The following is a 47106-nucleotide window of genomic DNA, read 5'->3' as shown; positions in this document are numbered from 1 at the left end:
GCGACTTGGCTTCTGCGGCTGGGGGATACTCTACCCCGCCGGTGTTTCCCGGCCACCTGCTGCCCATTTCTTGGATGGCCCTATGGTTTACGGAAGTGGGGAAAGTTCTGCTCTGTATGCTGGCCCGGATATGGGCAGAGCAAACATAGAGTCCATTCTCTTTGTGTTTTCCGGCAGGCCATCCGACCTATCCTCGCTGGGGGAAGTGGGTTTCACATTGAACGTGGGGGGAACTCTGGTGTCACAAAGTTTTCTTACGGCCGAGTTCCTATCTACGAGCACTTGTAATTTGCCAGTTCCAGTACCGGGAGTAGGGAATGGCGAGGTGCTGGGAATTATTTTTCCCGATGCCTATCATGCCGCTGCTCGAGTATGGCTAGATCTTGGGTCAGTAACGGATGCCCAGATTGGGTCGGTCACGATAACAACGCCCATTGATTTGAGAGTGGATATCTTCGGAATTGGAAGGTATGCAATTCCTGAAGCGCCAAGCATCTCTTACTCAAATCTCAGGAAACGCGACCTGCCGCCCCCACCTTCAGATACAGAAACTTCTTATCTGTACAGGATTGCCAATAACACGCCCAATAGCGGAGCGGCGGGCTTTCATCAGGTTCCTGATGGTGGAGCAACTGCACTATTACTGGGTTGCTCGCTGGTGATCCTGGGCGTCCTTCAACGGCGTATACATGCCAAGCCCTAATTGCTAATCCCAATAAAACAAGACCCCCTCAAAGTTAAACCCGCATCCCTTATGGGAGCGGGTTTAACTTTGAGGGGGTCTTGTTTTACGAACAGAATAAACAATGGATCTAGCTGGTTGCCAAAATTAATAATGCAAATTAACCGTTACGCCATAGTTTTCCAGAACAGGGATCTGATTAGTTATTGCGTCCAGGCTCAATGGATTACCGATCAAATAAACCACATCACCTGTTCCTAAGCCTCCATGCAAAGCATTGGTAACGAAGGAAGAAACATCCACAAGATTGTTGGTTATACACTGCACTAAAGTGAGATTGGTGCAGGTAGAGATGTCCAGCGAACTTAACTGATTTCTCTGACAAAACAAATTCGTCAACGCATAACAACCTGAGAGATTAAGTGACGTCATGTCATTGTCGTTGCACGCCAGAACTGAGAGGCGGGATAACCCGGACACATCGAGTGTACCCAGCGAATTATCCGAGCAGATCAATTCAGCAACATTGGTGCAGCCGGATAAATTCAAGTTTGTTAACCCGTTGCCATAACAGAAAAGCGTTCTGAGGCACTCCATGCCAGACATGTCGAGCATGTGCAGTGGATTAAACATACAGATTAAGGCATAAAGGTTGGTGCAGTCAGTCAGGTTCAGGTTTGTAATCTGATTATCATAGCAATACAACTCTTGCAGCGCCCCCATCCCGGAAACGTCCAAGGAGCTCAGAGCGTTGCTGGAGCAATCCAATAAGGTCAAGTCGGCAAACGCATTCAGCCCCACGGCGTTGCTGATACCCAGCCCCTCCAGATTCAGGTCATCTATACCAAGCAAATCGACATCGTAATATAAATCTGCTGGTTCGAACTTGGTAGGAAGCGCATTACTAATTGCGTTCCTAAACGCCGGATCAGAGAAATTAAGAACCTCAACCTCCCGGATTTTGTAAAAGACCGATGGTTTGGTCGAAGCCAATGAAACCGTATTCGTCAAGAGTACAGCCCCTACGAATTCGAAGTTTCCAGCCATTATGTTTGACGACTGGGCTACAATGTATCGCTCTGCTGTTGAGGTCCACTGCAAGGTTACCCCCGTCATATCACTCGAAATATCAGTGATCTCCAGCGGCTGAGTCTTGCCGACATTTATAACCAGAAAAATAATGAACAAAAGTACTGGAACAAAATGCCTCATCTGCATATTACTGAACAGGCTACTCATTGATTGGTTCTCCCTTTAACACAAAGCATATGTTTTTGCTAACGCCGCCTTACCGATGCCTTACCGATCCGCCATTATCCCGTAGTATAAAGCCGTTCGTCACTCCGATATCAATCACTTAGTATGTGCTCAGCGTAGGCAGGTGTACGTTCGTGTGGATCGATGCCCAGAGTTCATGTGAAAGTGAGACTATTGCGAAGACTCATTAGAATCAGAAATCCGTTCCACCCATTCTTCACGCCAAAAAAGAAAGCAGGATCTATCGCATGGCCCGAAATCCCTCGTCCCTTCACAAATAACATCGCGCAAAATAACCATGCCGCTGCATTTCTTGACGAGATAATCTCTCTCATCCAGGAATTTTAACACTCTCTTGAAAACTGTCTGCGTCGTTCCGCAGTAGGGCCACATTTCCTCCATGAAAGCACAATGCTTGAACTGGTTCCACGAGTTGAGCGTGGCTTCAATTTCTTCTCGCGACCGAACCCGAACCTTATCACCTGGTTTCAATTCAACCCGAATCAGGCCAGGAATGTTACTGGATGTTGTCATACGTCCCCCCCTATTGCGCCTGAAAATGAAATTATGAAGATAACACACCCGCCGTCGGATAAACCGTTTGAGACGGTTAATCCGTTGCCATAGGACGTCGAAGAAAGCCAACGGTTCCCCCATCCCACTAACACAGCATAACTGGCAAAGAGCCTGCTTCATGGATACAAGGATTTCCTTGCAAACATTATCCGAACCCCTTTTTTCATCCCTTTCATAAGGCCATACTCTTTCAATCGCCAGATCGTATTGGTGGAAAATATTCGCCTAATCCGATTGAGTTTGTTTTTCCGGTCAACTTCCCGAATCATTTCAGAGACGATTTTTCTGAATTTATCCCTCGGCAGAGATATACAGAAACTGTCCAGGTTTTGATAACTGTGCAGGCAAACGTCATAATCGTCGGCGATGAGCTTCTTTTCTTTGCACAACTCATACAGTTCCGTCCCTGGGAACGGGCTAAAAACGTTGAAACAGATATACCCGTTAATTTTCCGGATGGCGTTGCGGGTATTAAGCAGTGACTCTTCCGTCTCTTGAGGAAACCCGGCCATTATGTAGGCCTGAAGTTCGATCCCGTATTTATTGACCAATTTGCAGGCGACCAGAGCCTGTTCGATCGTGATGCCCTTCTTGATTTCCTTCAACACCCGATTATCGCCCGATTCAATACCCAGTTCGATCATATGACATCCCGCCGATTTCATGAGGGACAAAGTTTCATCATTGATCACGCCGACATTCATCTCGCATTTCCATTTCAAATCAGGGCATTTCAACTTAATCGTTTCGCATAATTCTTTCAGCCATTTCCTGTTTACGCCAAAAGAGTCGTCTGCAAACCTGACCGAAGTGAATCCCCGTTTCTGGAGTCGTGCAAGCTCCTTGACAACATTCCCCGGAGATCGTAGCCGCACTGTTCGGCCCCAGATTTTCCGTGATCCGCAGAAAGTACAGCCAAAAGGACATCCACGGGACGCGAAGATTGAACCAAACGCGTTCAATGGATACTGGTCATACCCGATAAGCACCTCTTCCATCGAATCATACGGAAAACAAAGCGAATCCAAATCCTGAATCAAATCCCGTGGTCCGGTTTCAATAACCTGGCCATGACTGCGATAGGCAATGCCATATATGTGGCTAAACGATTTCTTCTGTAAAACCGCATCAAGGACTTCAAGGATGGTCCGCTCCCCTTCCCCTCTCGCGGCAATGTCAATCGCACCACACTTGAGTACCTCCGAACCGACCATGGAAGGATGAGGCCCGCCAACGAGGACCAAAGTGCTGCTATCAATGTCTTTGGCGATCTGGGCAACCCTTTCAACGGCCTTGAAATTCTGGGATGTGCAAGAAATGCCAACGACAGTGGGACTGACTTTTCCGATGGTCTCCCGAATCTCGTTCCAGATCGGGGCACTCGCATCCGCAAGATTATTAATGTAATTGGTGTAGCCTTCTCCCGCCTGAAAGGAGAACGTAACATTATCGTTACCCAAAACGGATTTGGGATTGAAGTCGGAATTATACGCAGAAACCTCCCATGACGTTTCTTTTTTCACGGTTCCCGCAAGATAACCCAAAGAGAACGGATATCCATTAAATGAGAAGGTATCCTTGAAAAGCCTGAAGAAAGGGGGCTGGATAAACATGACTTTATTATTTGGCATAACGGTGTCCCTGATTTAGCCTAAATGACGATAGCAAAAGCCACCAAATCGCTCGAACATCGATTCTGGGACATATTGCAATAGACGCCTCATCAACTGGTAAGATCCAGAATGCTCGCGTACAGTAACCTCATTGCGAACTTTTCGCGGATACTGGAATTCCACCAAATCAGCCTCAACAGCACCCCAGCGCCCCTTAAAATCCATTAACTCCCGATTATGGGGTGAAGTCCGGCCGAAATCAAAAACTTCAAATCCCTGGCGACAGGCTGATTGGATCGCCTCCCAGAACAGATAATGGTTTGGATTAAAGTCCCAATAAGTATGATCGGAAACCCCAAACTCCGCGGAAACACGATCCTTAAAATGGAAGAGCATCAGGCCGGCAATTGGTTTCCCGTCTTTGATCGCAAGCAACGCCGTAATATGGTTTTTTTCGAAAAACGTGTCCCATAGAGATTCAAAGAAAGTATAGGGCTGGGGCGGAAGACAAAGCCGCTGTCGGGTCATCACGTAGAGCCGATAAAAAGCCTGCAAGTCAGATTTACTTTCCACAGTTCGCATGGTCAGTTCGTTCTTAATGGCCCGCGATATTTTTTGCCTGATGCAAGACCGATGGAAGTTTTTCCATAACTGTTCCGGCCCCTGCTCCAGTGAAAGATAGTGAATCTTATAAAGTCCACTACGCCCAAGCCGGCCATCTTGGACCAATGGCAGAGCCCTGTACGTTCTGATTTCAACCCTGGAGATTCCGAGTTTACGGGACAAGGAAAGGGAAGAATCAAAGAGAATGGCAAAATCATCACTGGTCGAAATCAAAGGATCACACCCTGAGGCGAAGGGAATACTAACCAGTCTTTTGCCAGTAAGCCAACTTCTTACCTCAAATAGGGGCATCGCCGCCCGGATGTTGTCACTCGTTCCATCCAACAGGGTCAGGTAATGGCCCTTCATGTGAGGAAAGCTCGCTTCCATCACCCGCTTCCACCCAGACAAATGGTAAACCATACCCAAGGGATGGCTCTCGACAAACCTGTCCCAACGTGGATCTGTTTCCGGCACTATTAATGTGACTTGCTCTGACATCTATTTCAACTTTGGTGGAATATAACCTCTGGCCATATAGTAAACAAGTTTCAGACCCTGCTCGATGAAATCACAAACCCCATGATACTGGATCCACCACTTGTCAAGCCCGTGGTTGTCTCCCTCAAAGGAAGCGTGAGGGTATATCTTGATCCGAAACGGTGCACCGATTGATTGGTAGACGAGATAACTTCGCCGCGTATGAAATCCAGGGGACACGAGTATGACACTCCTGACTCCCTCCCCAGCGAGAATCTTCATGGCTTCTGTTGCGGCTGTGAGTGTCACTGGATGATGGGAGGAGGTTATAATGACTCGGCAATTCGTCTCATCCAGTCCGAGTCCGTCCAATGCCTTTCGAGCGACGGAAAGGGGGGCTTTAAGGTCGGCCGACAGGAATTCGCAGGACGCTGTTTGATGCAAGACAACGACCATTCGGCGCGCCTTTCCCAATGACACCATACTCGCCGCCCGAGCCAAGAGATGTCGATCGACATGCTCGCTGCTTTCCAGAACCACAACGTCTGCGGCACTTTCCATCCGGTCATTGACAGGGGCCATGTACCTGCCAACTTTGAGAAGGAACTTATCACAGGATCCGAGGGCAAACAGCAACAGTATCCCCGCGAAACTAATCCCTCCCCATATCCATTTCGATGACTTCTTCATCCAGTACATTTCACTATGACGCGTCGTATCCAGAAACACGATTACATATCGCATCTTTGACAAATAGGAATGCTGTGAAACTGTTTCTTCTGATGAAGCTTGCGGACTTCGTCCAATTTCTGGCAGTTCCATATTTCACGAATCGATTGGGATGCAAGGTTTCCAATCACATAATCACCATCAAGATCTGCACAGCAAATCGTTACGTCTCCATTCCAGAACACAGTCAATCGCTCCCAAATGTTCGGACATGTATCTGTCCTTTCAAATGAAGTCGTCTCACCCGTATGCTTTTTTGCGAAATGCTCCGAAATTCGTCCGGAAATGCGGGCGTGATCTACCCGGCCACGCCAATGGTTTAGAAAATCATCAATTTCGCGACAATTCTCTTTTATGGCATAACAAATCACTTCAATTACGGGGCCGTTCGCACCACTCTTTTTCCTATGTTCGAGTAATGCCGTAATATTGCCAACCACGCAATCATGGCTTACCCCTTTCATGATCTGCTCATGAAGTGCTGCTGAGTTTGCTAATATTGAAAACATGATATGGTCTGCGCTGGTTAACCCCGCACTCATTAATTCTTTCATCAATGTCGAATCCAGATTCACACCATTAGTGATTATGTGCAGAACCAATCCGGAGTTTTTTATAAACCGAACCATTTCTGGAAGACGCGGATGTAGGAGTGGTTCTCCGTGTAAGTAAAGATGAATTCTTTTAACGCCAAGTTTAGCTGCCTCTGAAATGATCCCCTAGAAGAGGCCCATATCCATGAAACCGCGCTTGCGTGTGCTTCGCCCAACAGAACAACACGAACACGCTATGTTGCATACGTTGGCGGACTCAATTTGAAGGCTGGGGGGGTATACGAGTTTTGCGATAAGGAAGCCCCATAACTCGTGGCAGAAGATACCGAATTTTTCCGTAATAATTCACAATGCCAGATATCGATTTGACAAACTTGAGTTCTTCTATCGCAAATCGGATCTTCGACATTATTTATTACCTCCCCTATTGCACACTTTAACTGGTTCATCCGCCGAAAGCGGAGGAGGCAATCTCAACTTTTCGACAAATTGATGATGAACCAGTTGTGTGGATATAATCCCCACCAAGGCCATTTCACCTGTCTCACCGAGCGGAATTCCTTGCTTGGCTTTCATAACAAGTTGACTTACGGCCGCCGGATTGAACAAACCCGTCATTTTTACTTTTTCGGGTGACAGCAACTCGCGCACATAATCATGCCCCTTTTCATTGAAGAAACTACGCTGGACGGGGGCGCGGTAGGGGCGTTTGGGCCGCCTCCATATTTCCCTGGGAAGCCACTTACGACCAAGTTTTTTTAACATGTATTTCTCGGTCAAGCCATGCAACTTCAGATTAGCGGGTAGGCGATTACAGAACGCGACAACGCGATAGTCCAGAAAAGGGTAGCGTCCTTCGACGGAATGGGCCATCGTAACGCGGTCGCCCTGAGAAGAGAGCAGGTATTGCGACATAAAGACGGTTATTTCAATAAATTGCGCCTGTTCCAGAGAGCCCCAGCGTGAAAATTGAGACGGGTAGACGATCTGCTCTATGGCTGATAAAGATTGTCCCGCCAATTCCTGCTTTAAACTTCCAGAGAAAAAGCGACAGGTCCGTCGGTTATTCCGCCAACGCACAGCATGCGAATAAGTTGGCGCATTCACTTCAGTCAATCCCCCTCTGAAGAACTCCGCCAGGAGGGCAGGATTGTTTCTGCCTAACTCCGCAATATCGGCATAAAGCCGACCGAAAAGCATTGGACGCCGCGTGGATTCAGGCTGACTGGCCCAGAAACGTCTGATCTTGGCTTCCTTGAAAATGTCGTAGCCGACCAGGAATTCATCGGCACCTTCTCCCGTAAGCACGACCTTGTATCCGGAATCCCGCACCAGTTTGGACAATAGAAACATTGGCGCGGGAGAAGTGCGCATCACGGGGATCTCGGTGTGCCAGATTACCTCCGGGAAAACACGCCCGATGTCATCGTATGTGGCATGAACCACCTGATGGTCCGTCCCAAGAAACTGTGCCATCTGTCTTTGAAAGACACTCTCGTCAAAATTCACATCGCTGAATGAGATAGAAAACGTATCCAGATGGTTTTGCGTATAATTGCGAATAATCGAAGCGATAATGGATGAATCCAGACCACCGCTCAAGTAGGCACCCACCGGCACATCAGCTCGCAAACGAAGCCGTACGGCCTCCACCAGCAGGTGTTCAAATTCCTCCAGATACTCATCCAGGAATCGAGACCGGGCAGATGCGCCCGTGAATTCATCCGCGCATTGAAACTCAGGTTCCCAATACTGCCGAATGGTGAACTCTTCCTTATGAGCCAGAAAATAGTGTCCCGGCGGGAGTTCAACAATTCCCTTAAAAGCCGTGAGCGGTGAGAGTGGACTCCAAAAGGTGAAGATTTGATCAAGCGTAACGGGATCCAGCTCGGCCTTGACGCGCGGGTCAGACAAGATCGCCTTGATCTCTGAGCCAAAAATGAGACACCCGTTGGATCGGGTGTAGAACAGCGGACGAATGCCCAGCCGGTCACGGGCGAGAAAAAGAGTCTGGTCGCGGGAATTCCAGATGGCGAAAGCAAATTGGCCATTCAGCTTTTCCAGACATCGCGAGCCATATTCCTCATACAGATGCAACAGAACCTCGGTGTCCGTATGGGTCGCAAATTGGTGTCCGCGAGATTCCAGTTCCGGTCGCAGTTCAAGGTAATTGAATATTTCGCCGTTGAATACAATCCAAAGTGTACCGTCCTCATTGCAGATGGGTTGTTGACCGCCTGACAGGTCGATAATGCTCAGCCGCGCGCTACCAAGCCCCACACGTCTATCAAGATAGATTCCAAACTCATCGGGACCCCGATGCCGAATCATGGCCAGCATCTGGCGAAGAGCGCTTTCGCTAGGCGGTTCGCCCGAAACTTCTTTGAATATGCCTACTATTCCACACATAACTAACTTTCGACCAGAACAGGTTGAGCATGCAGGTAAGAAGCTGCGCGCCGTTTGGATTCGATGTCCCTGAAAACTCGTTTAACTTGTTCAGCCGTAAGTCCGACCACGCGCCCCACCTCCGAAGGACTGACCTCTTGATTCTTCCCATATAAAATCAAGTCCATCTTTTCATAAGGTACTGAAAAGAAAAACTCCTCCTGGCTTTGAGGCAACGAGTATGTATCGGTGGTAGGGGGGCGGTTGCGAATAGCTTCAGGCAACTGCAAATACTCCGCCATCTGATAGACTTGCGTCTTGTATAGGTGAGCAATTGGCTTGATATCCGCCGCTCCATCACCCAGTTTGACAAAGAACCCCTGGTCATATTCCAACCGGTTTGGAGTACCCGTAACGGCATAATTTAATCGGTCGGCATGATAATATTCCAGCATCTTGCGAGTCCGCTGCTTAAAATTCGATGCCGCCACAATCCCCAGGTACGATTCGAGCGTCAGGCGAACCTCCGAGCGTTGACCTGACGGATCCTGAACAATCACCGAAAAAAGCCGGTACTGATCATCTGCCAGGACGCTCGGGAGCACGATTTTCGATTTCCAACCAGCCCCATATTCAGGAACGACTAATCTGATGGCGTCGTCCCTACGTAGGTAACAGCCGACGGACTCGAGGATTCCCGTAATGTCTTCGTGGACCTTTTCAATCCCCAAATGATTGCTCACCTGTTGGCTCAAGGGTAATGTTTCATGCCCGGAATCCCGTTCTGGCATCAGGAGGCCCAGCACTCGCTCCCGTCCCAATGCCCTAACGGAGAGGGCACCCACCACGCTACTATCTATCCCCCCCGAGAGGGCCACAACAACCCCCTTTTTCTTGAAGCGTCGCAGCACATATTCGCAAATGACTGAGGTGATTTTATCAACCTCGCGAGCGCAATCGAGGCTCATATGATCGGCAGAGAATAATTTGGTATTCATGCTGTCCTTTCGGCCCGGGGTCAGACTGAAGTTACAAGCCGTTTCCTAGCGAGATACCCAGCCACCTTGTTCACGCTGTCGAAATTCGCGGGGATCATTTCCTCTGGCTGGATCTTTACATTATAGGTCTTCTCCAGGAAAGAGATCAGTTCCAGGATGCCCGTTGAGTCAATGATACCTCCTCCCATGAATGAAGTATCGTCTTGTAGTGAGTCCACCTCACCGAACAAGAAGGTCTGTACAACAAACTTCCTTATTTCGTTCGTATTGTCCATCTGCTGGCCCTCCCCTTCGCTTACTATTCACCTGTTGTGGTGGCTTCTCCCCCCCCACGGGCGAAGCCCTGCGACAAACTCCTCCATACTCTTTGCCGCAGGCAGCGGGACGGTAACTGTGCCGGCGGGTCGGGGGGGCGGCACAACGAGGTAAATATGAGGTACAACATTGCGAGTAATGACACAACCGGGGCCGATGACAGCGCCAGCCCCAATTGAAAGTGTCCGCCCGGCGCTACAGGCGATAACACAGTGCGGTCCGATGAAGGCATCCCTCTCGATAATCACACGGCCTGATCCCCGAGTATGCGCAATAATGACAACCCGGATGCTGATTTGAACATTTTCACCAATCTCGATGCATTCGGGATACTCGTTGTCAATGAATACGTCGTCGCCAATGAAGACGTTGTTGCCGATTTTTACGCCGCGAGCGCGATGCAATAACGGGCGAAGACTGGTGGCACCAGGGCTGAAACGAGCCAGAATATGAAAAAAACGGTTAAAGATTCGTCGGACCAGAGACTTCTTCATAGCGAACTCCTCATGACTGAGTGTTCAACAGCCTTTCATTGAAGGCGGATAGCTGACTCCGCGGGTAAAGCCACGAATAGCAATGATCACGAGTCCCTGTCAGGAGACGCCGGGCCACCGGCCACAGTCTCCTGGGCGGAGGCGGAATCTCCTGCGCGCTTACCGGTTGTCTAAAGAACGATTTAATGTCCAGCGTGTCGCCTGTATTCACCTGAAAGGATGGACTGACGCGTCCGCAAACGCCCGAAAACATAGGGACCGTAGCCCGCGATTCGACAGTCAACCGCTCACTCTCGTTCTCGGTTACCCAGGCACGCTCTACCATGATCTGATCTACCCCGTCGGGGATCAGCACGAACACTCGCCGTTGATAGGTTTTGACTAAAAGGCACGACCCCTCCCGGCGCACCTTGAAATTGGTGCGGGCAATGCCGGTGGGTGAAAGCCATCGCACAGGCCCAAAACCCGCCACCATCTGTGCGAATTCTGCAAGAAATCCAAATCCCTCAGCCACATCCTGATGGTGCCCTGCGATCACGATGGGCTGACGTAGGAACCCAGCCAAAACAGCGGCGGTCCTCCAATCAGGCAACATTCGGATTCGGGGAATAGTGGCGATTCCTCCCGGCATGACTTCCGCCATGTCCATTCCTAAGCAGCAAGGCCATGACTCCATCGGATCGAAATGAAACAGATGATGAGCGGTGGTCAACGCGGCCTCAAACCCAAGGGCAGCCATAGCGGGAAACATTGCACGAGCGACACCCCCGTGGGGAGGTTCCATTACCCGATCTACGACCATTCCATGGCATCGCTCAAACGCTTCGATACGACGTAGTGCCTGAGCGAGCAGTGCCAGGCGGCCACCATCGGAACTGCAGTTGACAAGCTCGAGATAAGTATGATCATTGCCGTGAACGATCAACGAGAGATGCTTGGGATTCTTCCGGAATATCTCAACGGCCTCGTTACCAGCATGCACGGCATCTAACGGTACCATTGCAATCGCGGCATGGTAACCATACGCGCGCGCATGACTGGCCAACTCGCGAAAATCCAGGCAACCGAATCGTGGACGGACAAGACTGGGATCGTCGAACACAAAGCAGGCCCGGAAAGGGCCGGGATCCCAGTCAACCTTAGACGTCCTAACTCGAATGAATTCCAGGAGCGGCAGCAACCTTACAAATCTTCCCGGCTGGAAATAGTCAAGAAGTTGACCGCCCGCGCCCAACGTTGGCAAATCGAGCGCGACCACATCAGTACTCGACTGGCCGCTACCCTGTCTTATCCAGAAAGCACAACCTTCCATTGAGCCGACAATCTCACCACCCTCTACCGGGGCCAGAGGGATAAATGAGGAAACATCAGAGTCCTCCATGCACTGCCCTCTCAGGCAGGTATTCAACGAAGACAAAGCACGAAACTCAACCTTGGGGGAACGACGAATGGTTGCTGCTCCTGTCCCGGGATCATAGAGCAGCCTCGGGACGTTCACCACTCCAGCGACGCAACCATCAACACCGTCCCCTCTGAGCTCAATGATCCCTTTAATGATAGCGGCGTGACAAGCCTCTCCGACGGGCACGAAATCGACGGGAAAGAGCTCGCTGATAGCGCGCAGAAGCGACTGGACTCGCTTAAACCCGAGATCAGGCGCCACCCCCATGCACACCCGCTTTTTCGTCATTTCTTCACTTCTCATTTTCACGACCTGCTGAAGTCATATCTCTCAGTCTTAACTTTAGAACTTTTCCCGCTTCATTGTGCGGCATGTTCTTGAGAAAAAAAACCGTCTTGGGCACCTTAAATGAAGATAGTCGCTCTCGACAGTGGGTCACAACATCGTCTGGCGTGATTCCTGACTCTCGTGTAACCACCACGAACGCATAAATTGCTTCGCCCAATATTTCATGGGGTAGTCCCAGAACCGCAACTTCAACGATCTCAGGGAGTTCTGCGATAACATCTTCCACCTCTTTGGTACTAACGCGGTTGCCACCAGACTTGATCAGTTCTCGTTCCCGTTCTACGATGTATATGAAGCCATCTGCGTCCACCCGGGCAATATCGCCGGTATAAAGACTGCCGTTTCTGAAGTACCTGGCTGTCTCAATAGAATCGTGCCAATAGCCTAAAGTGATATTTTCACCGGTGGCTACAATTTCGCCCGTCTCCTCAGAACCCGGTCGTACTGGTGCGCCATCCGGCTTCAGCACTTCGAGACAAGTCAACGGAAGACCTTTGCCAATTGATCCGAGTTTATCAGCGAGTCGCTCTGGCGGCAGATAACTCAACCGGGCAGTGGCTTCTGTCTGCCCATACATGAGATAGAAGCGGACATTGGGAAATCCCCTAACAATCTCAACGATATGCGGATTAGGAAGTTTTCCACCCGCCTGCTGGAGCCAGCGAAGTTTAGGAAACCTCAACTCGCAGAATCGCGAATTCCGCAGCAGAATTTGATAAGTTGAGGGTACGCCTGCGAACCCGGTGCACTCTTTATGCAACATCTCCTGCACCACCGTTTCAGGATACATGAATTCATTATTCAGTACAATCGATCCTCCAGCCATCAAATGGGTATGCAGTAAGGACGCCCCAAAACAGTAGTGAAAAGGGAGCACTACCATCACCCGATCCGCAGGCGTCAAGCCCATATAAGAGATAATATCAAACGAATTGCATGCAATATTCCGATGGGTGACCATGACGCCTTTTGGCTCTCCAGTTGACCCCGAAGTAAACATCAAAGCGGCTAGGTCCCTGTCAGGATTGATGTTCGGCATTTGGATCCCCGCATTGTCTGGCAGATTTTGGAAGTCGGATTCACTCAGGAGCCCCACGCCCACCTTCTCCGCCAAAGGTCGCAACCGGTTCATAAAGCGTCTTGACACGAGCACTTCCTTGATGCCCGCACTGGCTACGATTTTTCCAAACGATTGTTCCGTAAGTTCCGTCTGAAAGGGAACAACCGCAAGTCCAGCTTGGATTATCCCTAAATAGCCAGTCACAAAGAAAAAGCCGTTTTCAGCCCATATTCCAATTCGGTCACCCTTTCCATGGCCCCGTGCCAACAGGCCGGTCGCAAGACGTGCGACACTCTGGCGAAGGTCGCGGTAGGTCAATACGCGATCGCCACAAAGTACTGCACTGGCAGCGTCATCGCCTTTGCAAAGAATGGTCTCAGCAACGTTCATGGTTCTAACTTCGTCACGGCCCTAAGGCTGCGGTAAAATCCGCAAATTGCCCGGAGCGGAAGGCAATGAAACAATATTGATGCGCTCCAGCTTCACATTGGCCTCGCTGCCACGAATAATGAGCTGATGGATTCCCTGGCTTAGGGTGAAGATTTTCGGAACGAACTGGTTGTTGTTAAAAGTGCCGTTACCTCTCCAGCTGACGACCCGTCTTTCAAAACCCATGGTGACGGGAATGTCCCAGATCATGGTCGGATATTGCGGTTCCGCGTCTATGTTCACTAAGAAAGAGTTCGCGACTTCGCTTGACGCATTCACGATTCCCTGAATTATGTAGTCACCCTCAAAAATGATGGCAAACGTGTAGGCTGCCCGACCCGCAGTGGCGGGATCAACCGTTTCCAATTGCTGGAAGATATAACTATTAGTGACGGTGCCAAAGGGGGCGGAGATGGCGCCAGATATAGCAGGGAACGAAAGCTGCGTCACTGCCACGCTGGGAGAAATCACCCCGACTGTCAGGTTTGACTCAACGACGGTCTGGCCATTGCTAACGCGAAGCTTCCAAATATATGTGTTGCTGACCGTGTTCTCTGTATAATAATAGCTTATGCTATTTACTGCGCCTGTTCCGCTTTGCAGGACCGTCTCAGCACCATCATTTACAGAACAAATCCACTGCCATATAATTGGATTTCCAATCGCATCAGAAGCCGTCCCTGAATACTGTATCACAGATCCCGCAAATACCTGGAGGCCTGGAGTATTGGTGTCAACATCAGCAACACTCTGAGTAATAGCTGAAACTATCGGAGGCACCCAAGCAGCGCCATTCACGGTTGCACTTGCGCCACCTCCGCCCGTAAAGGTTACGGTCTGGATATTCGTACCTGCGATAGCCGGATAATAACGCACAGTCACGGCCTGACTTTGTCCTGCCCCAAGACTGTACGAACCCCCGGCAACAACACTGAATGGTGCCGCCACATTCGCACTACCCGAGAGGGTTCCCCCTCCGGTATTTTGCACGGCAAAAGTCCGATCCGCAGTCATTCCCACATTGATTGACCCAAAGCCCTGGCTTCCCGGCGTGACTGAAATCGCAGGAAGTATTGCAGCGGTGCCACTTACCGGCGCGCTTGCTCCGGCACCACCCGTGAATGACACGCTCTGGGCATTCGTGCCTGAAGTGGTAGGACTATAGCGGACCGTTACAATCTGGCTGAGTCCTGCACCAAGACTGTAACTGCTCCCGGCAACAACACTGAATGGTGCCGCCACACTCGCACTTCCCGAGAGGGTTCCCCCTCCTGTGTTTTGCACAGTAAAAGTACGATCCGTTGTCGTTCCAACGGTGATCGGGCCAAAGCTCTGGCTTCCCGGCGTGACTGAAATCGCTGGAAGTATCGCAGCTGTGCCACTTAGCGGCGCGCTTGCTCCGGCACCACCCGTGAATGACACGCTCTGGGAATTCGGGCCTGAAGTGGTAGGACTGTATCGGACCGTTACAATCTGGCTGAGTCCTGCACCAAGACTGTAACTGCTCCCGGCAACAACACTGAATGGTGCCGCCACACTCGCACTTCCCGAGAGGGTTCCCCCTCCTGTGTTTTGCACAGTAAAAGTACGATCCGTTGTCGTTCCAACGGTGATCGAGCCAAAGCTCTGGCTTCCCGGCGTGACCAAAATCGAAGCAGCTGTTGTGGTCGCAGCGCTCTCAAATACCCCGATATCCCAAGCGGTCCGTGTGACGCCTGCCCGGTCAACGCCCATCTCCGGCACGTACCACGGGAATTGGGATAAATTCACCCCAGCGTAGTTTGCCGTTAGACGGTAGTCATGACCTGTGACATTCGCAAACGGCGGCAGTGTTAAATCCGTGGCGCCCGTACCTTTGCTGTGAGCATCGCAATGGTAGTGGCCAGTGCAGCCGTTCGTCGGCTGGTCGGTTGCGTTCGCACCGTAGAAGTTGTACCAGTAACCCGAAGCATGTCCGGGCCCATTTGCACCATAGCTGAAGTCATATTTGTTGACCCCGCTCGGAGGCATTGTGTTCCAGTAACTCCAACGACAGAAGTATTCTGACGCTCGCTGAATGTAGGAGTTGTAATCGGCGTTAAGCGTATAAGACAATGCCGGGGTTCCTCCCCACGCACCGCCAAGGATATTCATGGAAATCCCCTTATAGAAGACGTTGTTGTATAAATAAGCATTGATGGGCTTAACACCATCGTCCAGGCCATCCGGCCCCACTTTCAGATTGGTATCATTCCCGTCATAAACATTATGCACCATGTAGAGATTGTACGGGCCGGCATATATCTTGGAGCCAATCTGAACATTCCCGTATACTACACAGTTGATAAGGGAGAAAGTAATTCCGGCCGGCCACTGCACGCCGGGATCAGGACCACTTAAATTAATTCCAAACTGATTGCTGCAGGACAAGCAACCGATGAGCTTGTAGTTAATTGGAAAGCTGCTATCCCCGCCATTCTCGCCCAGATCGAATCCCTTATCATTGTTGTATGAGGTACAGTTTATCCAAGTAACCACGCTGTTCTGTGCCTTGAAACCTATGCCGCAGTCCAAGACATCGCTACCGGTCATACTCTTTGCGACACAGTTGCTAACGGTATAATCTGTTACGCGATTATCAGATGAGACGGCGAAACCGTTATGGTAGTTCCCGTTCCCGTCAAACATGCATGTATTGACCATTCCATTCCTGTGATACTTAACAAACAAATGCCCCTCTGACGCCGTAGTACTCGTCGCATTGTAAATCTTCCCACAAGCGAAGAACTTGACAAACTGAACAGTTCCACCTTCGGTTAATGAGTTAGCATAATACGAGATGCCAATTCTGTCGGAGTTCTTTACAATTATTCCATCATAAAGGTCGCTCACGCCCACGACGCCATCAAAGCTGATTCCCCCAACTGTCACATGCAACAACCCCCAGCCGGTGCCACTTCCGAGTGTCACGCCATTTCCATCGAAAACCACGCTGCCAGAGCCCCATGTCGGATCGCGCTGAAACAGGATTGAGTTAGCAAATGTAGCTCCTGTCGAATAGTACGCTGATGATACATTCACCATTCCACAACCGTTATTCGTTCCACAGATCGTCCCGGACTTGAGTTTGAATACAGTTCCGGCAGGCACCTTCAATGTACTGCTGAACGTGGTCCCCCATCTTGTGGCCACATCGGCGGTATTGGCAGGATTACGCGTGCCCGGAATGGTTTTCCACGCTGCGCCACTAGATGTGCCACTGTTGGTATCGTTGCCAGCCTGAAAATCAATGTAGTACTGGCCCCCTTGGGCAACGGTTACCTCCAGAAATAGGGCAAAGAACAGATTCCAGAAAAAAGAATGAATTGATAATGTGTTCATTGAAATATTCCTTTCAATATTATTTTTCCCAAACAATAAAATAGAAGCATAAGCTGCGCCATGTATCCGCCTGCGCCGATCTATTCTCCTATATTCCCTCAGCCTGAATTCTCATGTACCCCTTGTACCACTCCACAAATTTCGGGATGCCGATGCTTATCGGAGTAGTGGGCTGATAGCCACACTTACTCTGAATTCGGCCAATATCAGCATAGGTCACAGGGACATCACCGGGCTGGAGCGGAAAAAACTCCATTTTCGGAGTAACCCCCAAGGCTTGCCCCAGGGCGTCAATCATGTCGAGCAGTTTTTCGGAACGATGATTGCCAATATTGAAGATCTCATATGGTTCCAACTTTTCGGCAAATAACGAACCCACGACACCTTGGATAATATCATCCACAAATGTGAAGTCCCGACGCATCTCTCCATTGTTAAAAACCATAATGGATTTTCCCGCGAGCATAGCTTCAGTAAACAACCACATGGCCATGTCCGGGCGCCCCCATGGTCCATAGACAGTGAAGAAGCGTAAGCCAACGGTTTGCAAACCATAAAGATGGGTATAAGTGTAGGCATTTAGTTCATTAGCCTTCTTCGTTGCAGCATAAAGGCTGACGGGGGTATCAACCGGATCGGTCTCGCTGAAAGGGAGCTTCTTGTTGCCACCATAGACGCTTGAACTTGAAGCAAATACAAGACGCGGCGTCTTGGCATGCCGACATGACTCCAGAATGTTCAGAAAACCTTCTGAGTTGGCCTTCTGATAGGCAAACGGGTGCGTAATGGAATATCGGACGCCAGCTTGTGCCGCCAAGTGACATACCCTGTCGAACTGATGGGTTTGGAACAGGGATGTCAGAGAATTGTAGTCACAAACATCTGCTTCTACGCCTGTATATCCTGACCGTTTTTCAAGGATTTCATGCCGACTCCGCTTCAACTCTACGGAATAATAATTATTGAAATTATCTAGTCCGACAACGGTATGTCCAAGATCAAGAAGTTTGTTGCTTAAATGAAAACCTATAAAGCCGGCAGCGCCTGTGACAAGTATTTTCATAAGTACTCTCCTTAGAATAGTTGCGTTTATCGAGTCGCGATTCACATCAAATCTTTGCCAGGAACGCACGGCCTAGTGCTCAGCAGACATCTCCGGCTCTCTTTTCCCCGCATCCGTTCCATAATTTTCCCGTCCAAACTTCAGAATACTACCCATACCATCGACACAGGCAATCCACCGGTTCTCGCCAAGCCGGTGCGGGTCAATCGTATGCATCCCGATTCCGTTCCAAGACCACCGATTGCCTGTCGCCATCAGATTCTTGAAATCCAGGACTTCAACCTCATGAAAACTGGTGGGGGTGAGCTCGGTAATCTCAAACGACCGCAGGCCGTAGCCATAGCTGGGAGTATCGACCTGTGCATACCTGTAGATTTTGCCGCGATCTACCTGAATTCGCCCCCCCGGTCTCGCTGCAGTTGGATTATTGCTTATCAAGGGGTTGTTTGTGTGTGGGTGCCAAGGACCAGTTAAATCAGCAGCATAGTATGCAAACATATTGTCATGGTTTGTCGTCGAGGTAAATAACCACCATGTGTCGTTATAGCGAAATAGTGAGGAATCCGCATACTGGACATCTGAAAGAAGGTTGGTCACATATTTCCATTGCGCAGGGAACTTGGTAGCCTCATAAAGCCGGACTGAAGATGCCTGATTTGATTCAGGCACCATATAATAACGCTTCTTCCATTTGAAAACGTACGGGTAGGAGAGATGGAATGGCTCATTCAGGACAATGCGATCATAGGACCAATGAACGGCATCAGGGCTCGTTGCCAGGCCGATATCGCCCTGCCGGGTTGCAGCGTTTTTTACTTCAAAAAACAAGTACCACCTCCCTCCCTCATCTACCATAAATGGGTCCGCAACATAATCTGCGCTGATATCAGTGACATCAGCCGCCGTGAGCACTGGGTTATGTACTCCCGACATAGGAATAAATTGCGTTGGACTGCTCCCTGAATAGATACCTATAGACCAACCCGTCTGCTTTACCACAAAAGGCACATGAAAATGGCCGCTGATGACTAACCCTATCAAAGTTATGCAAATCAGAATGGCCATGCCAACGGCCACTCTGGTGAATCGTCTAGTGTTGCTCATGTTGCTCCTTCGGCTTTCGTGGTCAGCGGATAACCCGCCTCTTTAAGAACGATCACATCCGTGGGGTAACGGCTTGGGCTGACTGGTTCAAGCAGGAACCCCCGTATGATGGAGTAGGCTTGAACCGACCAAATAACAATGTAACGGAATGGTTTTGTCAGGCTCCTGCTTTTCACCATGAATCCAAGGATTAGGAAAACTGATATAACCATCCAAGATAACGCAACAAACCAACAGTTCGTCAGGGCTGAGATCCCTGCTGAGAGGCAGCCTGCTACAAACCACACGAGAAACTGCAGGGCTCGGTTCGCCCCCGCCAGAAAGGCTCTAACTGGCCGACCCTCATGCACTCGGTACCGAATGACTTGTCCGAGGCCCAAATGGAAGCGGTTCTTCATCCGTCTGAACAGAGAACTAATTCTCTCCCGTGGAACGGTGTTATGAACCACCATGTCGATCGGGAGAGCGAGAATATCAAATCCACCCCATATCAGGCGCTCCCCAAGTTCGGCTTCTTCCTCGGCAAAAAGATATGGATTGAAACATCCGACTCGGTTCAGTGCCGTCCGCCTGTAAATTGCTGATCCCGGAGCAACCGAAATGGATCGAATGGCCGGGCCGACTTTGTTTATATCCCGTTCCTCGCCAACAACCGTGCTGCCCTTCCAGTAGATCTCCCTTCTCCTCCCACTGATCGCGGCAACCTTGGGATTCTCTTCAAAGCGGAACAGAGCCTCCTTGAGAAAACCCTCACATATGATCGAATCTCCATCCACAAACATGACGAATTCCCCGTTGCTCTGGAGGAAGCCGATCACCCGCCCTGCCGCGGGGGTTTGCCGCCAATGCGCTCGTAGCTGCAGAACAACAATCGGGTATTGCTTAGCGATCCTTACCGTCTCGTCGATGGAGCAGGAATCCACGAGTATCACTTCCGTATTGTCAAAATGGCGTGACGCACGCAGTGCTGCGTCAATACAAGCACCGATGTGCCGCTCCTCATTCTTGCATATGATTATAATGGATAGTTTCATACCTCTTATCTTACCTTGCGACTCAGTTGCAGGGATCGGGGTTTATATCCTTCGCGGCTCGATACAAGTTAGCGTAGTGTTCAGCCATCTTGCTCGCAGTAAAACAAGATCTCATCTTGGCCTTGGCTCTTGTACCAAGTTGAGCGGCGTAGTCCCGGTCAGTTAGAAAACTGATGATAGCGTCCGCCATTGCTCTCGGGTCGCCATACGGTACAAGCAAACCGTCAGCCCCATGCTGGATAAGTTCGCTGTTTCCTCCTACATCAGTGGCAATCACCGGCTTACCCATAGCCATTGCCTCTAGGATGGCCATGGATAGCGCTTCGCTGGATGACGAACTGACGAATACATCCGTTATTGCCAGTATATCCAGCACGTCCGCTCTTACTCCAAGAAACTGAACCATCGTTCTGATTCCAGAGTCCTCACACTGTCCCCGGAGGGAGGCCAGAAGCGGGCCATCACCGACCAATAGCAACTTCAGATTGGGCTGTACCTCTGCTACCGCGCGGAACGCATCCAAAAGGAGAGAATGGGCCTTTACCGGCCGCAGGTTTGCAACACACGTAATCACCCTCTCTTCCGACTCAAGTCCCAATTCTTTTCTTATATTTTGACACCGCCCTGCACCCTGCGCCTCCACGTCTTCAGGAAGACACACTCCATTAAGGATCACAGAGATATTTCCAGAACGCGCTAATAATCGAAAATGTCGCATCTGGGACTGAGACACCAAAACCACTTTATAGCAGCACCAATTTGTCACGCAGAGCGAAAACCTCTCATATAAGCTTTCCACGTTATAGTTTGAATGAAATGTGCCAATGACGGGGATACCTAACGCCCGACCGCAGAGGCCCGCGTAAAAGCTCGGAAGCCAGATATGCGAATGAATTACATCTGGCCTCACTAATTTTACAGCTCGAATCAGCCTCCTAAGAAAGCCCACATCCTTGCTGCTTCGAAACGACTGAACCTGACTAACAGGGACTCCACGTTGCTTTACGGCTTCCACAAACGGGCTGTCACCAAGTACACAGACTTCTGTCTGAAAATCGTTGCGATCCAGCTCATCCAACAAATTGAGTACCAGGCGCTCGGCACCGCCCATATCCATTGACGGAAGAACCTGCAAAACCTTTAACCTACGATGCGACCCAGGACTAGAACTTCGGCTCATGGATTCTTCAATCTCCTAAATAGAGAAACCGAGCTCGCCAATATTTGTCTCCAGCCGTCACACTTAATTAAATAGATGTAACCGACCAGGATACAAATTATAATAAAGACACTTAGCGCGACCATGCCATGAAACGCCGCCATGAAGCACAGGCACAAGCTGCCGATCACAATTCCACTTCCCCACCATAACGCACGGAATATAAAGTCTCTCCCAATGAGCCGGGTTGCAAATAACGCAATGATCACGCATCCGGCCGTAAGTGATGAACACAACGCCATGGCCGAGCCGATGCTCCCAAAGTGCGGAATTAGAACAACGTTTAAAACCAAGTTGAGTGTGGTGGCACAAACTGCGGCAACGAGATCAAACCGTTGCTGATTACCCGCAGTGAGCGCACTCGAAAGTACCCGCCCGAAAGCGTATGGAATCAGCCCAATACTCAACACTCGCAGCACATTGAAAGATCCCGAGAATTTCTCCCCAAAGAGGAGACTGAGGACTAAAGGACCGGCAGTCATCATGAGACAGGCGGAAAAGACTGCGTAGGCTACCACATGGATAAACACACGCCGGGTGGCTGACTCAAATAAAAAACGACTAGAGAAGAACAAACTTGAAAAACGCGGAAAGGTGGCATTGACATATGCCTGCGGCAAAACCATGTTCAGTTCAAAAAGCTTATAGGCCACCGTATAGAGCGCCACCTCTTTCATTGTTGAGAAACGGGTGAGCAGAAGCACATCAGCCCGCGCGGCCAGCATCGTCAATATCGTCAAGCCGAAAAAGGTAGGCGATTGTCTGAGCAGGGCGATCACATTCCGAAAGTCGATCTTGTACTGGATCTTGGCAATGTTCTTGCTAAAAGCGGCTGAGCAAATATACACGGAGAAGACCGAGTTGCAAACGTCTATCAGGACCAAATAATGCAGCGGGCATTTTTCCCAGACGGCCACCAGCATTAGCAACATCCTGAAAAGGCTCGCGGCAACTCGCCGCTGGAGAATTAACTCAGTTTTCTCGAAGGCCATAAAAATGGCCTCAAATGAGGAGGTAATAAGTCCCGGCAAGACGGAGAGACTGATAACGAACACGCAGAACTTGACTTCCGGCGTCAACTGAAAGAATCGGACCGCATAATACATCGCCGCTATTGCGGGCAACAAGGCGCAGCATCCGATGACCACCGCGCTATTCAAATATACCGCCGCTTGATCACGATGTTTAGCCACATCGCGGGTAAGAAGCGGGGTCAGCCCCATCTGGCCAATTACGAAGACGAAACCCGTGAAGGTGATCAGAAATGAATAGGACCCCAACACGGTCGGCCCCATTGCCCGGGATATTGCCGTGATTACGACCAGAGAAAAAAGCGGCTCGATGAATCGCAGTGCTACAAGGATAAAGGAGTTCCTGTATATCGCGGCATCCATGGGCGAGTTTCTAATTGGGTTACCTTGTCCCGATCGCGGCGTTTGAAGGCTTTTTGCCTGTCGCCTCTGGTTCGGAATGGAGTTCTTCAGTCTCAGTCCACGACTGCGCCTCCAAATTACGCCTGGCCGCAGTCGCTAATCCACAGAGGAGGAACATGGAACTGAGGAGTGCCCTTGAGTGGAACATGTCAACCAGCATGTGGAACATTGATGCGACGAGGCCCAGTCTCAGTCCTAAGCCAAGGTAGCGGATGAAGGGGTCCCCATGTTGTTTGATACATGGTCCCACCTCCTTGAAGAAAAATGTTAGAAACAGAAGGAACGCACCTAAGCCCAATACGCCGGTCTCCGCTAATACGAGTAAGTAGGTGTTATGCACTTGATCCAACCATACACCATCCAAAGAGTCATCCAAATACCTGTATTTGGCCATAGCATAGGTATTCGCTCCAACCCCAATGGCCCAATGTTGTCTGACCATATTCATGGCCAGATGCATTAAAGGGACTCGTGAAGCTGCCGAATTGTGGTCATCACCAAGTATTCGCTCTCGCAACGGAGCAACTGCCAACACCCCCGCAATCACACACACAGTGAGAAACAACACCTTGAGGAATCGAAACCTGCCCAACCCAATCAATAGTGCGGGGAAACAGACGACGAAACCAAGCCATCCCGCGCGAGAAAATGACGCGATCAAGCCGAACAGTCCCCCAACGATCCCCAGCAGACGGAACCGGCTACGTTCAATACCTCCCAAATATATGGCCCCCTGCAACAAGATCAAAGGAACCAAGTAGGCTGCGAGAGAATTGGGCTGAGGGAAACTTCCAAAAGCGCGAACGATCCCTCCTTCGTCTCCGACAGTGACCAAACTCCTAACCGAAGGCCCAGTGTTTAAAACACGGTTGAAGTTCAGCCCGGTTAGATAGAGCATCAGACAGAATGCCCCCTGAAGCACCATGGAAACACACAAATACTTGAGCACAGCCTGAATGTCCTTGCGTGATTCCAAACAATACACAAACCCGAAATAGTATAGCCCAAATAGTTTTGCGACGAGGAGCATCTGACAGGCAGTTAGCTTACGAACTTCCGAGTTGATCCCGGACAAACCCGAGGCAACCACAAAAAGGACAACCGCCCACACTATGCGCCGTGACACATGAACAGAACGATTCCCCTTAAAGAAGGTAATCAGCGCGAGAAGCAAGAATGATATTTCAGAGAGACTGATTTCAATCCCTGAAGTCCATCCGTTATGCGGTTGCCAAGTGTAAAAGGAGTAAGTGAACTCAAATGGCACTGAAACAATGCCCGTGAATAGCAGGAAATGCTTGGCATCTCTAATCCGGCCCCAGGCAAAGGCGAAAAAGTAGAGAGAAATAATAAACAGCAGGCCTCCAAGGTTCATTGAAAACAGTCCTTTGTTAGCACTCCGTGGCTCGCGAGATTGGCTTCACTCCACATTCACGCTCGAACAATTCCATTTGTGGCTTGATACTGTTCCGATTGTCGAAACAGGCGCAGATCTTTGCGTGCGCTGCTTCACCCATGGTTTTGCGTAGCGAACCATCCTGCAAGAGTTGTTTGAGTCGCTTAGCGAGCACATGGGGATTCCGAGGCGGCACAAGGAAGCCGTCCGTCCCATCCTGAATCAGTTCAGTAATTCCACTGACATTTGTGGAGATTGCAGGCAGTCCCGTGGCCATTGCCTCCACCAGCACATTGGGTATTCCTTGGACTGTAAGGCACGGCAGCACAAAAACTGCCGCCCGCTGATAATACGCTAGAATATTTTCCTGCAAAACGGCCCCTTTTAGGTGCACTTTTTCGCTAACACCCACCTGATCAATCAGGGTTGCGAGGTCTCCCCGCTGAGGACCTTCCCCAACGATCTCGCAGACAAACTCAACTCCTTGCCTGTTAAGCTCTGCGCAGGCATTTATGAGATCCTCAAACCCCTTGACCGGATCCAGACGGCCAACCGTCAGTATCAGACGAGGATCTCGCTCCCCCTTAACGGGGGGCAGGAATCGTCGAGTATCAATTCCATGATAAACCACATGGATTTTTGAAGCATGCTCGGGGCGTCCATATTTGATTAGTTCGGTGCGAGCTGCATCAGAACAGCAGGCAATGAATCGAGCTTCATTAATTTTCTCGGGAAGTAAAAGTCGCTCATGCCAGATGTCATACGTATGCGCTGAAATGCTATATGGAATTCCGATTAAGAGGTGAACGACCCGTCCAATGGACGCGGGGTGGGAGATGTAACTCACGTGAAGGTGTGTTATGCCGTCTCTTTGCATCTTACGGGCTAGAACAACACCCTCACCAAAATGAAGAAGGCTGCGTATTCGATCCTTAAACCGGTGGTGATGGGGTGTGAGCATTTTCCATGCGGCACGCGCGTACCGCAGTGGGTGCAGACAAGCGAAGTAAGCATGAGCGGCAAGCACATCCAAAAGCTTGGCAGGGAGAAGATAGTATGTGCGCTCACACAATGGTAGTGACTCGGCAGATAGTTCTCCTCGTTCAGGACGGCGCAAAGAATAAATGTGTAAATTGTAACCGCAACGCTCGAGCTCAAATACCTCACGGTAGATAAAAGTCGCAGATAAGGCAGGAATAACACTGGTGAGAAAAGCTAATGAAGTTGCAGTACTGTCTTTTCTTGATTCCATATCAATCCTCATCTGTCAGTATTCAAGGACGTATTGTTTCAAAGAGTTACGTTTCCGGCAAGATTCGCAACAGCGCTGCTCGCCATTCCCTGGGGGGAATGAACTGCCGATCGAACCTGGAGGTTAGTACCGCCATCGAAACAGAATGGCCATTGAATTGGACAAGACAGTCAGCAGGGGTCGTATCAACTAGCCGGCAATCGCCATAACAGGCCTCATGGATCAACGGAATCTTGTCTGGGTCAAAACCCATGGCAAGGCTATTCACATAATCTCCGATCGCCAGGTTATCGCTGAAACTAACATAACCAAATTCAACAGGGACTGGGGACAGGGGGCCATCCCCCTCTCCCGCAATGATCCCGTCGGTAATCATGATGTGCTTTCGTTGCGGATTGGACTGCAACAAACCATTGATGTCCGCGTACGTCACAATCCTTGCCAGATCCAGCGCCATTCTCCAGCAAGTATCATTGCCGGGCCATCCCCCACTGAGCGATCTGGTAAACCTTCTAACGACCTTACGAGCGCAGGAGTCCAAACCGGATAGAACATTGCGAAGTATTCCTATCTGGCGCAAATTAGCTTTCTCGTGCAGCGCAGATACCATTCTAAGCATTGCCATACTTTCAGGGTATTCATCCCCGCCCTCACTTGGCGGACCGTAGCGGTGATGAGCTAGACAGTCTTTGTGAGCGACTGTTCCTACGCAGCCTTTTAGTCCGCACGTGACACCCACCTTCTCATGGGTTTTGAGTTTCGGAATGCTTATGATTACATTACAGGCTAATACCCGCCTATTAATAAAGTAATTGTGACGATTCCGTCCATGACTTCGACTGGTGCGGCGCGGATCATAATCGAGCACTCTGAATCGTGGTTCTTCGGCATTCTGTTGAAGTTCCTCCAAGAGACTACGGGATCCAAGATCCACCCGAACGCAGTCGCTATCATCCTCCGAATGATGCCGCACTTTCCTTATCCCGAGCGTTCCACTGCTCACGACATGATGTCGCAGATCCGTCAGAACGACATCCACACCGCCACTGGGGTAGTGCCGATAGAACTCTTCCACTCGGCCCGCACCCGTTTCCTCCACCACCTTTGACCAATCTGTGGATTGCATCGGCGCATTGCCAAAACTCACGTGACCGCGCCCATTCAATGCTTTCAAAACATAATCGATGACAGGACGAACAACCGCTCCATGCGTGCACTTCGCTCCCACACACCCCCGTGCGCCACAGGTCCTACTTTCTTGCACGAAGTTGCACAGAATAAAGACATTATCGCCGGGTCTTATGTAGACCCCGAGTGGATTCCACATTGATTGATTAATATGTTCTTGATCAAGTCCTGCCGCAGCCAAACACGATCTTACGGCTCCATAAACACGATTTTCTTCCTTCGAAATATGTCCAGGTTCGTACTCAGGATAGTTTTCACTGGGCGAAAAGAATTCTCCAACACCGGGGTACCGGAGCGTTTTATCTTGAGTCATAGAAACAATCATTACCTGTTGTCCAACAGTCGGGTCAATATCGTGAGGTTAACAAGTTTTTCCAAATCGGGCGCTCTCTTCACATCTCCCCGCATGAAGTCACGCCAACAGCGCCGTATCGCTTCCCGGTCGAAGTATTGATCAAGCAGTGCGTCAGGCTCGTTCACCAAGTCAGCAAAGGTATCTCGCCATCCCGAATCCAGGGAGTAGAGCAGCGCTTTCTTAGGCCAAGATCCCGTCGTTCGATGAGAGTCACCCATCATCTGGCGCCGCAGACGGCCTAGTACTGGTTTGAACTGCTTGGCCAGACGATGGGCGCCTGCAGGGAAACAAAGTGGAATCAAGGAATTCGAGTTCGGGACCCATCCAACACGCCAATTAAGTCGGGAAATGAGTCGGGCGCCAAAATCTCCTTTATTGCGGATCCTAGCGGGCAACACCTCCAGCAATTCGTGGACTTCCCTGTCGAACATCAGGTTACACTCGGAACCCACGCTTCGCAAGTCAAGGAACATGGAAAAGGTCGCAATCGTCGCGGCGGATTGCCAGCGAAAGAACTGATCGAGAACGATCATCGGATCTGCTGAGCAAGGTATTAGTTTTTCGAACCGATTCCTGACTCTGAGCTTAAGCTCTTCTTGCGCGTTGATTCGTACATCAGGCAAAAGTAGCGCCAAGGTCGCTTCACGGTTCTGGGGGCGATACAGCGGAAGCGGAAGTCTGTCAAACTGAGCTGTTAATTCTTCTGCATTGCAATGGTCTCCACGAACCACGTCTGATGAACAGCATAGCTTGCTGAACGCTTCGCAAAAATCCCCAAGCATGAAACTATCCGCCAAGTTGTTCCCGAGTATCGATTCTGCGGCCCTGGAAAAATGACTGTGTACCCAGAGAAAACTTCCGCCACTTTCAAAAACTGACCGAAGCAGGCGGTCCAAGTACCAATGGTTATCCCGAATGATGACTTGGTGTTTTAGGTGTAGCAACTTCGCAGCGGCTGTCGCTATCCGAACCTCCAGATTGACGCTATCACCCAGCGTCACCAATCGCGGCTGTGACCCCGCTGCAGCGAGCGCGGCAGCCGTCAATCTGGAGTCAACCCCACCACTAAAGAAGATAGCCGGAGACGGATGAAGTCGGGCAATTCGCACTGCCGCCCTGGTCAGACGATCGGCGGCAACGTCGATCCAATTGCCCATAGTTATGGTCTCGTCAGGTCGGTGCGTGAAACGGTACCAGAAACGATCAGATCTGCTCCCGCTCTCCTGTAACTCGATAAGACAGCCCGGAGGAGCCGCATTTACTTCCTCAAACAGGGATTTCTCCGGTTGAACCGGACCGCCGTAGAGAAGAAGGGACGCGAGACTCGCACAATCAAAACGTCTCTTCCCACATGACGCAGCAAGGGCACACGGGTTAGACGATAGAGCCCACCCCCCACTGGCACGCGCTATCCAGACTGGGCGCGAAGCCACCCGATCGGTAATGCAGGTGATTCTACGCCCAACGCGGTTATGGTATACCATAGAAAAGGAACCGTTGAGTTTACCGACAAAATCCGAGATGTGCTCCAGAGAGTCGTCGCGCTCCAACTCTTTCAATGCAAAGCATGCGACTCCCCGTTGGTCACCCACATCATGGTAGTCACACATCTCTGTAACATAGCCGTTCAGGATGAGCGAGTTACCACGCGGAGAGCATACCTGCCTCACGTCACCAATGCCAGTTCCCCAAAGATAAGTGGCGCCCCCTCCAACGGAATGGTTTTGAACCTGCGAAATTCCCAGCCGTAGCAGTATCTTCTCGAAGCTTTCCGCATTGGAGAAGGTCGCACCAGGTTGGATGGCGAGAAATCCGTTCATATTCTATTCGATAGTGGTAACTACCATCAGTTCCAAAGACTCGGCCGAAGTGTCAGGGCACGCCACTGCTGGTTACGCAAGTACCGAATCATGGCCGGATCATCAACTTGAGGAATATGATTCAGATAACCTTTCATGAATCCTAGCCACAAAGCAATGCCGCTTGGTGACCAAGGCTTGCGCAACATCCTTCGGATACACTTGCATGCCATGAACAAGGGGTGATACCCGGTGACATAATTTGCCAAGCCATTCTTCATGGAATCGTTCCACGATCCATCTGCCGCCCCGGTCTGCCGATGGTGAACCAATCTCGGACCCGGAAATGTTCTCGTCCGCCAACCAAGCATATTCGCTTTGACCTCGTCAAGTGTGTCCCACCCGGTCGCGACCAGCAGACCGCCTATGGCTTCATAACAAGCGCGACGGTAGATTTTTGTTGCTCCGCGAACATGAAATCGCGGATCGGTTCTGCTTTCTACCTGCTCACCACTATTCGTCATCAAACAGACGGTCCCGCCACCAATCCCCAACTTGGTATCAGATTCGAACTCCAATAAACATTGCTCGAAATAGTGAGGTCCAAAAGACAGGTCGCCATCCAACTTGACGATGAAGTCCCAATCTTTCACAGTCAAAGCAAAGAACCCGTCAGTGAATGTCTCGATGACGCCACCACCCGACTTGCGGACTCCACGGTCAATGCGGTGCAACGCTCGGATCCATTGAAATTGTGCGGCATAACGTTCAGCGATATCGCCGGTTTTGTCCCGCGAGCCATCGTTGACGATCACCCACTCCGAGGGCTGTACGGTCTGCGCGAGCACTGATTGAATCGTACGCTCAATGTTCGACTCCTCGTCCCTAGCGGCAGTTATAATCACGTACTTCATGATAATCTACAGCAACGTTTCACTTGCTTACACAGAACTTGAGGAATATGAAGCCAATCGTAGGCTCCCTCCAATTTTGCGAGGAACAAACGCTCCTCATCGAATGTATTAATGGGTAGTCGTGGAAGAAAGAAACTATCCGCATGTCGCCGCCTGCTGCCAACGCTTGTCGTTACGCCACTCACATAGCCCATCTTATCAAGAATGTGCCGTAATCGGTGTACAAAGGCAGGGTTTGCCTCGGGAAACGCATATGGGTACGAAAATAAATCAACCTTCTCGCCGAGTTCCTGTTCGATCCGTTCCTTCGATGTACTCCATTCATACTCGACCGCTGCATCGCTCATACTTATCAATTCGGCATGACTTGCCGTGTGCGAACCGAATACGATACCCTCGCGTCTGGCCTCACGGATCTCGTCCCAAGAAAGGCAGGATCTTCCCTTAAAGGATGAACCTACAAAATCGGTTGCAAGAAAAACCGTTGCGGAAAATCCGTGTTCCCTCAGAACCGGCCACGCTGAGGTTAGAATGTCGCGGTATCCATCGTCAAACGTGATCGCAACGCCTCTGTCCCGCGCTTCGCCCGTCGCGACCTCACTGAGCGGCACAGATCGAAAACCAGCCTTTCGCAGCCACCGGATCTGCTCACAAAACTGCGCAGGGGTTGTATTAGTTTCATAATAGGGATGAGCAGCAGAGTAATTATTTTCCGACACACTATGGTACATCAGAATAGGCATTGTCTTTCCCCTTGCTGTCCCAAACAGACGGAGCAGGGAATGCACAATATATACAGAGATGAATCCGTCGATACGCAAAACGTCCTCCACACCTATTTCCCCTACCCAATCAGAGTATCAACCAAATCGAGATACTCCTTCTTTTTGAAATCCCAACTGTACCTGTTGACATATTCGAAACCTTTTTGAATGAGGCGGCTGCGCACACCCTCGTCTTGAGCCACCAAAACGACGGCATTAGCCAGTTCCTGCGCATTCCCCGAATCAAAGAACTGAACTACGGAATCATCAAAGTAGTGCGTATCAATTTTCGTTCTCGAAACAACCACGGGTACTCCTTGTGACATATATTCAAGGATTTTCGTACTGTATGCTTCGTTTCCAAAAGATTCAGCCCTTTTTGGAACTACACCCAAGTCGGCATTGGCCATGATTTCAGGAATTTCTAAAAGAGGATAAACACCTTTTAGTATGACCTGGTTCTGCAAATTCAATTCTTCAACGAGATGTTTAAGGTTTTCCTTTTCAGGTCCGCCACCATAGACATGGAATTCAGCATTGGGGATTTGATCTATTATTCTCACAAATGCTTTGATTGCAACATCTACCCCCTGATGCCATTGAAGTCCTCCAGGGTAGACGATGATAAATTTGTCATCAGTACGCGTGCGTGGCCGCCGAAAGAATAACTTAAGATCAAGATAGTTCACGAAAACAGAACACTTCTTCACTGGAACCGATCGAGATGTCAGCGTTCCAAACCAAATATCATTTGCCGCAATAACGTGATCGGCAAAACGGGCGGAAACACGCTCCAACCAAACCAGCAGTCTGAAAACCAAAGTTTTGTGTTTTACTTGAAATTTACTAGCATAAAACTCAGGGACAAGGTCGTGAATATCCAGAATGACTTTGGCTCCCATCAGTTTTGGCAGCCAGGCGGCAAAAACTTCAAAATCCGGAACCGAGTGTACATGGATTAGATCATACGGAGACTTCAAGTGGTTCCATGCCAATACGACCGAAGACTTTACCCAAAAACGCATGATACGAAACAGATAGGATATCTGGCCCTTTTCATCGCGGAGGCGCCGCTGAATGCGATTCACATTCACGCCATTAATATTTCCGTGTTGCGGTCTTCCATCTCCGCGTAGAGTAATTACGTCGACACTGTCACCGCGCCCTGCCAATGCTTCCGCATACCTCATGATACGATTATCATTGTCGTAGAACGAGTATGCCATCATACATATTCTCTTCTTAGAATGGGGACGAGTTCGTTTGGGGCATTTTTTCCAAAACCTAGCCATTTCCCTTGGCAACACGGACCAACACCGACCACTGTATTTTGTAACAATATGCTCGAGAATCTCTTGATATCTGTCGACAGGATAGGTGTCTATTCCGTGTAGATCACTATCGAATGTCATGTAATCGGGATGCGTATCCAGCATCGCCATACCGCCTTTTATAGCGATCCAGTCCAGCTTGCGCTTCCAGACATCAGAGCTTCCTGCCTTGAGCAGCACAAACAGGGTATGATCTTGAGGGAGCGTGTAGGGCAATTCCACGTAACCAGACCGAGAACCATGCCCGTCAACCCAAAAGGGGAAAATAGTACCCATCCCCTCTGGTTGTGGCTCAAATGGGTCCGTGTCAAAGGTCGAAGCATCATATTCAACATCCAATTCGCGAATCCAGTCAAGATTACGAATCATCGATGGTGCGCGGAATCCAACCGCACCCCATTCTTTGAGGTACTGATTAATGCGGGGCGCGCGTTCCTCAAAGACTCGGCAGCTTGTAAAGGTGTGCCAATCATGGCAAAGACCATGCACACCCACTTCAAAGCCCCGGCAAACCAACTCGTCGCGGAGCGCTTTTGAGACCTCGTATCTGCCCGTAGGAACGAAATAAAAAGCTGACCTGAAGCCCAGACGTTCTTCCAAGTCGGCCAGTTGCAGGCAACGATCCAACCCACGTTGTGTGTCTACGTCGTGGCTTATGACAAAAGCAAATTGTCTTCCTTCCGGCCAACCCGTCCACTCGGCAGGCGGGGCACCGGCTGACTCAAGGATAGGCCAAACGTCCTGAACTGAAGTCAACTTACGTTGCGCAATCGCCTGGCGAATTCGCACCACTGCCCCTCGAGGAAGCAATGACTTTATGCCGTAGCGGAAACGCAATGAGCCTATGGATTGGGGGGATCTCATACTGCCAGAATCACTTAACACATGGGGCACACCCATTCAGGAACATATTGGCGCTGCATATTGAGGATCGCGCCAATAATCTTCGCATCAGAACGCACCAGTAATTCCTTCACATGCTCGGCCACGTGGCGGTTCACTTTCTCTGCGGCAATCACCATAACGACACCGTCCAACATCCGCCCGACTCTCAGCGTTAGACTCGTCTCACTCACCGGAGGTAAATCTACAATGACAAAGCCCGCCTGACTGTTGCGAAGATATTGAATCAACCCGCCAAAATGAGCAGCGGAACCGGATGATGAAAAGGGCGAAACCGTATCACGGGAGGGCACTACATAGTGGTTGTGCTGAGTCACTGCCGTATTGCCCTCCGCATCGGCCAACATTTCCGTAAGCCCTGTTACGGGATTCACCCCGAATATCTGCGGGACCATGGTATCGGAATCCCCATTGACTAGAACCACGCGATGATCCCCGCTACGGGCAAATGCCAAGGCAAGTCCAGCTGCCACAGTACTCACCCCCGCACCTCGGGCACAACTGGTAACACCTAGCACACATGGCACAGACGGCACAATTCCGATCTCCGTCATCAAGCGTTCACGCAGAACCTCAAAGTAATCGTTTAACCCAATCTGTCCCGCGGGTTCAGAATGATCATGTGCCACTCTATCCCGCTCGCGGGCAGACGGCAATTCTAATGCCCCCCTTTGGCCAACTCGAATAAACTGGAGCGCCTCCTTCGCCCAAGGCATAGTCATCAGCAGCGGAACACGCAATGCTGCTTTCACCTCGGCGGGCTTGCGAAGTGTCTGATCGAGAAAATATTCCTTGAAAACCGCCAAACTTAATCCCCCCATTATCCCCAGAAAAAGCGCTATGGCCATATTTTGAGGAAGTTTCACGCGTAGTTTTTCTGATGGCAAAGTGGCTGGCTGAACTATGCCAATATTCGAAATCCTGCCAGAGTTAAGAGCCTCATCGATACGCGCATGCTCCAGACTTTGACAGAAATATTTATAGTTTGCCTCTCGAAGTTCCTTGCTTCTCTCCAATTGTACGATTTTGCTTTCAACCGCATCAATCCGCCTGGCCTCATCAACTGTGCGCACGAGAATGTCCTTATGAACCGCGATTCTAGCCTGTAGCTCGGCCATGTTGGCTTGCGCTTCTATCAATGAAGACCTATCTTCGGGCGCCGACACACCTGACATCATACTATTGGTCACTGGGGAGGGGGCTTCTCCAGACAATTGCCGCTCCGTCTCCGCGATCTGTTCGCGAAGACTCTTCACAGGAATGCTGTCAGCAGTATAAACAGAAAGGAGCTCACTCTCACGCTGGCGCTCGCGCTGAAGTTTAGTCTCCAATGATCTTGCTGTCACATTATTGGTCGTGGTTACCCATACAATGGACGTCTGGCCGGGACCCGTATTGGGCCTAACTGACCCCATGACCTCAACACGCGCCTTTGCAGCCGCTGAAGAAGATTCCAGTTCGCCTAGCTGCCTGGTTAATTCCTCCATCCTATGAGAAATGCTTTTTTTTGTATCCTCCACGGATACAACTCCTTCTGAATATTTTAGTTTCCTTAGCTCTTCCTCTGTTTCTGAGAGCCGCGCGCGAAGTTGATCCGTTTGTTCTGACAAAAACTCATAGGCACCCGCGGCTCGATGAATCTCAATATGCTTCTGGAGATACGCCTCGGTCAACCGCTTAAGAAATTCTTGAGAAGTTGACGGATCCGGACCATCGAATGAAATGTTGATGATGTTACTGCTCTTCGGCACCTCAATACTCAATCGAGACCTGATTTTCGAAGCTGTACGCGCTCGATCAAAACGGTTTGTCTTGGTGGGCATAAATTGGGAGAATCCCATATCATCCAAAACTTTCTCCACTAAGTCGTGACTCAACAGAATCTCGATTTCTGAATTGATCACATTCTCACCTCCACGTGCTGGCGACGTGATTCTCTCGCCCATGGAGGCTGAATCCAAGACGGTTGTATCGGTCACATACCTGACAAGGAGAGAGGCCTCCGACCTGTAAACGGGGGGGGTCAAAACGAAAACAGCAGCCGCGGCAATCACCCCCAACATGATAAATGCCAAAATTTTGCCCTTATGCCGGAAAAGTAGATAATATATATCGCCAATGCAAAGGGCATCGGAAGCGGAGGCTTTTGACTGATCAGACATATGTTTCCTCTTTCTTCATGATAGTCCCCCTGCTACACACATTTCATCACCCCATGTGACGGTATAGAATATTACCTGCCAGACGATTCAAAAATAGAGGCATGATTTTCACCACCCCAAATCCGGACTCCACGCTATCCTTCGCACAGGAAATGAATTGTTGGTGCCTTAGATCATACTTAACGTAATGAATCCTGGTCTCACATGCACCCCACCCAAGTTTGAACCGTCGCAAGCCTGAATTAGTCTCTAATGTCCTACCCAGCGACAGGTGCTTATAGCCTTGTTGAACATACCACTGAATTGCTTCCCACATGACCATCGTGCTTCCCCGGTATTCCTGCAATCGAAGGTCTGAAGCTCCATACTTAAAAACGGCATGCCCCTCAAAATGGCAAAAGATTGAGGCCGCAATAGCCACTCCCTGATGGCGGGCGATTCCCACAAACCCCATTCCATTTGAAAGCACATGCTGATACAGATTCTTAAAGAAGGCAAACGGCTGAGGAGGCAATCCATGCCGCCGCCGGGTTTCGCAATGCATATGATAGAAAAGACGAACCGACTCCAATGTTGCAGAGATGGCAACCTCAACACCGTTCTTGACCGCCTTCCGGATCGCCGTACGCACCGTTCCCTCTATCTGCCCGAACAAGGCCTCAACGCCCAGAGTCAAATCAAGGGCATGATAATAATATGTCGAAGCTGACGGGACAGAGGGATCAAAACATTTTCCATTTCGCACCTCAAATGACCGCCATTTTTTCTGTTGTCCCAACGCCTTTAGAAATTTTAAGACGTTTTCCTCGACAGTCTGATTTAATCCGATAATCTCACAGTTATCTGAAAACGGAAGCGCTACACCCCGTTTCCCTGTCAACCAACTGCTGATATGCATCAAAGGCAGGAGACTCACAAATCTTTCACCTTCAATGCCAACCACATAACACGGCTCATACCCGTAAGACTCAGAAAGAACGCGAGCCCACTCAATGGAGTTAAAGAACGAGCTGCTCCCAAGTGATTCAATTCGCTTGTTCCAATCAGCGTAATCGAACGGATTGACTGCTTGAAGATGCACATGACCACCGTTTAATGACTATTATGGCACCCCACCGTGACACGGCTCACACAAGGTTCGCCATCCAAAGAAAGGCCCTATGCGGCCATTAATGATCCAGATTTTTCACCGCAGCCCTAAGTTCTTTACAAACATAGGCGATCTGCTCATGGGTCAACTCGGGAAACATGGGTAGCGAGATAAATTGCTGGACACTTCCCTCTGCCACCAGGAAGGCGCCCTTGGATAACTTCAATGAGGAGTATGCTTCCTGTAAATGCAACGGCACCGGGTAATGAATTCCACAGGCAATTCCCTTTGCCCCTAGAAGCTGAATAAGTTCTTCCCGCTTGTTGGTCTGTATTACATAGAGATGGTACACATGCTTCGCATAGGAGGCCTCAACAGGCAATACAACCAAACGCTCCCCGGCCAGCAATTCGTTGTAGAGCCGAGCATTTGAGCGTCTTGCGTCATTCGCAGCTGACAGATATTTCAGCTTCACACTCAGGATGGCGCCTTGAATTCCGTCCATACGCGCATTCCACCCGATAACTGTATGAATATACTTCTTCGGCTGACCATGCTCCCGCAAAATTTTGATTTTTCCAGCAAGTTCCGCATCATTGGTAACAACTGCACCCGCTTCACCGTATGCTCCTAAATTCTTGCCCGGATAGAAGCTAAAGCATCCCGCAACGCCTATCGAACCCGCCATCCGCCCTTTGTATTGAGCCCCATGCGCCTGGCACGCATCTTCAATCACCAGCAATCCGTGCTGACGCGCGATTTCCAATATGGGATCCATATCGGCTGTCTGCCCAAACAGATGCACCGGGATTATCGCCTTGGTTCGCGAGGTAATCGCCTGCTTCAGTCGCGCCGGATCCATCGTATACGTCCCGGCGTCTACATCGACGAATACCGGCTTGGCCCCACATATACTTATGGCTTCTGCAGTCGCAATAAAGGTATTGGGAACGGTAACGACCTCGTCACCCGGCCCGATGCCCTGAGCCAGCATCACTAACCAGAGCGCATCAGTTCCATTCCCCACTCCAACTGCATATTTCGCGCCGCAAAAAGCCGCAAACTGCTCTTCAAATTTGGCAACGAACGGCCCGCCGGCAAACGCTGAACTTTCAAGGACTTCCTGTATTGCGGTATGAATTTCTTCGCGAATCGTATTGTACTGGGCTTTGAGGTCTAAGAATGGGACTTTCACGCGGCGTTCTCCTTCAGTTTTCTGATCATTCGCGCAGGGTTCCCAGCCACAATCGTGTCCGGCGGAACATTCTTGGTCACCACACTACCTGCGCCGATAATGGCTCGCTCCCCGATGGTAACGCCACATAGCACCGTTACACTTGATCCAATAGACGCCCCTTTTCTAATCAAGGTCGTCTCGCACTTCCAATCTTGTTCAGTCTGGAGTTGCCCATCCTCATTGGTGGCCCGCGGGAAACGATCATTGATAAACGTTACATTATGCCCCACAAACACATCGTCCTCGATAGTAACCCCTTCACAGATGAAGGTATGGCTGGATATTTTGCAACGGCAACCAATGTTAGCGCCCTTTTGAATTTCAACGAAAGTCCCCACTTTTGTATCATCACCGATAACGCATCCGTAAAGGTTTGCAAAATCAAAGATTTTAACGCGTTCACCCAGTTTCACATTGGGCGCAATATTTTTTTGATACGAGGGAATCATACAACGGCCACTCCTTTCTTATTTTTAAATTGGCAAAGCCTGATTATCGATTGAAATTCGTGCTCCGTCTTTTTGCAGCGAAGCAGACGCCGCTTCCAGAATTCTGACTACCCCTGTTGCCTGATGCGCTGAGGTTATTGGGGTATCACCTGACCGTATACAATCCAGAAAATGCCGACATTCAACTTTCAACGGCTCATCCTGCTTTACATATGGACTATAAATATCACCGTAATGGTAGGCATATTGGAACTCGGCGAACGAATCATAATGCGGCGGCTTTTCCACCCTCTGGTCATATATTGTAATCTTATGTAAAGGCTCAAGATCATCGTACACAATCATTCGCTTCGACCCCACGATCGTCATTTCGCGTACTTTTCTTGGATCAAGCCAGCTGGCTTGAACTGTGGCATATCGACCACTCGCGAACATCAGCGTCATATTTCCGATGTCTTCAATCCCCTTTGTCACATGCGCATTCCCCTGGCAATTGACGGTATTGGGCATCTCCCCCATCAGGTATTGAATAATCGAGATGTCATGAGGCGCCAAGTCCCACATGACATTTATATCTTTCTGAAACAAACCGAGGTTCAATCGCCGGGAACTAATATAGAGGATATCCCCGATATCCCCGGACTTGACGATCTCGCTTATTTTTCTGACATGCGGCGAATAGAGAAAGGTATGCCCAATCATCAAGGTTACTTTCATTTTCCTAGCAGCACCGGCCATTTCATCGCACTGCGTGACTGAACTCGCCATCGGCTTCTCAATCATGACATGCTTTCCGGCATTAAGGCTCATCATGGCCAGTTTGTGATGGAGATGCACGGGGGTCGCTATGACAATTGCATCCAACTCCCTGCTCTTCAGCATATCTTCAAACGAGACATGCGTCGTAATATCCGGATACAACGACTTCAGATGGTTTAAGCGACCCGTGTTCACGTCACACAAATCTGATAATTGACAATCCGGCAAGCTCCTGAAGTTTCGAATCAGATTTGGACCCCAATAGCCACACCCCACCACCGCAAGTCTTACTGGCTTCGTCATATATGCCTCTTTTCTATACTCAACTCCCTTATCTGGCCAACAACAGCTGGAATCGTCTGCACCAAAATCCTTAAATCTTCCAATAAACTCCGCCGTAGTCCGTAAGTGATATCCAGCCGCATCATTTCCGTGAAAGTCGTCTTATTCTTCCCGCTCACCTGCCACAGTCCCGTCAACCCCGGGTAGGTGTCACAACGTCGTTTGTGCCAAGATGTGAATTGCTCGTATTCGTAGGGGACACAAGGCCGCGGGCCAATAAAGCTCATGTCACCCCGAATGATATTGAATAACTGTGGCAATTCATCAAACCCAGATGCACGAAATATTTTCCCAAAAGGAATTAAGCGCTTATCCACCTTGTCCAGTTTGGTCAGGCTCGCGTTGGAGTGCATCAACTGGGCCAAATGCTCTTTATGCACAATGGTGTCGGCATTCAGCTTCATGGACCTGAATTTATATAAGACGAAAGGCTTTCCTCTAAACCCGATTCTTTCCTGCCGGAACAGAACAGGACCCGGAGCAACAAGCTTGATCCCCATCGCAATCAGCAGCATCGCGGGTCCAAACACAACCAATCCAAACAGACATAGAAGAATATCGAGCCCCCTTTTCCAAACAGGAATCGGCGACACACAGATATCCGCCAGTGGCTGTGCGCCTATCTCTTTCCAGGCAACCTGCTTGACTTCAACTGAATCCCGTAAATTCCCGACATCGAAGTGAGATAGTTCATGCCCCGCCCTCGCGGAAGGGGAGCTATCGAACGTTTCGAAAAGCGGCAGCGCAACATCCTTTCCCCATTTGTCACACTCATCGTGCGGATAAAGATAGAATTTGTAATCCAATGACACCTGAAGCGCGGTCATTTTTTCACAGATCTGCTCAGCCACCAAGGCGGCGTCCTTCGCGCACGTATGAGGGAGTATCACGCCAATCACACGTGAATCCAGCCACCCTATTAAGTCCGTGGCACGTAAGCGATCAACCAATACCCTGCCGAGAATTTGAGCCGTATCGGCATCAAGCTCACCGTTTTTCGCATAAAGGGCCAACACCGTAATATTGTGACTGTTCCGCTCAGCCACAGCTCGCTCATGCCGGAGTATCGCCTTGAATATTTCTTCAGGATGAATTCCCTCCACACAAGGACGAATCGCAGAGCGCAATGCATCAAGAATTCGTTTCGGGCTGACTTTCATGACACTGACCTCCCATCACGATAATATTCAAACGCCTGTCGCTGCGTAGTTCACCACGCACCGGGGACATAAACCGTATCAAACGGCTTTAGGTACAAAGGGGCTTGTCCACCCTTTGTTAAAATCACATCAAAATCCACCAAATAGCTTTTTACCTGATTGTTTTCAGTCCGAACTACTCGCACCTTGCCACGTCTGGCACCTGCTTTTTGATCAAACCCGCCCGCCTCCATAATCGCTTCCAGCGCGGTCATCGGCCTGAGATATTCCACTTTCCCCGGGCGACCAACGGCTCCGGTCACGTATATCGCAGCCGCACTGCGGGCAATCACCGTAATGGCTTTTACTTGAATTTGTGATTCATAAAGTTTCATCAGTTCTTTTTGAAGCTCTGAAGGAGTTTTGCCCGCGGCCATGATATCGCCGAACAACTTGGCTGAAATCTTTCCATCAGGCCTGATACGCTGACTTGTATTCAAATCAGGAACCCCAAAGACACTTATCTCTACATCATCACCTGGCAACAATACCATCGCTGGGGGCGGAGTAGACGACGCTACTGCAATGTCGGGCACGCTCCTGCAACTCGTCGTTTCCAATAAAAGCAGTAACGTCGGCAGCATTCGTTGTAAAATCCATTTGGCAGTATTCATGTCATCACCTTTGACCCGAAAGTTGAGCGAGCTCCGCCCCGCTAATTATGCAAACATCCCGAACCTGTATTCAGGCACTTGTTCAATGCTGGTAATGTTTCATTGTTCATGAAACGCGTCTATCCGGTGATACCTGAAACATTCATCAGGGTTTCCCTGATAAAGAAAGGAGTATTCAGGAAGATGGTAATCAAATCTTTAAGGCAGCGACAACTTGAAGAGCGCAAATATACTTGCGATCCGCTACCACTCAGCGCTAACGCTTACATCCACAAGATTTCGTGTGAATGATTCGCGTAACTGGGAGTCCCATTTTTCAAATGTATAACCGCTCGTGATTGCCCATTTTTCAGTGAGGCGATATGTGCCATGCGCACCAACCCGAGCCAACGTCTCGGAGCCCCCCGGAGCTGTCACCCCCTCGCTCGTATATTGGCTGTCCATGTACTGCCCCTGAAAACGAAGTGTAAGCCGGTCAGCCAACACATCACGATCAACTTCCCCTGATAAAGTAATTGATTTTTGCGCCGAATAGTCGCTGACACCGGGAGGTGCATAACCATATTCCACGCCACAACGGAACCGCATTGGCGCGGCCCCTCGAAATATCAATTCAGCCTTCTCATTCACCATGTGTGCCAGCTTAAGAGTAGAATTATCATATTGCACAACCTGCAGCCCACCCATCAATTTGCCAACCAAGCCCGGCATGATCTTTTTTTCAAGCCCCGCATCATACGTTTCAACAGCAGAGCCACGGCTGCGTTCCGTCGTCTCTTCTGCCTTAAACTCAGACGCACCGAGAATTCCAAGCACCTTCCAGCCGGACCTCGCCATACAGTATGTGTTAACCTCCCCAGTAAACAAATCTGTATCCAATCCCTTTGCCACGCGGCTATCCTGATATCGTGTCGTCACGCTCCCTGCCTTGACCCCTGCTCCAATCTCCGAGGTCAACGCCACATCCCCACCCATATGCACGTCATTCCAGACATAACTCTCACTCCGCCGTGTCGTAGTTCCAGTTTCAATCATCCTGGGATCATCGTTATAGGCTAGCCGATCCCCCGCATTCAGCGTTACAGTCGGTGTGAGTCGATGCATCATTGCTAATTCGGCAGCCCCGAAAAGCTCTGCATCTTTTTGCGCACCCCCCTCTGCTTCGGTCCGGGGATTACTATGCCACTTCGCCAACGGCATGAGCGCAAATTGTGCAGTAGTGCGATCTGCATCTTGGTATCGCATGACGATTTGAGGCTCAACGAAGCTGTCGAGATTACTTTGCTTGTTTGTAGACGTTCCATCCCGATTGTCAGAATACTCTCCCCCAACTCGCATGGATAGTACCCAGGGCGCTCCAAAATCTTGACTCTGTTCTTGCGCGGCCAGCGTCATCGCACTCAGGAATGTAACCAGCAGCACGCATACACACCATTGATCAAATGCTCTCATGGCACACCTCCCACTTTATGACTACATCTGACGTAGAATCTCCTGAGCCGCGGTTGCCAGACAAGAACGCGGATCCAGTTCTATCGCGCGGCTTAAAGTTTGTTTGGCGGCAGGGATGTTCTTAAGCTGATGGTAACTCATCCCCAGATAATAATAACCGTCAGCCCTTTCTGGAAACTTAACCGTGCTTTCCTGCAACAAGCGCATCGCCCAATCATACTGACCTTTTGAAAATGCCGCCTTGCCCAAGATGTACCCCACTTCCGGATCATCCGGCAGTAGCTCCCGGGCTTTTTTCAGTAGTTTATATTCCTGCTCCGAAAATGTCCTTTGCCCATTGTATGTAAGAGCCAGCCGCTTATACGCCGGACTAAAATCTGGAAACTGGGCAGCTGCTTGCTCATAGAGCGATTGCGCTTTGTGTGTTTCGGACTTCTGTTCATATGTCCCCGCCACATACATCAGCAACGGCAGATTTTCAACAGTCAGGGAGTTTGTCATTTCAGCCATCGGAATCCGACTCATTGCCAACTCTGGATGTCTTACCCGCTCCATGAATTCTTTTGCTGCAGCAACAGCGCCTCCGCCAGATGATGAATTCAGTACCTGGCCTACAAGGTTAGTCGCAGAATCCATGTTCCCGAGCGCATAGGAAAGTATTCCTAACATGTATTGACGCGCAGGTGTTCCCCCTGCCCGGCTTATGCTTTCCATCATCAGACTTTGTGCCCATTTATAATCCCCCTTCCGAAACGCAATCGATGCCAGTATATCCGCAACCTCTGGACTCTCAGGATTCTCCTCTCTCGCTTGTCTTGCTAAAACCAGCCCCCTATCAATTTGTTTGAGTTGATTCGCCCACAATTTCGCAAGACGCATTAATGCCGGCGCAAAATGCTTGTTTCGAGCAATGGCCTTTTCATACAAATCCCGGGCTCGCTCATACTCCCCCACTCGCTCGTAAAACGCCCCTCCTTTTACTAAGGCATACGAGTTATCTGGATGGGCATCAAGAAACGCCTCCACCCGACCTACGTCCGGAAATTCTTTCAAATCTTCTCCAGCACTCAGTACGGACAACATTCCAGTCGCTTCTACGGAACCGGGAAAAGTCTTCGCCAACTCCAATGCACGAGATAAGGATTTACGTGCATTTTCTTCGTCACCCATGGCCGCATAACACATTCCCAAATGGTACAGCACTTCCGGCTCGCTCCCCAATTGCTCCAGACCATCCCGCAAGAGCGTCAATGCCCATTTGTATTCGCCACGATGAAATAGAATCCATCCAAGCGTATCGGCGACACGGGAATCCCTCGGGGCCAGGATCCTGGCCCGACGGGCACAGTCGAATGCCTTGTCCTCCAGATTCAGCTTCTCCTGATACAGACAGGCTAAATTGTTTAATGCCGGCACGAAAGCAGGATTGACCACTAAAACCCGCTGGTACTGCAATGCCGCATGGGCCGGGTCATTTTTATTCATCAGGAGCGTTCCCTTTAACATCAGAGAAGCCACGCTATTCGAGTTCACTGATAAGGCGCTATCCAATTTTTCAAGTGCCTGCTCCTCCCTATGGGTCGCGATATAAACATAACTCAGCCCCACATAGGCAGCTGCGATATCAGGTTTCAAGTCAATGGCCTTCAAAAATGCCTTCTCCGCCTGATCCCAATCTTTTTTCTGAGACAGGGCATTACCTAGCAGATAATAATTCCCAGCCGCATCCGGCACCTTCTCAATCTGCTTTTCAATCCGTTTTACAGACGAATCCCAACTTTGACTGCGCACGGCCATCACCCCGACCAACTGTTCCAACGCCTCCATGAAGTTAGGCTCGAGCTCCAGCGCCTTCTCGAATATTGGGATCGACTCATTTTCCTGATTCAATCGCCGAAGAGCCAGCCCCAGAAGATAGAACCCCTGAGGACTATCCGGTATTTTCTTTATCATTTCACGATAGACATCAGCCGCTTGGGTAAAATCATTTTTAACACTATAGGCGGCCCCCTTTAACACATAGATAAAACTCTCACCGGAATACCGACTCCACACAGATTTCAAAAGCGCCAGCGCCCGATCGGGCTGCCCAATACGAATATATAGCTCAGCAAGAAACCGCATTGACTCCACGTGATTTACATCTAACTCCACAGCCCGCTCACATTCACTTATTGCTTTGGAAACATCTCCCTTGTGCAGCCGCGCTACACCAAGAAGATATCGCCCCTGTGCTGATTTCGGGAAAGCAGCCACCAGCTTCTCATAAGCAGCGATCACCTCGTCATCCTTGCCTTGCGCCAACTTCACGCGTTGCATCAACAGGAATGATTCAAGATTTGAGGGCTCTGCCTTTGAAACTTCTTCCAGAAGTTTCATCGCGGTATCATAATCGCGCTCACTCAAGGCAATCTCCGCCCGGCACAGGGCAGCAGCACTGAATCTACCAGCCTGCTTCAAGAGATCTTCTAAAATCTTCTTGGCTTCTCCGACTTTCCCGTCGGCCCACTGAAATCGGGCAAGCTTAACCCGGGCTATAGACTTGACCGGCGCAAGGTCAGCGGCGGCTTGATACTCCACGCCCGCCCGACTTGAATCGCGTTTGCGCAAATACAAATCCCCCCGGGCAAGATGAATCTCCCATGATTTAGGACACTTCTCCAACCCTTCCCGATACATCTTTTCTGCTGCAACATAATTCCCCTTACTCACATACAAGGAGGCCAAGGTCACACAGTACCTGGGCTGGCCCTCATACTTTGCGCCATATTTTGTCATTTGAGAGATGGCCTCCTCGACCTCATTGGATGTGGACACTCCCGCCCCCCACAAAATCATTGCATCCAAATTGTCTGGTATCCGCTTCAGGACTGATTGTGCCCGTTCTCTTGCCTTGGACCTGTCCCCCATAACCAGGTAAAGCGTTCCCAACTTCAGTCTTACATCAATATCGCCGGCATCCAGCTCTTCTGCCTTCAGTAAACAGGGGATTGCAGAGCGTACATCACCTAACTCATACAGAGTAAAAGCCATCCCTCGAACTGCCACCCGGTTTGTCGGGTCAACTTTCAGCACATTCATATATTCGATGACGGCTTCTCTATATTTTTCCGCCTGAAAGAATTGGTTCGCACGACTCAAATGCCTTTCAGTCTTCGCTTGCGAAGAACACCCCACATTCAGGAGTGCACTATATACAAGCATTACACTTATAATCCTTGCACCACTTATCAACCGCTTCGTTTTTACGGCGGCTAACAATCTTCGCAAGCTGGGAAATATACTCATATCAAGCACTCCTCCTTCTTTCACACCACCGTATCCCCCATACAGCTGCCGCCAATACCCCAAGCGAGAGAATAAAATATACAGGACCTCCCCGGTGATGCAGCGGGCCAGCTATAATCCCTGAATCAACATAAATCGTAAGCAGTGAGATCGAGACGATCCTAAACCCATTGCGTATCAGACAAAGGGGAAGCACCAGAATAACAAGCATAATACGACCTACTGGCTTCTTCAGAAATAGCTGGCCTGCGACCAGACTTGTTATGAAAAGCACAATACTTGAGTGTATCCCGCTACACTCTTCCGCCACTTGAATCGTCAGATCTGGCAGACAGAAGGTTAAGCCATCCCTGAAAACCGGTGTTCCCGTCAGCTTGAACATGGCGTAAGCCACTTCCGCAGACCCTTGTTGTAAAGCGACCATCAAGAGATGCGCCACCGGTTCAGGAAAGGGAACCATGTAATACAGAAATAACCACGCAAACCACTTCTCCCGAAATGCGGGCCACCCGAAAACATACACCACTCCTCCCATGAGCGCCGTAATATATGACATCACTGGCAAAACCAGCACACTCGCTTCACCCGTAAACCAGGAACCAGACACGAGCAGACCTTGAGCAACAAGCAGACCAGTCGATACCACCCATGCAATGATCGGGATAATCTTCTGCGGTGGCGGTGCAACGGTGACCGCCACCGTTCCTCTTTTTAAATATACGAGATAACCAGATATGAAGGGAATCAGGGGAATATAGGAGTCGAGTTCAGATGCAACGGAGTACCTGAGGAGTCGCAATAGGACAGGCGAATAGGCCGTACTCAAGAGTACAACGAATATCCAAAACCTTCCCCACGGTCTCAGTATCCACCCCGTATCATCCCTGATCATGACTATTCCCTCTTGATCGCTAGTTTCTCCATGAGTTCATACAACGTCGGACGACTGACCCCCAACTCCTCGGCCACGGCCGTAATTTTCCCCTTTTGATGGGCGAGGGCTCGCTGGATCATCTCCCGTTCCAAATGTTCCCGGGCCTCCTTAAGGCTTTGTCCTTGAAGTCCTGACGCTACAGTCTCGCCCGCCAGATCAAGATCGGAAACGCTAATCTGTTTTCCATCCGCCATGATCACTGCACGCCGAATACGATTTTCCATCTCGCGAACATTGCCCGGCCATTCGTACTGGCTGATCGTCTGTAGTGCCTGCCTAGCGAATCCTGTAATCTGCCGCTTATTTTCATGCGCAAACTTTTGCAGGAAAGCCCTGGCGAGAAACTGTACATCACCAGTCCGCTCTCGCAATGAGGGCAATCGTATAACGACCACCGCTAGACGGTAGTACAAATCCTCCCGAAAACGTCCGTCTGTCATGGCACGATTGAGATCGACATTGGTAGGTCATTGCTGCTACCAATGTCGATCTCAATCGTGCCCTGACAGACGGACGGTTTCGGGAGGATTTGTACTA

37 protein-coding genes and 1 pseudogene are annotated in these 47106 nt (G+C 50.0%); 1 reads left to right on the top strand and 37 read right to left on the bottom strand.

The genetic code is table 11. From position 1 onward, the window contains the following. Window positions 1-703: hypothetical protein (locus WCI03_08385; protein MEI8139870.1), on the top strand; the 703-nt coding region annotated here is incomplete at its 5' end. A 126-nt stretch (window positions 704-829) separates the two neighbouring features. Here WCI03_08385 and WCI03_08380 read toward each other — a convergent pair. The 37 genes and pseudogenes from WCI03_08380 to WCI03_08200 form a co-directional block, all read right to left on the bottom strand. Continuing rightward, complete coding sequence (locus tag WCI03_08380) at window positions 830-1921, bottom strand: hypothetical protein (protein MEI8139869.1); 1092 nt, start codon at window positions 1919-1921, stop codon at window positions 830-832. Between the two features lie 189 nt (window positions 1922-2110). Then, window positions 2111-2473: a hypothetical protein gene (locus WCI03_08375; GenBank protein MEI8139868.1), complete on the bottom strand. Its 363-nt coding sequence runs from the start codon at window positions 2471-2473 to the stop codon at window positions 2111-2113. A 158-nt stretch (window positions 2474-2631) separates the two neighbouring features. After that, the gene (locus WCI03_08370; protein MEI8139867.1) at window positions 2632-4146 is read right to left on the bottom strand and encodes a radical SAM protein; all 1515 of its coding nucleotides are present in this window, start codon (window positions 4144-4146) and stop codon (window positions 2632-2634) included. 15 nt (window positions 4147-4161) lie between these two features. Then, the gene (locus WCI03_08365; GenBank protein MEI8139866.1) at window positions 4162-5232 is read right to left on the bottom strand and encodes a GNAT family N-acetyltransferase; all 1071 of its coding nucleotides are present in this window, start codon (window positions 5230-5232) and stop codon (window positions 4162-4164) included. Then, window positions 5233-5955 (bottom strand): hypothetical protein, encoded by a 723-nt coding sequence (locus tag WCI03_08360; GenBank protein ID MEI8139865.1) that lies wholly within the window; start codon window positions 5953-5955, stop codon window positions 5233-5235. It abuts the gene before it with no gap. Further along, entirely contained in the window at window positions 5943-6653 is a 711-nt protein-coding gene (locus WCI03_08355; protein MEI8139864.1) for an SPASM domain-containing protein, read from the bottom strand. Before WCI03_08355 ends, WCI03_08360 begins: the two co-directional genes overlap by 13 nt. A 249-nt stretch (window positions 6654-6902) precedes the next feature. Next, window positions 6903-8903 carry an asparagine synthase (glutamine-hydrolyzing) gene (gene asnB / locus WCI03_08350; GenBank protein MEI8139863.1) on the bottom strand — a complete coding sequence of 667 codons (2001 nt, stop codon included), beginning with the start codon at window positions 8901-8903 and terminating at the stop codon, window positions 6903-6905. A 2-nt stretch (window positions 8904-8905) separates the two neighbouring features. Further along, window positions 8906-9880 (bottom strand): NAD(+) synthase, encoded by a 975-nt coding sequence (nadE, locus tag WCI03_08345; protein MEI8139862.1) that lies wholly within the window; start codon window positions 9878-9880, stop codon window positions 8906-8908. 20 nt (window positions 9881-9900) lie between these two features. Continuing rightward, window positions 9901-10155 (bottom strand): acyl carrier protein, encoded by a 255-nt coding sequence (locus WCI03_08340; protein ID MEI8139861.1) that lies wholly within the window; start codon window positions 10153-10155, stop codon window positions 9901-9903. 27 nt (window positions 10156-10182) lie between these two features. Then, the gene (locus WCI03_08335; GenBank protein MEI8139860.1) at window positions 10183-10689 is read right to left on the bottom strand and encodes an acyltransferase; all 507 of its coding nucleotides are present in this window, start codon (window positions 10687-10689) and stop codon (window positions 10183-10185) included. 10 nt (window positions 10690-10699) lie between these two features. Continuing rightward, window positions 10700-12379: a hypothetical protein gene (locus WCI03_08330; protein MEI8139859.1), complete on the bottom strand. Its 1680-nt coding sequence runs from the start codon at window positions 12377-12379 to the stop codon at window positions 10700-10702. Between the two features lie 4 nt (window positions 12380-12383). Beyond that, window positions 12384-13889 (bottom strand): AMP-binding protein, encoded by a 1506-nt coding sequence (locus WCI03_08325; GenBank protein MEI8139858.1) that lies wholly within the window; start codon window positions 13887-13889, stop codon window positions 12384-12386. A gap of 21 nt (window positions 13890-13910) precedes the next feature. Further along, a complete protein-coding gene (locus WCI03_08320) occupies window positions 13911-17288 on the bottom strand; it encodes a choice-of-anchor D domain-containing protein (protein ID MEI8139857.1) in 3378 nt (1125 codons plus the stop codon). 88 nt (window positions 17289-17376) lie between these two features. Continuing rightward, window positions 17377-18351, bottom strand: coding sequence for an NAD-dependent epimerase/dehydratase family protein (locus WCI03_08315; GenBank protein ID MEI8139856.1), 975 nt, complete (start codon window positions 18349-18351; stop codon window positions 17377-17379). Between the two features lie 72 nt (window positions 18352-18423). Next, window positions 18424-19455, bottom strand: coding sequence for a hypothetical protein (locus WCI03_08310; protein MEI8139855.1), 1032 nt, complete (start codon window positions 19453-19455; stop codon window positions 18424-18426). Beyond that, window positions 19452-20489 (bottom strand): glycosyltransferase, encoded by a 1038-nt coding sequence (locus tag WCI03_08305; GenBank protein ID MEI8139854.1) that lies wholly within the window; start codon window positions 20487-20489, stop codon window positions 19452-19454. Before WCI03_08305 ends, WCI03_08310 begins: the two co-directional genes overlap by 4 nt. Window positions 20490-20511: 22 nt before the next feature. Then, on the bottom strand, window positions 20512-21669 hold the full coding sequence (locus tag WCI03_08300) for a glycosyltransferase (GenBank protein ID MEI8139853.1): 1158 nt from the start codon (window positions 21667-21669) through the stop codon (window positions 20512-20514). Continuing rightward, window positions 21666-23102 (bottom strand): flippase, encoded by a 1437-nt coding sequence (locus tag WCI03_08295; protein ID MEI8139852.1) that lies wholly within the window; start codon window positions 23100-23102, stop codon window positions 21666-21668. The genes WCI03_08300 and WCI03_08295 overlap by 4 nt, the downstream gene beginning before the upstream one ends. Window positions 23103-23121: 19 nt before the next feature. Then, entirely contained in the window at window positions 23122-24516 is a 1395-nt protein-coding gene (locus tag WCI03_08290; GenBank protein ID MEI8139851.1) for an O-antigen ligase family protein, read from the bottom strand. 16 nt (window positions 24517-24532) lie between these two features. Further along, on the bottom strand, window positions 24533-25789 hold the full coding sequence (locus tag WCI03_08285) for a glycosyltransferase family 4 protein (protein MEI8139850.1): 1257 nt from the start codon (window positions 25787-25789) through the stop codon (window positions 24533-24535). Window positions 25790-25835: 46 nt separating this feature from the next. Beyond that, window positions 25836-27017 carry a DUF362 domain-containing protein gene (locus WCI03_08280; protein MEI8139849.1) on the bottom strand — a complete coding sequence of 394 codons (1182 nt, stop codon included), beginning with the start codon at window positions 27015-27017 and terminating at the stop codon, window positions 25836-25838. Window positions 27018-27301: 284 nt separating this feature from the next. Next, on the bottom strand, window positions 27302-29152 hold the full coding sequence (locus WCI03_08275) for a hypothetical protein (GenBank protein ID MEI8139848.1): 1851 nt from the start codon (window positions 29150-29152) through the stop codon (window positions 27302-27304). Between the two features lie 26 nt (window positions 29153-29178). Next, window positions 29179-30045 carry a glycosyltransferase family A protein gene (locus tag WCI03_08270; protein ID MEI8139847.1) on the bottom strand — a complete coding sequence of 289 codons (867 nt, stop codon included), beginning with the start codon at window positions 30043-30045 and terminating at the stop codon, window positions 29179-29181. After that, window positions 30042-30788 (bottom strand): polysaccharide deacetylase family protein, encoded by a 747-nt coding sequence (locus WCI03_08265; protein ID MEI8139846.1) that lies wholly within the window; start codon window positions 30786-30788, stop codon window positions 30042-30044. Before WCI03_08265 ends, WCI03_08270 begins: the two co-directional genes overlap by 4 nt. A 101-nt stretch (window positions 30789-30889) precedes the next feature. Next, window positions 30890-32929, bottom strand: coding sequence for a glycosyltransferase (locus WCI03_08260; GenBank protein ID MEI8139845.1), 2040 nt, complete (start codon window positions 32927-32929; stop codon window positions 30890-30892). Between the two features lie 89 nt (window positions 32930-33018). Next, the gene (locus WCI03_08255) at window positions 33019-35205 is read right to left on the bottom strand and encodes a polysaccharide biosynthesis tyrosine autokinase (GenBank protein MEI8139844.1); all 2187 of its coding nucleotides are present in this window, start codon (window positions 35203-35205) and stop codon (window positions 33019-33021) included. A 46-nt stretch (window positions 35206-35251) separates the two neighbouring features. Further along, window positions 35252-36121, bottom strand: coding sequence for a GNAT family N-acetyltransferase (locus WCI03_08250; protein ID MEI8139843.1), 870 nt, complete (start codon window positions 36119-36121; stop codon window positions 35252-35254). Between the two features lie 253 nt (window positions 36122-36374). Further along, window positions 36375-37490, bottom strand: a complete 1116-nt coding sequence (locus WCI03_08245) for a DegT/DnrJ/EryC1/StrS family aminotransferase (GenBank protein ID MEI8139842.1) — start codon at window positions 37488-37490, stop codon at window positions 36375-36377. Beyond that, the gene (locus tag WCI03_08240) at window positions 37487-37981 is read right to left on the bottom strand and encodes an acyltransferase (protein MEI8139841.1); all 495 of its coding nucleotides are present in this window, start codon (window positions 37979-37981) and stop codon (window positions 37487-37489) included. The genes WCI03_08245 and WCI03_08240 overlap by 4 nt, the downstream gene beginning before the upstream one ends. A gap of 24 nt (window positions 37982-38005) precedes the next feature. Then, window positions 38006-39043 carry a Gfo/Idh/MocA family oxidoreductase gene (locus WCI03_08235; GenBank protein MEI8139840.1) on the bottom strand — a complete coding sequence of 346 codons (1038 nt, stop codon included), beginning with the start codon at window positions 39041-39043 and terminating at the stop codon, window positions 38006-38008. Next, window positions 39040-40242, bottom strand: coding sequence for a sugar transferase (locus tag WCI03_08230; protein MEI8139839.1), 1203 nt, complete (start codon window positions 40240-40242; stop codon window positions 39040-39042). The genes WCI03_08235 and WCI03_08230 overlap by 4 nt, the downstream gene beginning before the upstream one ends. A 50-nt stretch (window positions 40243-40292) precedes the next feature. Continuing rightward, the gene (locus WCI03_08225; GenBank protein MEI8139838.1) at window positions 40293-40895 is read right to left on the bottom strand and encodes a polysaccharide biosynthesis/export family protein; all 603 of its coding nucleotides are present in this window, start codon (window positions 40893-40895) and stop codon (window positions 40293-40295) included. 243 nt (window positions 40896-41138) lie between these two features. Further along, on the bottom strand, window positions 41139-42347 hold the full coding sequence (locus tag WCI03_08220) for an outer membrane beta-barrel protein (GenBank protein MEI8139837.1): 1209 nt from the start codon (window positions 42345-42347) through the stop codon (window positions 41139-41141). Between the two features lie 21 nt (window positions 42348-42368). After that, a complete protein-coding gene (locus WCI03_08215) occupies window positions 42369-45551 on the bottom strand; it encodes a tetratricopeptide repeat protein (protein MEI8139836.1) in 3183 nt (1060 codons plus the stop codon). A gap of 85 nt (window positions 45552-45636) precedes the next feature. After that, window positions 45637-46527: an exosortase/archaeosortase family protein gene (locus WCI03_08210; GenBank protein MEI8139835.1), complete on the bottom strand. Its 891-nt coding sequence runs from the start codon at window positions 46525-46527 to the stop codon at window positions 45637-45639. Between the two features lie 2 nt (window positions 46528-46529). Further along, window positions 46530-46763, bottom strand: a complete 234-nt coding sequence (locus WCI03_08205) for a helix-turn-helix domain-containing protein (GenBank protein ID MEI8139834.1) — start codon at window positions 46761-46763, stop codon at window positions 46530-46532. 201 nt (window positions 46764-46964) lie between these two features. Next, a pseudogene (locus tag WCI03_08200) lies at window positions 46965-47021 on the bottom strand (hypothetical protein). Window positions 47022-47106 lie beyond the last annotated feature (85 nt).

The sequence above is a fragment of the bacterium genome (genome assembly GCA_037143175.1).
GTDB lineage: Bacteria > Verrucomicrobiota > Kiritimatiellia > CAIKKV01 > CAITUY01 > JAABPW01.
Note: the sequence above shows the minus strand (reverse complement) of the source record. Positions and strands in the feature narration are given on the sequence as shown.

Excerpts from the sequence above, each read along its gene's own strand:
- WCI03_08340 (MEI8139861.1), bottom strand. The coding sequence starts at position 10,155 with ATGGACAATACGAACGAAATAAGGAAGTTTGTTGTACAGACCTTCTTG.
- WCI03_08220 (MEI8139837.1), bottom strand. The coding sequence starts at position 42,347 with ATGAGAGCATTTGATCAATGGTGTGTATGCGTGCTGCTGGTTACATTC.
- WCI03_08300 (MEI8139853.1), bottom strand. The coding sequence starts at position 21,669 with ATGAGCCGAAGTTCTAGTCCTGGGTCGCATCGTAGGTTAAAGGTTTTG.
- nadE (MEI8139862.1), bottom strand. The coding sequence starts at position 9,880 with ATGAATACCAAATTATTCTCTGCCGATCATATGAGCCTCGATTGCGCT.
- WCI03_08315 (MEI8139856.1), bottom strand. The coding sequence starts at position 18,351 with ATGAAAATACTTGTCACAGGCGCTGCCGGCTTTATAGGTTTTCATTTA.
- WCI03_08375 (MEI8139868.1), bottom strand. The coding sequence starts at position 2,473 with ATGACAACATCCAGTAACATTCCTGGCCTGATTCGGGTTGAATTGAAA.
- WCI03_08210 (MEI8139835.1), bottom strand. The coding sequence starts at position 46,527 with ATGATCAGGGATGATACGGGGTGGATACTGAGACCGTGGGGAAGGTTT.
- WCI03_08235 (MEI8139840.1), bottom strand. The coding sequence starts at position 39,043 with ATGACGAAGCCAGTAAGACTTGCGGTGGTGGGGTGTGGCTATTGGGGT.
- WCI03_08240 (MEI8139841.1), bottom strand. The coding sequence starts at position 37,981 with ATGATTCCCTCGTATCAAAAAAATATTGCGCCCAATGTGAAACTGGGT.
- WCI03_08370 (MEI8139867.1), bottom strand. The coding sequence starts at position 4,146 with ATGCCAAATAATAAAGTCATGTTTATCCAGCCCCCTTTCTTCAGGCTT.
- WCI03_08275 (MEI8139848.1), bottom strand. The coding sequence starts at position 29,152 with ATGAACGGATTTCTCGCCATCCAACCTGGTGCGACCTTCTCCAATGCG.
- asnB (MEI8139863.1), bottom strand. The coding sequence starts at position 8,903 with ATGTGTGGAATAGTAGGCATATTCAAAGAAGTTTCGGGCGAACCGCCT.
- WCI03_08285 (MEI8139850.1), bottom strand. The coding sequence starts at position 25,789 with ATGGAATCAAGAAAAGACAGTACTGCAACTTCATTAGCTTTTCTCACC.
- WCI03_08225 (MEI8139838.1), bottom strand. The coding sequence starts at position 40,895 with ATGAATACTGCCAAATGGATTTTACAACGAATGCTGCCGACGTTACTG.
- WCI03_08255 (MEI8139844.1), bottom strand. The coding sequence starts at position 35,205 with ATGTCTGATCAGTCAAAAGCCTCCGCTTCCGATGCCCTTTGCATTGGC.
- WCI03_08215 (MEI8139836.1), bottom strand. The coding sequence starts at position 45,551 with ATGCTTGTATATAGTGCACTCCTGAATGTGGGGTGTTCTTCGCAAGCG.
- WCI03_08205 (MEI8139834.1), bottom strand. The coding sequence starts at position 46,763 with ATGGCGGATGGAAAACAGATTAGCGTTTCCGATCTTGATCTGGCGGGC.
- WCI03_08365 (MEI8139866.1), bottom strand. The coding sequence starts at position 5,232 with ATGTCAGAGCAAGTCACATTAATAGTGCCGGAAACAGATCCACGTTGG.
- WCI03_08330 (MEI8139859.1), bottom strand. The coding sequence starts at position 12,379 with ATGACGAAAAAGCGGGTGTGCATGGGGGTGGCGCCTGATCTCGGGTTT.
- WCI03_08325 (MEI8139858.1), bottom strand. The coding sequence starts at position 13,889 with ATGAACGTTGCTGAGACCATTCTTTGCAAAGGCGATGACGCTGCCAGT.
- WCI03_08380 (MEI8139869.1), bottom strand. The coding sequence starts at position 1,921 with ATGAGTAGCCTGTTCAGTAATATGCAGATGAGGCATTTTGTTCCAGTA.
- WCI03_08295 (MEI8139852.1), bottom strand. The coding sequence starts at position 23,102 with ATGGATGCCGCGATATACAGGAACTCCTTTATCCTTGTAGCACTGCGA.
- WCI03_08265 (MEI8139846.1), bottom strand. The coding sequence starts at position 30,788 with ATGCCTATTCTGATGTACCATAGTGTGTCGGAAAATAATTACTCTGCT.
- WCI03_08335 (MEI8139860.1), bottom strand. The coding sequence starts at position 10,689 with ATGAAGAAGTCTCTGGTCCGACGAATCTTTAACCGTTTTTTTCATATT.
- WCI03_08290 (MEI8139851.1), bottom strand. The coding sequence starts at position 24,516 with ATGAACCTTGGAGGCCTGCTGTTTATTATTTCTCTCTACTTTTTCGCC.
- WCI03_08310 (MEI8139855.1), bottom strand. The coding sequence starts at position 19,455 with ATGAGCAACACTAGACGATTCACCAGAGTGGCCGTTGGCATGGCCATT.
- WCI03_08230 (MEI8139839.1), bottom strand. The coding sequence starts at position 40,242 with ATGAAAGTCAGCCCGAAACGAATTCTTGATGCATTGCGCTCTGCGATT.
- WCI03_08320 (MEI8139857.1), bottom strand. The coding sequence starts at position 17,288 with ATGAACACATTATCAATTCATTCTTTTTTCTGGAATCTGTTCTTTGCC.
- WCI03_08270 (MEI8139847.1), bottom strand. The coding sequence starts at position 30,045 with ATGAAGTACGTGATTATAACTGCCGCTAGGGACGAGGAGTCGAACATT.
- WCI03_08305 (MEI8139854.1), bottom strand. The coding sequence starts at position 20,489 with ATGAAACTATCCATTATAATCATATGCAAGAATGAGGAGCGGCACATC.
- WCI03_08360 (MEI8139865.1), bottom strand. The coding sequence starts at position 5,955 with ATGCGATATGTAATCGTGTTTCTGGATACGACGCGTCATAGTGAAATG.